The sequence below is a fragment of the Polaromonas sp. A23 genome, assembly GCF_002001015.1.
GTDB lineage: Bacteria > Pseudomonadota > Gammaproteobacteria > Burkholderiales > Burkholderiaceae_C > Polaromonas.
Window position 1 is genome coordinate 1 of the sequence record NZ_MUNO01000029.1, and the last position, 45,899, is coordinate 45,899.

A 45,899-nucleotide genomic window follows, 5' to 3' on the forward strand; every position below is an offset into this window, starting at 1 on the left:
CCCCACCCGCATGAAAAACCCGCCCATTGCGAATCGCCCGCGCCTGCACCCGTGCATTGCGCTCCCAGCGGTTCAGCGCGTAGCGGCTGAGCAAAGTGGGCACGTCGAAGGCCGGATCCAGCGCCTGCGTCAGTGCACGGCCAAGCTCGGCGGCGTCCTCGATGGCCATGCCCGCGCCTTGGGCCAGATAAGGCCGCATGGGATGGGCCGAGTCACCCAGCAACGCGACACGACCCAGCGCGTGCTGGTACGCACCCTGCATGGGTGGGCGGTCGCACAGCGCCCAGAGCCGCCACGCGGGAATCGCCCGCACCAGGTTCTGCAGTGGCGCGCAGCTGCCGGCCAATGCAGCGTGCAGGCCGGCGCCATCGGTGCCCTGGTCCCAGTTGTCGAGATCGTCCCCGCTGCGCCCTTCGACAATACCCACCACGTTGAGCGACTTGCCGCCGCACACCGGGTACTGCACCACATGCAACTTGGGCCCCAGCCAGGCCGTGACCTGGCTGGACCTCAAGGCTTCAGGCAGGTCGGCCTGTGGCAACAAGGCTCGGTAGGCCGTGTGGCCGGTGGCGCGCGGCGGCCCGTCGCCCAGCAGCCATTGACGCACCGGGCTCCATAAGCCATCAGCCCCCACCAGCACCTCGCCTTCCACCGGCGGATCGTCACCGCTTTGCACTGTGACGGCTTCCGGGTTCTGGGTGAAACGGCTCAGGGTGCGATTGAGCTTGAGCGCGACGCCTGCTTTCTGCACCGCAGTGAGCAACAGACCATGCAGGTCAGCGCGGTGCACTGTGGCGTAAGGCGCACCATAACGCTGCGCCATCACCTCCCCCAGGCGCAAAACGCCGAGGGTTTCGCCGGTGATGGCGCTGCGCACTTCCAGGCGGTCGGGAAAAGCCGCCACGCCGGCCAGCGCGTCGGCCAGGCCCCAGTCATGCAACACCTTGACCACGTTGGGCCCGAGCTGAATGCCGGCGCCGACCTCGCTGAACACCGGCGCGCGTTCGTACAGGCGCACGTCCCAGCCCGCCCGCGCACTGGCCAGCGCAGCTGCCAGCCCGCCAATGCCTCCCCCGGCAATCAGGGCCTGCACGTCAATTCACCGGAATTCAAACTGTCGTCACCTGCTTCACACGCACCATCACTCGCCCTCATGCAGCCAACAGCTGCCTGAGAACAAAAGGCAGAATGCCGCCGTGCTGGTAGTAGTCCACCTCGATGGGCGTATCGATGCGCAGGATGACTTCGATTTCCTCACGCGAACCGTCTTCACGCGTGACGACCAGCCTGGCCCGGCTTTGCGGCCTGAGGGCGGGGTCGGGCAGCACGTCAATCACCTCGTTGCCGGTCAGGCGCAAGGTTTGCCATGAATCGCCGGGCAGGAACTGCAGCGGGAGCACTCCCATGCCTACCAGATTGCTGCGGTGAATGCGCTCGAAACTGCGCGCCACCACCGCCTTGATGCCCAGTAGTTGCGTGCCTTTAGCGGCCCAGTCGCGCGAGGAGCCGGTGCCGTATTCCTCACCCGCAAAAATCACCGTCGGCGTGCCTTGCTGCATGTATTGCATGGCCGCGTCGTAGATGAATTTTTTCTCACCGGATGGCTGGAACAGCGTCACGCCGCCTTCTTCACGCGAGCCGTCGGCGCCCGCGGGAATCATCAGGTTCTTGATGCGCACATTGGCGAAGGTGCCACGCATCATCACCTCGTGGTTGCCGCGGCGCGCACCGTAGCTGTTGAAATCGGCCTTCTGCACGCCATGGGCCAGCAGCCATTCTCCGGCGGGTGAGCTGCCCTTGATGGACCCCGCTGGCGAGATGTGGTCGGTGGTGATCGAGTCGCCAAAAAGCGCCATGATGCGTGCGCCCTTCACCGACACAGCGTCTTTCTGGCCGCCCGCCGCGGGGGCCATGGTGAATCCGGCAAAGAACGGCGGCTCCGCAATGTAGGTGCTCTTGGGCCAGGTGTAGGCGTTGCCGGTCACGCCCTTGATGTTTTCCCACAGCTTGCCGGGTTCGCTCTTGACCTTGGCGTAGTTCTCGCGGAAGGCCTTGCCGTTCATGGCGAACTTCATGAGTTTGTAGATCTCGTCGCTGGTCGGCCAGATGTCACCGAGGTAGACATCTTTGCCGCCCTTGCCTTTGCCGACCGGCTCGGTCATCAAATCGCGCATCACGGTGCCGGCAATCGCATAGGCCACCACCAGCGGCGGGCTGGCCAGGAAATTGGCTTTCAGGTTGGGGTGGATCCGCGCTTCAAAATTTCGATTACCCGACAGCACGGCGGCGCACACCAGGTCGCTCTTGTTGATGGCTTCGTTGATCTCGGGCGTCAGATCGCCCGCGTTGCCTATGCAGGTGGTGCAGCCGTAACCGGCCAGCGCGAAGCCGAGCTTCTCGAGGTAGGGCAACAGGCCGGTGTTGGTCAGATATTCGGTGACGATGCGCGAGCCGGGCGCCAGCGAGGTCTTGATGTGCGGCTGCACCTTGAGACCTGCTTCCACCGCCTTCTTGGCGAGCAGGCCGGCCGCCAGCAGCACGCTGGGGTTGGAGGTATTGGTACAGCTGGTGATCGCCGCGATCAGCACATCGCCGTTGCCGATGCTGACGCCCGCGGTTTTGGATACCGGCGTCGCGTCCTCCGCATGCGCGCCTGCAGCCGATGCCAGCGTTGGTCGGCTGCCTTCCATCTCGGCCTCCATGCGCGGAGCGCCGGGGGGCATGGGCCGGTCGGCCGGCAATGCTTCGGAACCGCGGTCGTCGGTATGGCGCAGCAAGTGCCGGGTGCCCAACACGCTGGCCGGCTGGTTGAAGCCGTTCTCGGCGATCGGCTTGCTGAACAGCGAGGCAAACTGGCTGGCCACATTGCCCAGTTCAATGCGGTCCTGCGGGCGCTTGGGGCCGGCCAGGCTGGGCGTCACGTCACCCAGGTCGAGCTTGACCACCTGAGAGAAATCGATCTGGCCCGGCAACGGCACACCGAACAGGCCCTGCGCGCGGAAGTAGGCTTCAAAGGCTTCGATCTCTGCCTTGGTGCGGCCGGTGCCGGTGAAATACTCGATGGTTTTTTCGTCCACCGGAAAGAAGCCCATGGTGGCGCCATATTCGGGTGCCATGTTGGCAATCGTCGCGCGGTCCGGCAGGGCCAGCGTGCGGGTACCTTCGCCGAAAAATTCGACGAACTTGCCGACCACTTTTTCCTTGCGCAGGGTCTCGGTGACGCGTAACACCAGGTCGGTGGCGGTGACACCTTCGCGCAGCCGCCCTGTCAGCTCGAAGCCAACGACATCGGGCGTCAACATGTACACCGGCTGGCCCAGCATGGCGGCCTCGGCCTCAATGCCGCCCACGCCCCAGCCGACCACGCCGATGCCGTTGATCATGGTGGTGTGGCTGTCAGTGCCTACCAAGGTGTCGGGGTAATACACGCCGTCGGCATGTTTGTGCACACCGCGGGCCAGGTATTCAAGGTTGACCTGGTGGACAATTCCGAAGCCCGGCGGCACGACGCCAAAGGTGTCGAAGGCCTGCATGCCCCATTTCATGAACTGGTAGCGCTCGTTGTTGCGCTGGAACTCCAGTTTCATGTTCAGGTCCAGCGAATTTTTCTTGCCATAGTGGTCCACCATGATGGAGTGGTCCACCACCAGGTCCACCGGCACCAGCGGTTCGATACGCTTCGGATTTTTGCCAAGCTTGATGGCCACGCTGCGCATCGCGGCCAGATCGGCCAACAGCGGCACACCGGTGAAGTCCTGCAGCACCACGCGCGCGACCACAAAGGGGATTTCCTCGGTGCGGTCGGCATTCGGAAGCCAGTTGGCGAGCTGCCGCACATGTTCTGCGCTGACTTTTTTGCCGTCGCAGTTGCGCAGCACGGACTCGAGTACGATGCGCATGGACACCGGCAGCCGGGAGATTTTGGGGAATTGTTTGGCCAGTGCCGGCAGGGAGTGGAATTTGCCGGTTTTTCCTGACGCGGTGGTGAAGGTTTTGAGGGTGCTGGCGAACTCGTGGGCCATGGCTAACTCCTGATCTTGTGGTTTTTCGCTGTTGGCTATTGTTATCCTACAAGGCTTAACCGCGATGTCTGTAGGACTTGGCCCGGACCATAGCCGCCAAAGGATCAGATACCGGAATCCGGCAGGTAACGTACTGCAAGCACGCCCTCAATAGCCCGCAAATGGTCCAGCACCACGTCGCTGACCGGGCTTTCCACATCGACCAGGGTATAGGCCATGTCCCCGCGCGACTTGTTGACCATGTTGTGGATGTTCAGGCCGGCCTGCGCCATGGCGGTGGAAATCTGCCCCAGCATGTTGGGCACATTGGCATTGGCAATCGCCACCCGGTAAGCCGATTCGCGCGCCATGCTGACGGCCGGAAAATTGACGGCGTTGACCACATTGCCGTGCTCCAGGTAGTCGCGCAGCTGCCCGGCCACCATGATGGCGCAGTTTTCCTCAGCCTCGCGGGTGGAGGCGCCTAGGTGGGGCAACGCAACCACGCCGGCGTGGTGGTTGAGCGCCGCGGAAGGGAAGTCACAGATGTAGGAACCCAGCTTCCGGGCATCAAGCGCGGCCAGCACCGCAGCCTCGCTGACCACACCCTCGCGTGAAAAATTAAGCAGCACCGCGGCCGGACGCATCAGCTTGATGTTGTCGGCGTTGACCATGTCGCGCGTGGCAGCCACCAGCGGCACGTGCAGCGTCACAAAATCCGAATTTTTCAGCACTTCGGCCACGCTGGCTGCTTTTTTGACCTGCGCCGGCAGGCTCCAGGCAGCGTCGACCGTGATGTCGGGGTCGTAACCCAGCACCTGCATGCCAAGCTTGATGGCCGCGTCAGCCACCAGGCAGCCGACCTTGCCCAGGCCCACAATGCCCAGCGTATGGCCGGCCAGCTCGAAGCCGGCGAAGTTTTTCTTGCCTTCTTCCACGGCCTTTTCCATGTCCGGCATGGTGGGGTCCAGGCTGGCCACAAAACGCAGAGCAGGCGCGACGTTGCGCGCCGCCAGCAACATGCCAGTCAGCACCAGTTCCTTCACCGCATTGGCATTCGCGCCGGGTGCATTGAACACCGGCACGCCGCGCGCACTCATGGCGGCAATCGGGATGTTGTTGGTGCCGGCACCGGCACGGGCAATGGCCTGCACGCTGGCCGGCACATCCATGGCATGCATGTCGGCTGAGCGGACCAGCACGGCGTCAGGCCGGGCGATCTCCTTGCCGGTGGTGTAGCTCTCTGCCGGCAGGCGCTTCAGGCCGTTGGCCGAAATCTGGTTGAGCAGCAGAACCTCAAAGCGCCGGCCTGCTGCTTCAGCCATGGCTGGCCTCAAACTCCTTCATGTAGGCCACCAGGGTCTGCACGCCTTCCACCGGCATCGCGTTGTAGATGGAGGCACGCATGCCGCCCACCGAACGGTGGCCCTTGAGCTGCAACATGCCTCGTGCCTGTGCGCCCTTCAGGAAGGCTTCGTCCAGCGACTCGTCCTTCAGTTTGAAAGGCACGTTCATCAGAGAGCGGTCTTCGCGCGCCACGGGGTTGTTGTAGAAGCTGGTCGAATCAAGGTAGTCGTACAGCACAGCCGCCTTCTTGCGGTTGTGTTCTTCCATGGCTTTGAGGCCACCGAGCGACTTGATGTGTTTGAACACCAGACCGGCGATATAAATTGCATAGGTCGGCGGGGTGTTGTACATCGAGTCGTTGTCGGCCTGCTGCTTGAAGTCAAACACAAACGGCGTGTGCGGGATGGCCTGGCCAATCAGGTCCTCGCGAACAATCACGATAGTCAACCCCGAGGGGCCGATGTTCTTTTGCGCGCCGGCATAAATCAGACCGTAACGGCTGACGTCGATGGGGCGCGACAGGATGTTGGACGACATGTCGGCCACCAGCGGCACCGCACCGGTGTCGGGCGTCCAGTGGTATTCGACACCACCTATGGTTTCGTTCGAGCAGATGTGCACATAGGCTGCGTTCGGGTCCAGCTTCCAGGTGTCGAACTTCGGCACGCTGGTGAACCCGCCGGCCTCGGCCGTGGCGGCAACATTGACCTTGCAGTAGTTTTTGGCTTCCTTGATGGTTTTCTTCATCCACTCGCCGGTGTTGATGAAGTCGGCGCTGGCATGGCCGCGCAACAGGTTCATCGGGATGAAGGCGTTTTGCCCCAGCCCACCGCCCTGCAGGAACAGCACCTTGTAGTTGGCCGGAATTGCCAGGAGTTCGCGCAGATCGGCCTCGGCCTGCGCGTGAATGGCAATGAACTCCTTGCCGCGGTGGCTCATCTCCATGACGGACATGCCTGAACCGTTCCAGTCGAGCATTTCGGCGGCTGCCTGGCGCAGCACGGGTTCAGGAAGGGTGGCCGGTCCGGCACTGAAGTTCAAGGCGCGTGTCATGGAGAGGACTTTCTAGGAGGGAAAAGAATCGGTCCGGCCCCCGGGGAGAGGGTCAGACCGCACAGCATACAAGAAAGTCCGGCGCCGGCTCCCGGCGCTGTTTTACCAGTTCGGCTCGGCCACGGCCTTGCGCAGGCCCACCCACTGCAGCTCGGCCAGCAGGCCCACCGCCACCGCCTGTACGGCGATGAACGCCTTGCCCGCCAGGGTGGGCGTCACGAAGTCACCCAGCAGCAGCGCCAGGCAGCCCAGCACCCAGAGGAAATTGGCACCGATGAGCAGCCAGACCAGCGAGGCCGGCACAAACTGCCGAGTGGCGATAAAGCTGATGCCGGCCACGTAGCCAAATATCGCCCAGCCCGAGGCCACCAGCAGGGTTTCCGGCAAGCCGAGCAGGCTGGCCAGCAAACCAGTCAGCAACAGCTGCAGGGCGCCAGTGGCCGCTCCGGTGGCGGCGTCCAGCCACAAGACACGGCGCAGGAAAAGGGGCGACGCGGCAAGAGAGGAGAAGGATGCAACAGCAGACATGAAAAACTCCTTGAGTAAATAAGGGTTGAGAAACAAGGGGACAGCGGCCTGATCCGGTTGCCGCAGCCGGCTGTCCATCGCTGCGGTCATGGCGCCAATGATTCCCGCCGGGGTGTGCAGCGTCGATAACCTCGCAGGTAATGGCATCCGGCCGTGCCTGCCTTACGATGGCGCCATGAATGCCAGCCTTCACCCCCCTGCACGGCCTGCCCGCTCCACCCCGCTGCCTTTTGGCGAGCATCTGCGCCATTGGCGCCAGCACCGGCGCCTGAGCCAGCTGGACCTGGCCAGCGAGGCCGACATCTCGACCCGGCACCTGAGCTTTGTGGAAACCGGTCGCGCCGTGCCCAGCCGTGAAATGGTGCTGCGCCTGTCCGAGCGCCTGGCCATTCCCCTGCGCGAGCGCAACACGCTGCTGGTGGCCGCCGGGTATGCGCCCATGTACCGCGAACGCCGGCTGGACGACCCGGAGCTGGCGTCGGCCCGGCAGGCGGTGGAATTGATTCTCAAGAGCCATGAACCCTTCCCGGCGCTGGCGCTGGACCGGCACTGGAACCTGCTGGCCGCCAACGCCGCCCTGCCGCATTTGCTGGCGGGCGCTGACCCGGAGCTGCTGCAGGGGCCCGTCAATGTGCTGCGCCTGAGCCTGCATCCGCGTGGCCTGGCCAGCAAGATCGTCAACCTCGCGCAGTGGCGCAACCACCTGTTCGAGAGGCTGCGCCAGCAAATCGCTGCCACGGCCGACCCGGTGCTGGCCGACCTGCTGGCCGAGCTGCAGGCCTACCCCATGCCCGAAGGCGCCGACGACACGCATCTGGCGGGCGAACACCTCGGTGTGGTCATGCCTTTTCAGTTCCGCACCGCCCACGGCGTGCTGAGCTTCATCAGCACCGTCACGATTTTTGGCACCCCGGTGGACGTGACGCTGCAGGAGCTGATGCTGGAGACTTTCTTTCCGGCGGACGCGCTGACCGGTGAAGTTTTGCGCAAGGTGCTGTCGCCCGCGTGATGGCGCGGCATGCAGCCTTCGCGCACCATGCAGGCAGGAGACAAACATGAGCGAAAGCACCCATCACCGAATCTGCCCGTTGTGTGAAGCCTGCTGCGGCCTGGAACTCAAGGTCCGGGATGGCAAGGTCATCAGCATCCGCGGGCATGATAGCGACGTTTTCAGTGCCGGCTACATCTGCCCCAAAGGCGTGGCGCTGAAAGACCTGCACGAAGACCCGGACCGCCTGCGCACGCCGCTGATCAAACGCAACGGGGAGTTTGTCCCGGCCAGCTGGGACGAAGCCTTTGCAGAGATTGAGCGCCGGCTGCAGCCGATTCTTGCGCAGCATGGCCGCCAGGCGGGCGCCATCAGCGTGGGCAACCCGTCGGCGCACAAGATCGGCCTGCTGCTTTATTTCTCGCGTCTGGCCAAGGCACTGGGCTCACGCAACGTGTTTTCTGCGTCCACGCTGGACCAGATGCCCAAGCAGCTCTCCAGTGGCCTGATGTTCGGTCACTGGCTCAGCATTGCCGTGCCCGACATCACGCGCTGTGACTTTTTGCTGGTGCTGGGCGCCAACCCGCTGGCCAGCAACGGCAGCCTGTGGACCGTGCCCGACTTCAAAGGCAAAGCGAAAGCCATGCAGGCGCGCGGCGGCAAGCTGGTGGTGATTGACCCGCGCCGCACCGAAACCGCCGCCATGGCCGACGCCCATCACTTCATCCGCCCCGGCGCCGATGTGTTCCTGTTGCTGGGCCTGGTGCACACACTGTTCGAGGAAAAGCTGGTGCGGCTGGGACGCCTCGCACCGCTGGTCAATGGTGTAGACGCCGTTGAAGCTGCGGTGAGGGACTTCAGTGCCGAGGTGGTGGCACCGCGTTGCGGCATAGACGCGGCATCCATTCGCAGCCTGGCACGTCAGCTGGCGGGCACACCGCGTGCTGCGGTGTATGGCCGCATCGGCACCTGCACGCAGGAATACGGCACGCTGGCGAGCTGGCTGGTGGATGTGCTCAATGTGCTGACGGGTCACCTGGACGAGCCCGGTGGCGCAATGTTTCCCAAAGCCGCTGCTTTTGCGAACAACACCGCCGGCCAGCCTGGCACAGGCCGTGGCGTCAGCACCGGGCGCCACACCAGCCGCGTCAGCGGCGCGCCCGAGGTGTTTGGCGAGCTGCCCATGACCTGCCTGGCCGAAGAAATTGAAACACCGGGCGCGGGCCAGGTGCGCGCGTTGATCACGGTGGCCAGCAACCCCGTGCTTTCCGCGCCCAACGGCGCGCGGCTGGCGCGGGCACTCGACAGCCTGGAGTTCATGGTCAGCATGGACATTTACGTCAATGAAACCTCGCGCCATGCGGATGTGATCCTGCCCGGCCTGTCGCCGCTGGAGGACATGCATTACGACGTGGCCTTTCCGCAGTTTTCCTGGCGCAACCACGCACGTTACAGCGCGCCAGTGTTTGCTGCGCCTGAAGGGCAACCGGCGGAATGGGAAACCCTGCTCAAGCTGACGGCCATCGTGCAGGGCCAGGGCGCACAAACCCCGGCCCGCGAGATCGACGACCGCTACTTTGCCGAAGACGCAAAAAAGCTGTTCAGCGACAAGGCGCAGGCGGTGATCGACGCCACGCAAGGCCTGCATGGCCCGGACCGCCTGCTGGAAATCGCGCTGCGCACCGGCCCTTATGGCGACCAGTTTGGCCGCAAGCCCGACGGCCTGAACCTGGCCAAGGTCCGCGGTGTGCCCGATGGCATCGACCTGGGTGAACTGACGCCGCGCATGCCCGAAGTGTTGCGCACGCCCTCGGGCAGGATTGAGCTGGCACCGCCCACACTGCTGCTGGATTTGCAGCGCGCTGCGCAAGCCATCAAAGAGCCCGTACCGGCCATGGTGATCGTCGGCCGGCGCGACGTGCGCTCCAACAACAGCTGGATGCACAACCTGCCCATCCTCGCCAAGGGGCCGATGCGTTGCACCGCATTGGTCCACCCCGCCGACGCCAAGCGCCTCGGCCTGACCGACGGCGCGCTGGCACGCATCAGCAACCAGGGCCGCAGCATTGAGGCGCGGGTGCAGGTCAGCGAAGAGATGATGCCCGGCGTGGTCAGCCTGCCGCATGGCTGGGGCCATGGCCTGCCCGGCACGCGCATGGCGCTGGCGGCCGAGCGGCCTGGTGCCAACCTGAATACGCTGCTGGATGAAGACTGGCGGGATCCGCTGTCGGGCAACTCGGTGCTCAGCGGTGTGCCGGTGGAGCTTGAGGCCATCGCCGTTTGAACCGTTCCGGTGAAAAGTATGAATGAAAAGTGCTGTTTGCCCTTGTTTCACGGGTGCAAGCAGCTATTTAATTCATAGCAGAGTAAAAACCTCTTCAATCGGCTGACATGCCGCAGCTGAGGTTGACCACGGTGCCGGTCATGGCGCCGGCCTGCTCCGACGCCAGGAACACGGCTGTGTTGGCAATCTCGGCCAGGCGCGGCAAGCGCTTGAGCAAAGTGCTCTCGGCGGCACCGGCCAGCATCTCGTCAATGTCCATGCCCGCAGGCAAGGCAACCTGGCGAAATACCTCGCGGCTGTGTGAGCCCAGGGTCACGGCTTCGGGAATCGCATGCGAGCGTATGCAGAGCACGCGCACACCGTCGGCACCCAGCTCGCCGGCCAGGTGGCGCGACAGGGCTTCAACACCGGCACATGCCACGCAATGGCCCAAGTAACCCGGCCCCGCCATTTTTGACACCGGCGTGGACAGCATCAGGATGACGCCCGCACCTTCGTTGACCATGTGCCGCGCCACAGCCTTGGCGGTGATGAAGTTGGTGCGGGTGTAGGCCTCCACCGGATAGCTGTAGTCGGCCAGTGACAGGCCAGCCAGCGGAACACCCTGGACGTGAAACACACCCACGGCGTTGAACGCAATGTCGATGCTGCCCACCTCGGCGACCACCGCATCGGCGTGCCGGTTCACCGCGTCTTCGTCCAGCGCATCGACCAGCGCGGTTTCCGCCATGCCTCCGGCCGCCACAATGTCGCGCGCGACGGCGTCGAGTTTTTCAGGCGAGCGGCCGGCAAGGAAAACGCGGGCACCCGCCCTGGCAAACGCACGCGCAGCGGCACCGCCGACAACACCACCCCCGCCGTAGACCACGGCCACCTTGCGTCTGAGAATCATTTTTTTCTTTGGCGCCTACAGCTCAACCAGGGTCTTGAAGCCGCCGAAGAACATGCGTTTGGCGTCAAAGGGCATGGCTTTCGGGTCCATCATGTCGGCCAGGCGCGGGTCACTCATGACCTTGGCGTTAATCGCATCGCGCTGCTTGCGCGAGGTGTAGACAATCCATGAAAACACCACCGTTTCATTCGCCTTGAGCTTGACGCTTTGTGGAAAGGAGGTGAGCTTGCCCGGCTTCACGTCGTCGGCCACGCACTCGATGTATTCGAGGGCGCCATACTCGCGCCAGATCTTGCCCGCCTTGCGCGAAATACGGCGGTAAGCATCGAGTTTGTCCGTGGGAACAGGAACAACAAATCCATCAACATAACGGCTCATGTGAAATCTCCTTGCTTGGTGATTGAAAAAACTGCGGCCTACTCGGCGCCCTGCCCTGTGGCCTGCGCGTCCGCGTTGCCCGAATGCGCTGCCGCAGCCCCGGGGCGCATCAGCGCTGCGCCCAGCACCGCTGCCGCAGCAGCGAACACAGCACCCAGTAAAAACGCCAGCTGGTAGCCGCTGTTGAGTGCGGCCAGCGCATCCACGCCGCCCGCCTGCAAATAGCCGGTGCGCGCGGCTGCCGCGCTGGCCAGCACGGCCAGGCCCAGCGCGCCACCCATCATGAAAGCCGTGTTGACCACACCCGATGCAATGCCCGACTCGCTGGGCGCAACATCGCTCATGGCGGCCAGCAGCACAGGGTTGAAGGCCATGCCCGCGCCCAGCCCCAGCAACAGCATGCCCGGCAACACATCAGCCACAAACTGGCCGCCCACCGGCGCCCGCGCAAACAGCGCCAGCCCCAGCGCCGCCATCAACAACCCGGCGGCCAGCGGGATCCGTATGCCAAAACGCATGACGATGCGGGCCGACAGCCCCAGCGAAAACGCGGCCATGATCAGGTTGGCCGGAAGAAAACCCAGGCCGACCTGCAGCGCGCTGTAGCCCAGCACCAGCTGCATGTAGAGCGCGGAAATGAAAAACCAGGCAAACATGGCGGCGGCCCACAACACGCCGACGATGTTGGCCATCGCCACATTGCGAAGGCGAAACAGACCCAGCGGTACCAGTGGCGTCGGCACGCGTGATTCGATGCGCAGGAACACAGCCATCAGCACCGCTGCAACCGCCAGCAGCCCAAGTGTTTGCAACGAGGTCCAGCCGGCCTCGTTGCCGTTGACAATCGCGTACACCGCCAGCATCAGTGCCGTGGTCACCGTGATGGCGCCCCACACATCCAGCCGCGCACCCGCCGCCTGGCCGCGGCCGCCGGGCAGCAGCACCAGGCACAGGGCGAACACCGCCGCGCCTATGGGCAGGTTGACGAGAAAGATCCAGTGCCAGTTGAGGGCATCGGTCAGCACGCCGCCCAGCAGTACACCGATGCTGCCGCCGCCGGCGCAGACAAAACCATAGACACCCATGGCCTTGGCACGCTCGGCCGGTTCGGTGAAAAGATTCATGATCAGCGACAGCGAAATGGCAGAGACCACCGCGCCGCCCAGGCCCTGCACGGCACGCGCCACAATCAGCAGCCATTGCGAATTGGCCAGCCCGCAGGCCAGCGAGGCCAGCGTGAACAGCACCAACCCCGCCAGGAACAGGCGTCGCTGGCCATACAGGTCACCGAGCCGGCCGCCCAGCAGCAAAAAGCCGCCGAAGGTCAGCATGTAGGCATTGACCACCCAGACCAGCGAGGTTTCGGTGAACGAAAGATCGGTGCGTATTGACGGCAGGGCCACGTTCACGATCGTGGTGTCGAGCACGATCATCAACACGCCCAGGCAAAGCACAGTGAGTGCCCACCAGCGTTTGCGGCTGTCCATGGTGTGCGTCATGCGCGCTGCTTCCGAGGGCCTGGGCCCGGGATGCCAGGCTGCCGTGAAAGACTTGATATCGGGAAGACCATGGCTTCTTTCCTGAAGATAAAAGAGTGAAAAGGCACCGTACCCGCATTGATTGACAGATCGCGTAGGACTGACGCTTTTCATTCATTGTCCGGGTCATGTCCAACGCTTGTGTACGGCGTACACAATAGCATAGCAAAGATTTGGAACAGTGTCCACATAGCTCTCGTTTGCCACCTCGCCAGCTTCGGAGCGTGGTGATCTGCTGCTTATTTGATAGCTGCTTGCGCCCGTGTACAAAGGGCCGGTGGCACTTTTTCTCAACAGGCACTGGCTGTAGTCCACCCACAGGCAGGCGAAGCTATCGGCTTGCACTGACAGCCAGCAGAGGCCGGGGCTGATGACGACGCCCACTGCGGCGCCTAAGGTGTTGGTTTGACTATCCAACCCCTTACCGATCGCATCCATGCCCTTCATCTCGTTCAACAAGGCCACCGACCCGGCAGCGCCTGATGACTTGCGCATCAACACCTCGGCCGTGCTGTATGTCGAAGCTTCACGGCCCGATCTGATCGGGCAAACCACCGTTCATTTACTGGGCCAGGGCACCGCAGTCCATGCGGTGACCGAATCGATAGGCACGGTGGTCACCAGCCTGGGCGGCTTGGTGGGCTGCAAGCGCCACTACCTGGCGCCGCCTCCTGACGATGGCGCCAGCACGGTCTATATTTCACCGGCCAATGTCAGCCATGTGCGGCCCAACCTGCCCGCTTCACCGGAGTTTTGGTACGTGACGTTTGTCGATGGCTCGGAAGTGCGCATCGTCGACCCGCTGCCGGACGGGCTGTAAAAAAAGCCCCGCGACTTTCATCGCGGGGCTTTTGGGCTGAAGACTCAGCTCAGGCGTATCAAGCAGGCACGCTGTCTTTCACCGTATCCGCCATGTCTGTGTAGTCCTTGACCTGATCGAAGTTCAGGTACTGGTACACCGCGGCGCTTGCCGCTGTCAGCACACCCATGTCGGCCATGTATTCGGCCTTGGTGGGAATGCGGCCCAGCTTGGAACAGATGGCTGCGAGTTCAGCGGAACCCAGGTAGACGTTGGAGTTTTTGCCCAGGCGATTCGGGAAGTTGCGTGTTGACGTCGAGAACACCGTCGCGCCCTCTTTTACCTGCGCCTGGTTGCCCATGCACAGGCTGCAGCCCGGCATTTCCATGCGCGCACCGGCCGAGCCCAGAACACCGTAGTGGCCTTCTTCGGTCAGTTGCTTGGCGTCCATCTTGGTGGGCGGTGCCATCCAGAGTTTGACGGGAATGTCGCGCTTGTTTTCGAGCAACTTGGAGGCCGCGCGGAAATGGCCGATGTTGGTCATGCAGCTGCCGATGAAAACTTCATCGATCTTGCTGCCGGCCACTTCGCTCAGGGTCTTCACGTCGTCCGGATCGTTCGGGCAGGCCACGATGGGTTCGTGGATGTCGGCCAAATCAATCTCGATCACCGCGGTGTATTCGGCATCGGCGTCGGCCTTGAGCAGTTGCGGATCGGCCAGCCAGGCTTCCATGGCGGCGATGCGGCGCTTGATGGTGCGCACGTCCGAGTAACCCGAAGCAATCATCCACTTCAGCATGGTGATGTTGCTGGTGATGTACTCGATGATCGGTTCCTTGTTCAGGTGCACCGTGCAGCCTCCGGCAGAACGCTCGGCCGAGGCATCGCTGAGTTCAAACGCCTGCTCGACCTTGAGGTCAGGCAAGCCTTCGATTTCAAGGATGCGGCCCGAGAAGATGTTCTTCTTGCCCTGTTTGGCCACTGTCAGCAGGCCGGCCTTGATGGCGTACAGCGGAATCGCGTTGACCAGGTCACGCAGGGTGATGCCAGGCTGCATCTGGCCCTTGAAACGCACCAGCACCGACTCTGGCATGTCCAGCGGCATCACGCCGGTGGCGGCACCGAAGGCTACCAGGCCGGAGCCTGCGGGAAAGCTGATACCGATGGGGAAACGCGTGTGGCTGTCGCCGCCGGTGCCAACGGTGTCGGGCAGCAGCATGCGGTTCAGCCAGCTGTGGATGATGCCGTCGCCCGGGCGCAGCGGAATGCCGCCGCGGTCGCTCATGAACTCGGGCAACTCATGGTGCATCTTCACATCGACCGGCTTGGGATAGGCAGCGGTGTGGCAGAAGGACTGCATCACCAGGTCGGCGGAAAAGCCCAGGCAGGCCAGGTCTTTCAACTCGTCACGCGTCATCGGACCGGTGGTGTCTTGCGAGCCGACCGAGGTCATCTTCGGCTCGCAGTAAGTACCGGGGCGAACGCCCTGGCCTTCGGGCAGGCCCACCGCGCGGCCCACCATTTTTTGCGCGAGTGTGAAGCCGCGGTCGTTGGCAACCGGCGCCTGCGGCAGGCGGAAAAGTGTGGAGACCGGCAGGCCCAGCGCCCAGCGCGCCTTGGCCGTCAGGCCGCGGCCGACGATCAGCGGAATGCGGCCGCCGGCACGCACTTCGTCAAAAAGCACATCGCTTTTCAGCTTGAACTCGGCGATGACCTTGCCGTCTTTCAAAGCCTTGCCATCGTAGGGGCGCAGCTCGATCACATCACCCATGGCCATCTGGCTCACGTCGAGTTCGATCGGCAGCGCGCCCGAGTCTTCCATGGTGTTGTAGAAAATCGGCGCAATTTTTGCGCCCAGGCAAACACCGCCGAAGCGCTTGTTCGGCACAAAAGGAATGTCTTCACCGGTGAACCAGAGCACCGAGTTGGTGGCCGATTTGCGCGAGGAGCCGGTACCCACCACGTCGCCCACATAGGCCACCAGGTTGCCCTTGGCCTTGAGTTCTTCGATGAACTTGACCGGGCCGCGTTTGCCGTCTTCTTCGGGCGTGACGCCGGGACGCGCATTCTTGTGCATGGCCAGCGCATGCAGCGGAATGTCGGGGCGGCTCCAGGCGTCGGGTGCGGGTGACAGGTCGTCGGTGTTGATCTCGCCGGCCACCTTGAATATGGTGAGCTTGATCGACTCCGGCACTTCCGGGCGGCTGGTGAACCACTCGGCATCGGCCCAGCTTTGCAGCACGGCCTTGGCGTACTTGTTGCCCTGGTCGGCCTTTTCCTTGACGTCGTGGAACTGGTCGAACATCAGCAAGGTGTTTTTCAGGCCGCTGGCAGCCTGCGTGGCAACGCTGTCTTCGGCGTCGTCGAGCAATTCAACCATCGGGCTGATGTTGTAGCCGCCCAGCATGGTGCCCAGCAGTTGCGTGGCTTTTTCACGCGAGATCAGCGCGCACTTTTCGCTGCCGTGCGCCACGGCAGCGAGGTAGCTGGCCTTGACCTTGGCGGCCGCATCAACCCCGGCCGGCACACGGTGCGTGATCAGGTCCAGCAGGAAAGACTCTTCACCCTTGGGCGGGCTTTTCAGCAGCTCGATGACCTCGCCGGTTTGTTGGGCCGACAGTGGCAGCGGCGGAATACCCAGCGCGGCGCGCTCAGCCACATGGTTGCGGTAGGTTTTTATGAACTCGGGCATCATGGTTTTCTTCTCCTGTACTCAAAAAATTTGCACGGTCAATGCGCGTGCGGTCGCGGTCTGTCAGTCTGTTATTCGGCTTTGGCTGGGGCAGTTGCTGGCTGAGCAGAACCCGTGCCAGCCGGGGCTGGCGCGGCTTTGGCAGCTGGTAGGGCCTCCAGAATGCTCGTCGGGGGGTTCTTTTTCATCTCGTCGGCAAAAGTCAGCTGCGCCGGGCTCATGCACTCGTCAGCCAAGCGCTGACCCAGTTTCTGGCTCATCAGCATCGACTTGTTGCCCAACTGGAGCCACATGGCGCCTGCACGGCCGTCTTCCAGGCGGATGGCGCCGGTGCGGCTTCCGACCGGGTGCATGCGAAAACGTGTCTTGCCCGTCTGCACCAGGAAGAAGCCCGGGCGTTTTTCGCTCGGCGTGATGGTGACGGAAGCACCCAACTCGCAGGGAATCGTGCCGACGTAAACGCGCTTGGCGAGTTCCAGGTCTTCCGGGGTCAAAGTGACATTCGGGTCATCGTCAATGGGTGTCATTTCTTCCACCACCTTGGCAGCAGAGCGCTTGATTGGCGCACGTTTGGCTGCCTGCGTGGGCTGGGCAGCAGGAGCTGCAACAGCCTTGGGTGCGGCGGCCTTGGGGGCGGCCGTCTGGGCCAGCAACAGGGCGGGGGCGGCCAGCGCCAGGGCAGAGAGAACGAGGTGTTTCATGAAAGGTCCTTTGGAACGGGTCGACAGTCAATCGGGTGAATCAGTGAAGCGGAGCTGAAAAATACGCCTGCGCTTCATGCGGTAAAACACGGCCGGTCCGGTGCGCCCGCTCCAGCACCTGCCAGAAAAAGCGGTAACTGGCCCGGTCGTGCAGTTGGCCCTCAAAACTGATGGGCGCCCAATCAGCACGGGCGCCAGCAGCTATTATTTTTGTAGCGCCTTCGATCTCGCCTTCGCTGGGCGCAAACGCCTCCAGGATGGGGCGGATCTGGGCCGGGTGAATGCTCCACATGCGCGTGTAGCCAAATTCTCGGGCGGCTTTTTGCGCAGCCGTCTTCATGGCCGCAGTGTCACTGAATTCCGTGACAACGCAGTGGGAAGGGACTTTGCCGTGGGCATGGCATGCGGAAGCGATCTCCAGCTTGGCGCGCACCACCAGCGGGTGCGTGAACTGCCCCTGGCTGCCCATGGCGTCGCCAGGAATCGCGCCCGCATGCGCGGACACGAAATCCATGAGTCCGAAACTGATCGACTGCACACGCGGATGCGAAGCAATCTCGAAAGCACGATGCACCGCAGCAGGTGACTCCAGCAGCACATGCAGGGACACCTCCGCTTGTGTCACGGCCGCCAGCGCAGCGACAGCACGCTCGACGTCATCCACCGATTCGACCTTCGGCACCATGATGTGGCTCAGGCGGTGGCCGACCTTGCCGGCAATCGTGGCCATGTCCATCTCAAAGGCCGGATGGTCCACCGCATGAACACGCACAGCCACGCGCGCCTTGTCGCCGGCCAGCGCCACCAGCGCTACCACCAGCGCAGCGTGATCTGCCTCGCCGCCGACGGGAGCGCCATCTTCGCAATCAAGGGTGACGTCAAACACGCAGGTGCCGAACTCTTCGGTCATTTCGGCCTGCAGCTGCAGGCTTTTGCGCATCCGCGCCTCGACGCCGCTGTAGTGGTCGCAGACAGGCAGGAAAGCTGCCGCGGCCTGCGCACCCAGGAGAACGTCGCGCGGATGTGGATGTGCCACTACAGTGTGCTTCTACGCGATCAGAGGAGGTGCTTGACGCCGTCCTGCTCACCCTTCAACTCGTCCAGGGTCTTGTTGATGCGCTCCTGGCTGAAGGCGTCGATTTCCAGGCCTTCGACCAGTTTGTATTCGCCGCCTTCGCAGGTGACGGGGAAACCGAACATGATGTCCTTGGGGATACCGTACTGGCCGTCAGAAGGAATGCCCATGGTGACCCACTTGCCGTTGGTGCCCAGCGCCCAGTCGCGCATGTGGTCAATGGCAGCGTTGGCGGCCGATGCAGCCGACGAGGAACCGCGCGCCTCGATGATGGCGGCGCCGCGTTTGCCGACGGTCGGCAGGAAAGTGTTGGCATTCCATTCCTGGTCGTTGATCATCTTGGCGACGCTTTCGCCCTTGATGGTGGCGAAACGGTAGTCGGCATACATCGTGGGCGAATGGTTGCCCCAGACGGTGAGTTTTTCGATGTCGGCCACGGCCTTGCCGGTTTTGGCGGCGAGCTGGCTGGCAGCACGGTTGTGGTCCAGGCGCAGCATGGCGGTGAAGTTCTTGCGTGGCAGGTCCGGCGCGCTTTTCATCGCGATGTAGGCATTGGTGTTGGCCGGGTTGCCGACCACCAGCACCTTGACGTTGCGGCTGGCAACGGCGTTGAGCGCCTTGCCCTGGGCGGTGAAAATGGCACCGTTGACGGCCAGCAGCTCGGCACGCTCCATGCCGGGGCCGCGTGGACGCGAGCCGACCAGCAGTGCGTAGTCAGCGTCCTTGAAGGCCTTCATCGGGTCGTCATACGCTTGCATGCCGACCAGCAACGGGAAGGCGCAATCGTCGAGCTCCATCATCACGCCCTTGAGCGCCTTCTGTGGGCCCTCAACGGGCACTTCCAGCAATTGCAGAATCACCGGCTGGTCTTTGCCCAGCATTTCGCCGGAAGCGATACGGAACAGCAGCGCATAACCGATTTGACCAGCGGCCCCTGTAACGGCAACGCGGACGGGTTTTTTGCTCATGATGGAAAACTCCAGGAAGGTTGTAAATCGGTTGGATGGGTAGAAATAGTGAGGTAGCTTGCGCAGCTTGGTGCACCTGAAAACGCGTGTGAACTGCGTCACACCGGGGCAAGCCTTGCGTTCGACTCAGCCGAAGATTTTACGCTGGAAAACCCGGAGGCGTCAATTTGTCTTATGTCTTATATAAGATATGATTACGAGATTCGCATCTCTCCCCATGGCCGCCATCCCTACCCCGTCCGCCGATGATTTTGCAGGTGCCACGCCGGCCTTCAGCCCGCTGTACCAGCAGATCAAGGGCCTGATCCTGCAGAGCCTGCAGTCGGGCGAGTGGAAGCCGGGCGAAGCCATTCCCTCCGAGATGGACCTGGCGGCCCGCTACAGGGTGAGCCAGGGCACGGTGCGCAAAGCCATCGACGAGTTGGCCACCGACAACCTGGTGGTGCGGCGGCAAGGCAAAGGCACTTTTGTAGCCACCCATGCCGAGCAGCACGTGCAGTTCCGCTTCCTCAAGCTGGTGCCCGACAGCGGCACACCGGGCAGTGAAGGCCCGGCCCAGCGCGACATCATTGACTGCCGCCGTGTACGCGCCAGCGCCGACATTGCCCGCGCGCTGACACTGCGCACCGGTGACGCCGTGCTGCAGGCACGCCGCGTACTGAGTTTTGCCGGTACACCCACCATTCTCGAAGACCTCTGGTTGCCCGCCGCGCCGTTCAAGGGCCTAACCGCCGAACGGCTGGCTGATTACCACGGGCCGATGTACGCACTGTTCGAAACCGAGTTCAATGTGCGCATGGTTCGGGCTGAGGAAAAAATACGCGCCGAGCCCGCGACGGATGGGCGCGAGACGCTCCTGAAAGTAGAGCACGGCACGCCGCTGCTGAGCGTCGAGCGTATCGCCTACACCTACAACGACGTCCCCATGGAGTTGCGGCGCGGCTATTACCGCACCGACACCCATTACTACCGCAATACCTTGAGCTGAGCATCCGCGCATGGCATGTTGGGTAAGAGGTCATCGCAGGAATGCAGCAACACGCACAGGCCAGGCGCGAAAATCCAGGTCGATTGTAACTTTCGCGTCAGCTTGCAGCCCTTTACGCGCCAATCAAAGCGACTTGCAGACATTTAATCTCCGGTTTGTCCGACAAAAACCGGCAGCCATCGCCGGGACCGGTCAAATCGATGCTGCGTTGCAATAGAATCCGAGATGTTTTGAGTTGTAATTGCACCGTGCTTTTGCGCAGCAGTTACCAAGCAGTTACCAGTCCTCCCACGAAAGCCCAACAATGACAGAGCTGGCATCCAAACAGCGTCCAAAGCGGCCCGAGTTCCGCAACATCAACGCCTTCAAAGACCTGACGACCTACCGCATGACGCCTGCGGCCTGGGTCTCCATCCTGCACCGCGCCAGCGGCGGCATCATGTTCATCCTGCTGCCCTTCATCATCTGGATGTTCGACACCTCGATTTCTTCTGAAATCTCGTTCGAAAAATTCAAGGCAGCCTTCAACGTCGGCATGCTGGGTTTGCCGGGCTTCATCTGGAAGCTGGTGGCCCTGGCACTGATCTGGTCTTACCTGCATCACTTCATCGCCGGCATTCGACACCTGTATATGGATGTCACCCACAAGCTGAGCAACGAGTTCGGCAAAAGCACCGCTCTGGCCACGCTGGGCCTAAGCATTTTGCTGACGCTGGCACTGGCCATCAAGCTGTTCGGTTTTTACTAACAAGGAGCAAGACATGTCTGTGAACTACGGCTCCAAACGCCTCGTTGTCGGCGCACATTACGGCGCACGTGACTGGCTGGCCCAGCGCATCACCGCTGCCTTGATGGCTCTCTTTACGGTGCTGCTGCTGGTACAGGTGATCTTCACGAAAGGCCCCATTGGTTACGACCAGTGGGCCGGCATTTTCTCGGCGCAATGGATGAAACTGCTGACCTTCAGCGTCATCATCGCGCTGGCCTACCACGTGTGGGTGGGCATGCGCGACATCTGGATGGACTACGTCACCTCCATGGTCTGGCTGCGCTTGACACTGCAAGTGGCCACCATCGTCTGGCTGGTCGCTTGCGCCGGCTGGGCCATTCAAGTCCTGTGGCGCTTCTGAGCCGCTTCTGACCCACGACTGAAAAACAAACATGACTGCATCTTCCAAGCTTCCCAAACGCAAATTCGACGTCGTGATCGTCGGGGCCGGCGGCTCCGGCATGCGCGCCTCTCTGCAGCTGGCACGTGCCGGCCTGAACGTCGCCGTGTTATCCAAGGTTTTCCCGACGCGCTCGCACACCGTGGCAGCGCAGGGCGGCATCGGTGCCTCGCTCGGCAACATGTCCGAGGACAACTGGCACTACCACTTCTACGACACTGTCAAGGGTTCCGACTGGCTCGGCGATCAGGACGCGATTGAATACATGTGCCGTGAAGCGCCCAAGGTCGTTTATGACCTGGAACACATGGGCATGCCGTTTGACCGTAACCCGGACGGCACGATTTACCAACGCCCCTTCGGCGGACACACCGCCAACTACGGCGAAAAAGCCGTGCAGCGCGCCTGCGCTGCCGCCGACCGCACCGGCCACGCCATGCTGCACACGCTGTACCAGCAAAACGTCAAGGAAAAAACCAGCTTCTTCGTTGAGTGGCTGGCCATGGATCTGATCCGTGATGCCGCCGGTGACGTCGTCGGCGTGACCGCCATCGAAATGGAGACCGGCGACGTTCACATCTTCGAAGCCAAGACCACCTTGCTGGCCACAGGCGGCGCCGGCCGTATTTTTGCGGCATCCACCAATGCCTTCATCAACACTGGTGACGGCTTGGGGATGGCGGCGCGTGCCGGCATTCCGCTGGAAGACATGGAATTCTGGCAATTCCACCCGACAGGCGTGCACGGTGCCGGCGTCCTACTGACTGAAGGCTGCCGCGGCGAAGGCGCGATTTTGCGCAACAGCAATGGCGAGCGCTTCATGGAGCGTTATGCGCCGGCCTACAAAGACCTGGCACCGCGCGACTACGTTTCACGCTGCATGGACCAGGAAATCAAGGAAGGCCGCGGCTGCGGCCCGAACAAGGACTACATCAACCTCGACATGACCCACCTGGGCGCCGAGACCATCATGAAGCGCCTGCCTTCGGTGTTCGAGATTGGCCATAACTTTGCCAACGTCGACATCACCAAGGAGCCGATCCCCGTGGTGCCCACCATCCACTACCAGATGGGCGGCATTCCAACCAACATCCACGGCCAGGTCGTCACACAGGACGCCAGCAACAAGAGCGTGGTGGTCAATGGCCTCTATGCGGTGGGTGAATGCGCCTGTGTCAGCGTGCATGGCGCCAACCGCCTGGGCACCAACTCACTGCTCGATTTGCTGGTGTTCGGCCGCGCGGCCGGCAACCACATCGTCGAATACAACAAGACCACCTCGCACAAAGGCCTGCCGGCCGATGCAGCCGATGCCACGCTGGCACGCATTGCCCGCCTGGACAACGCGACCGAAGGCGAATACGCGCAAGATGTCGCCAACGACATCCGCGCCGCGATGCAGCAGCATGCCGGCGTGTTCCGCACCCAGGCCATCATGGACGCCGGTGTGGTCAAGATTGCCGAACTGCGCGAGCGCGTGAAAAACATTGGCCTCAAGGACAAATCGAAAATTTTCAACACGGCGCGCATCGAGGCCCTGGAAGTCGAGAACCTGATCGAGGCGGCCCAGGCCACCATCGTCTCCGCTGCAGCCCGCCACGAAAGCCGCGGCGCCCACTCGGTGGATGACTATGGCGACACGCCAGAGCATCCGAACGGCCGCAACGACACCGACTGGCACAAGCACACCCTCTGGCACAGCGAAGGCAACCGCCTGAGCTACAAGCCTGTGCAGATGAAACCGCTGACAGTGGACTCGATTCCCCTGACAGTTCGCTCCTTCTAAAAAAGACAAGCGGGAACCCCATGACCAAACGTACTTTCCAGATTTACCGCTACGACCCCGATCAGGATGCCAAGCCTTACATGCAGACCATCGAGGTCGAGTTGGACGGCAGCGAGCGCATGCTGCTCGACGCCCTGATGAAGCTCAAGGCACAGGACCCGACGATTTCCTTCCGCCGCTCCTGCCGCGAAGGCGTGTGCGGTTCGGACGCGATGAACATCAACGGCAAGAACGGCCTGGCCTGCCTGACCAACATGCGCACGCTGTCGGGCACCATCGTGCTCAAGCCCCTGCCGGGCCTGCCAGTGGTGCGCGACCTGATCGTCGACATGACGGACTTCTTCAAGCAGTACAACTCGATCAAGCCCTACCTGATCAACGACAACGTGCCGCCGGAAAAAGAGCGCCTGCAGAGCCCCGAAGAACGCGACGAGCTCAATGGCCTGTACGAGTGCATTTTGTGCGCCAGCTGCTCGACCTCCTGCCCCAGCTTCTGGTGGAACCCGGACAAGTTTGTCGGCCCGGCCGGCCTGTTGCAGGCTTACCGCTTCATTGCCGACAGCCGCGACGAATCCACCGCCGAGCGTCTGGACAACCTCGAAGACCCGTACCGCCTGTTCCGCTGCCACACCATCATGAACTGCGTCGACGTCTGCCCCAAGGGCCTGAACCCCAGCAAGGCGATTGGCAAGATCAAGGAAATGATGGTCTTGCGTTCTATCTAGAGAAATATGGCCCCCACGCTTGTCGCTTCGCGTACTACGCTGCCCCCCGGGGGGGCGCTGCGCCTGCGGACTGGCAAAGCCAGATCCGCGGCCCTGGCTGGTCTGGAACCCGCCGACGCTTCGCTCGGCGGAAAAATCGTTCTCTGATCATGCAGACCACGGACGAACTTCTGGATGAGCGGGCACTGAGCAAACTCAAGTGGCGCTGCCGTCGTGGCCTGCTTGAGAACGACCTGCTGATCGAGAAGTTCTTCAAGCGGCATGAAGCCACATTAACCGTCAGCCAGGCTCAAGGCTTGAATGATTTAATGGATCTGTCTGACAACGATTTGCTGGACCTTTTGCTCCAACGCAGGGAACCCGCCCAGCTCGCAGAACTGCAAGCTCAGGTAAGTGCATCTACTTATGAGGCTGTTGAGGTCTTAAACTTGATTCGCGCCGCAGCAACAGGCCATTCGCCCGCCCCCATTTGATTTGACAAGAAAGACTCAAGAAATGAAGCTCGCTGACAACAAAGCCACCCTGTCCTTCAGCAACGGCAGCCCCAGTGTCGAGTTACCCGTGTACCACGGCAACGTCGGTCCGGATGTGGTCGATATCCGCAAGCTGTATGCCCAGACCGGCATGTTCACTTATGACCCGGGCTTCCTGTCCACGGCAGCCTGCCAGTCCGCCATCACCTACATTGACGGCGACAAGGGCGAGCTGCTGTACCGCGGCTACCCGATCGAGCAGCTGGCCACCAACTGCGACTACCTTGAAACCTGCCACCTGCTGCTCTACGGAGAGTTGCCCAATGGTGACCAGAAGAAAGATTTCGTCAGCCGCGTGACCAACCACACCATGGTCAACGAGCAGATGCAGTTTTTCCTGCGCGGTTTCCGCCGTGATGCGCACCCGATGGCCATCATGACCGGTCTGGTCGGCGCGCTGTCGGCCTTCTACCATGACAGCACCGACATCAACAATCCAGAGCACCGCGAAATCGCCGCGATCCGCCTCATTGCCAAGATGCCCACGCTGGTCGCCATGGCCTACAAGTACACCGTGGGCCAGCCCTACATGTACCCCAAGAACAACCTGAGCTACGCCGGCAACTTCCTGCACATGATGTTCGCCACGCCTTGCGAAGAGTACAAGGTCAACCCGGTGCTCGAGCGCGCGCTGGACCGCATCTTCATCCTGCACGCTGACCACGAGCAGAACGCCTCCACCTCCACGGTTCGCCTGTGCGGTTCGTCCGGCACCAACCCGTTTGCAGCCATTGCAGCCGGTGTGGCCTGCCTCTGGGGCCCTGCCCACGGCGGCGCCAATGAAGCGGCACTCAACATGCTGGGCGACATCCAGAAAGCCGGCGGCGTCGAAAAAATCGGCGACTTCATCAAGCAGGTCAAGGACAAGAACTCCGGCGTCAAGCTGATGGGCTTTGGCCACCGTGTCTACAAAAACTACGACCCGCGCGCCAAGCTGATGCAGGAAACCTGCAAGGAAGTGCTCAAGGAAATGGGCCTGGAAAACGACCCGTTGTTCAAGCTGGCCATGGCGCTGGAAAAAATTGCACTGGAAGACGAATACTTCGTTTCCCGCAAGCTCTATCCCAACGTCGACTTCTACTCCGGCATCGTGCAGCGCGCCATCGGCATCCCCGTGCCGCTGTTCACTGCAATCTTCGCGCTGGCCCGTACCGTCGGCTGGATCGCCCAGCTCAACGAAATGATCGGCGACCCCGAGTACAAGATTGGCCGTCCACGCCAGCTGTTCAACGGTTCCGTCCAGCGCGACGTGAAACCCCTCAACGCCCGTTGATCCTGAATCCAGCTTTCTGAACAGGCAAAGCCCGCCCGTGGCAACACCGGCGGGCTTTTTTGCGTTCGTCACCACCACCGGAGGGCACCCTTGAAATTCATCCAGACCGCTGCCGAGTTGCGCTCAGCCCTTGCCCCGTCCGCCACGCCCAGCACCTGCAGCTGCGCCATCGGGGCCTGTCCGGGCTGGGAAAGCCTGGCCGAATACCGCTGGGAAGCCGCGCAGATGACAAAGGTGGCCACCCTGTGCGACCCGGCCATGGAAGAAGCGACGCTTGAGGAAAAACACCCTCAGGGCACACGCTACGACTCACCCGATGCCCCGGTAGCCATCAAGTTCTTCCCCTACAACCGAAGCGATGTCTGGCATTGCAGCCGCTGCGACCGGCATCTGCTGCGCTACACCGAATTCGGGGGCTATAACGTCGATCCCCGCGTTCGCGCGCTGGATCCGGCAAAAATCATCGACTAGCGCTTGCTATTGTTTTCATAGCTACTTGCGCCCGCCGAATAAGGGCCAATGCCCGAAAACACTTATAACTTTCAGGAAAATGGCTTCCAGGGCCCGTTCCAGGCCGTAACCACCGGGCAAGCCAGCCATCGCATATCGCGATGACAAAGCTCCAAATAAGCTTGCAAAATAGAGATTCATCGCAAAACGCGATGCCTTTAGCCCTTTTTCATGAAAAGCTCCGAACGCAACTTCGCCCGCCGGATAGATCTCACCTCGCTGCAATTGTTTGTGGCGGTGTGCGAGCTTGGCAGCATCGGCAAGGCGGCGGAGCGTGAATTCATTGCAGCCTCGGCCGTCAGCAAACGCCTCTCTGACCTGGAGGCCGCACTCGACACGCCCCTGCTTTACCGTCACACCCGCGGGGTGGACCTGACGCCGGCCGGGCAAAGCCTGCTGCACCATGCGCGCTCGGTGCTCTTCAGCCTGGAAAAAATGCAGGGCGAACTCAGCGAATACTCCGCCGGCGTGCGCGGCCACGTGCGTGTGCATGCCAGCATTTCTGCCATCGTGCAGTTTTTGCCGGAAGACTTGGGCGCCTTCATCGGCCAGCACCCCGAGGTCAAGATCGACCTGGAAGAGCACCTGAGTACGGAAGTTGTGCGCGCCGTGCAGGAAGGCGCCGCCGACCTGGGCATCTGCAATACCGCCGATGGCAGCGGCGAGTTGCAGACCCTGCCCTATCGGCAAGACCGACTCGTCATGATTGTGCCGCGCGGCCACGTGCTGGGCGCGCAGGATGCCATTGCTTTTGAAGACAGCCTGGACTTTGACCATGTGGGCCTGCACTCGAACAGCTCGATTTACCTGGCCATGCGTGATGCTGCGGCGCTGGCGGGCCGCACCATCAAGCTGCGCATCCACGTCACCGGGCTGGACGCCATGTGCCGCATGATCCACAACGGCCTGGGCGTCGGCGTCATGCCGCAGCGCGCTTTTGAGCTCATGCACGGCGTCGGCGAGCTCGAATCGGTCGCACTGACCAATGACTGGGCCGAGCGCCGCATCGAGCTGGTGGCCCGTGATTTTTCCAGCCTGCCGGTCACCGCCCGCCTGCTTGTCGATCACCTCACCGCGCGCGCGGTTGCCACGGCCCCGGCAAGCGCCGCTGCCTGACTACTTAAAATCAGAGACCACGAAGGAAACCACATGGGACGCACCCTCTACGACAAGATCTGGGACGAACATGTCGTCCACACCGAGGAAGACGGCACGGCCATCCTCTACATCGACCGGCACCTGGTACATGAGGTCACCAGCCCGCAGGCTTTTGAAGGCCTGCGCGAAGCCGGCCGCAAGGTCTGGCGCATCAGCTCCATCGTGGCCACCGCCGACCACAACACGCCGACGACCGGCTGGGAGCTCGGCTACGACGGCATCACCGACCTGGTGAGCAAGGAGCAGATCACCACGCTGGACAGCAACATCGCTCAGTTCGGCGCGGCGGCCTACTTTCCGTTTTTGTCCAAACGCCAGGGCATCGTGCATGTGATGGGCCCTGAGACCGGCGCCACCCTGCCCGGCATGACGGTTGTGTGTGGTGACTCGCACACCTCCACCCACGGCGCTTTCGGCGCTCTGGCCCATGGCATTGGCACCAGCGAGGTCGAACATGTGATGGCCACGCAAACCCTGCTGGCAAAAAAGGCAAAGAACATGCTGGTGCAGGTGGACGGCACGCTGGCCCCGGGCCTGACCGGCAAGGACATCGTGCTGGCCATCATCGGCAAGATCGGCACCGCAGGCGGCACCGGCTACACCATTGAATTTGGCGGCCCGGCCATACGCGCACTCAGCATGGAAGCACGCATGACCGTCTGCAACATGGCCATTGAAGCCGGCGCCCGTGCCGGCCTGGTGGCGGTCGACGCCAAGACGATTGCCTACGTCAAAGGCCGGCCTCTGGCGCCCACCGGCGTCGAGTGGGACCAGGCGGTTCAGTACTGGAGCACGCTGCAGTCCGACGCCGATGCCAAATTCGACACGGTGGTCAAGCTCGATGCCAGCCAGATCCGGCCGCAGGTCACCTGGGGCACTTCGCCCGAGATGGTGCTGTCGATTGACGATCGCGTGCCCGACCCGGACAAGGAAAAAGACGCCAACAAGCGCGACGCCATCGAGCGCGCGCTGACCTACATGGGCCTGCAACCCGGCAAGGCCATCAACGACATCATGGTCGACAAGGTGTTCATCGGCTCCTGTACCAACAGCCGCATCGAAGACATGCGCGAAGCCGCCGTCATGGTCCAGAAAATTGGCCAGAAGGTGGCGGGCAACGTCAAGCTCGCCATGGTGGTGCCGGGCTCCGGCTTGGTGAAGGAACAAGCTGAGCGTGAAGGCCTGGACAAGATTTTTGTCGCTGCGGGATTTGAGTGGCGCGAACCCGGCTGCTCCATGTGCCTGGCGATGAACGCCGACCGGCTTGAGCCGGGCGAGCGCTGCGCCTCCACCAGCAACCGCAACTTTGAAGGCCGGCAAGGCGCTGGCGGCCGCACGCACCTGGTCAGCCCGGCGATGGCTGCTGCCGCTGCTGTACACGGCCACTTCGTCGATATCCGCAAATTTTCCTAAGAAGCCATCATGCAGAAATTCAACGTACACAAAGGCCTGGTCGCGCCCATGGACCGCGAGAACGTCGACACCGACGCGATCATTCCCAAGCAGTTCCTCAAGTCCATCCGCAAGACCGGCTTCGGCCCCAACCTGTTTGACGCCTGGCGCTACCTGGACCCGGGCTTTCCGGGGCAAGACCCCGCCACCCGCAAGCCCAACCCCGACTTCGTGCTGAACCAGACGCGCTACAAAGGCGCGTCCATCCTGCTGGCGCGCAAGAACTTCGGCTGCGGCTCTTCACGCGAACATGCGCCCTGGGCGCTGGACCAGTACGGCTTTCGCGCCATCATCGCGCCCAGCTACGCCGACATCTTTTTCAACAACAGCTTCAAGAACGGCCTGCTGCCCATCGTGCTGAGCGAAGCGCAGGTCGGCCAGTTGTTTGACGAGGCGCTGGCCTTTCCCGGTTACCAGCTCACCATAGACCTGGAGCGCCAGGTGGTCATCAAGCCGCAAGGCGAAGAGATTGCCTTCGAAGTACAGGCCTTCAAGAAATTCTGCCTGCTGGGCGGTTATGACGACATCGGCCTGACCTTGCGCCAGAGCGACAAGATCAAGGCCTTTGAAGCTGAACGCCTTGCCACCAAGCCGTGGCTGGCGCACACGCTGTGAGTGTCGGCTACGAAAGCACTCTGTTCAGGTGGATGGTGCGCCACTGGGTTTGCACCTACCTGCTGATGGGCCTGGGCTTCGTTGTCTTCGGCGCGGCCTCGCTGAACCTGGTGCAGCTGTTCACAGCCAACATCAGCTTCCTGGTCGAGCATGGCCTCGACGCCGTGTATGACGGCGGCCTGTGGCAACTCGCCGAGCTGGTCGCCAGCGCCTACCTGGCCGTGGCCTTTTACCTTTTATTCAAAACCTGCGAGCATGCGCTGGTCCAGCGCCTGGCGCACCATGACTCCAAGAAAGCATCGAAAAACTCATGAAAATCGCAATCCTTCCCGGTGATGGCATAGGCACCGAAATCGTCGCCGAGGCCGTCAAGGTTCTGAAAGCACTGGACCTGAAATTTGAAAGCGAGACCGCCCTGGTTGGCGGCGCAGCCTACGAAGCCCACGGCCATCCGCTGCCCGAGGCAACGCTGAAACTGGCACAGGCCTCCGACGCCGTGCTGTTCGGCGCCGTCGGCGACTGGAAATACGACAAGCTGGACCGCCCGCTCCGTCCGGAGCAAGCCATCCTGGGCCTGCGCAAAAACATGGGCCTGTTTGCCAACTTCAGGCCTGCCATCTGTTACCCACAATTGGTCGACGCTTCCAGCCTGAAGCGCGAGCTGGTGGCCGGCCTGGACATCCTCATCATCCGCGAGCTGACCGGCGACATCTACTTCGGCCAGCCGCGCGGCCGCCGCGTCTCGCCGGACGGCCACTTCCCGGGTGCCGAAGAAGCTTTCGACACCATGCGTTATTCGCGCCCCGAAATCGAGCGCATCGCCCACGTCGCTTTCCAGGCTGCGCGCAAACGCGGCAGCCGCGTAACCAGCGTCGACAAGGCCAATGTGCTGGAAACCTTCCAGTTCTGGAAAGACGTCGTCACTGAAGTTGGTTTGCAGTACCCCGACGTCGCGCTGGACCACATGTATGTGGACAACGCCGCCATGCAGCTGGTCAAGGCGCCAAAGAAGTTCGACGTGGTGGTCACCGGCAACATGTTCGGTGACATCCTGTCCGACGCGGCAGCCATGCTGACCGGCTCGATCGGGATGCTGCCCTCGGCCAGCCTGAACACCAAAAACCAGGGCCTGTACGAACCCAGTCACGGCAGCGCGCCCGACATCGCCGGCAAGGGCGTGGCCAATCCGCTGGCCACCATCCTGAGCGCAGCCATGATGCTGCGCTTCAGCCTGAACCAGCCCGAAGCGGCCGTTCGCATCGAAAAAGCCGTGGATGCCGTTTTGACGCAAGGCCTGCGCACGCCGGATATCTATAGCGAAGGCACGACCAAGGTTGGTACGGTGCAGATGGGCGATGCGGTGGTCGCTGCGCTGAAATAAAGCCCCCACGGTTGCTCACTGCGTGTAGCGCCCTGCCCCCCCGAGGGGGCCGCTGCGCCTGCGGCCCCTGCTTGGATTTTTGCGCCAGTGGTGCATCGACTGACGTTTTTTTGCCGCAAAACCAGTCTTCCCGGGCTGGTTTGGTTCAGCCGCCCGACCGGACAGGGCAACCCTGGTTAAAATAAACCCATGCGTAAAAACCCCGCACTCACCCGCTTTGTCGCCGCTTCGCGCGCGATCAGCGCTGCGCCGGTTTTTGCCCAGATCACCAAAACGACGACCATTAAAGGCTAGCAAGCCCGGTTCGTCGTGCCCTGCCGGCCCGATGGGCCGGGTCAAAAAGTATTTTTTTTGAAAAAGGGCAATCCAATGAAACTCGCAGGCAATCTCACAGGACTCGTCGGCTGGCGCGGCATGGTCGGCTCGGTGCTGATCGACCGCATGCAGGCCGAGGGCGACTTCGACCTGATCGAACCGGTCTTCTTTTCGACCTCCAATGCGGGCGGCAAAGCCCCGGCCCAGGCGAAAAACGAAACTACGTTGAAAGACGCGTTCGACATCGCAGCCCTGAAGAAGTGCGACGTCATCATCACCGCCCAGGGCGGCGACTACACCACCGAGGTCTACCCCAAGCTGCGCGCCGCCGGCTGGACCGGTCACTGGATCGACGCCGCCTCCACACTGCGCATGAACGACGACGCCATCATCATCCTGGACCCGGTCAACCTGCCTGTCATCCAAAAGGCGCTGGCCAAGGGCGGCAAGAACTGGATTGGCGGCAACTGCACTGTCAGCTGCATGCTGATGGGCGTGGGCGCGCTGTACAAGGCCGGCCTGGTCGAGTGGATGACCAGCATGACTTACCAAGCGGCGTCGGGTGGCGGCGCCCAGCACATGCGCGAACTGCTGACCCAGTACGGCACGCTCAACGGCGAGGTCAGGGCCCTGCTGGACGACCCCAAGTCCGCGATTCTGGAAATCGACCGCCGCGTTTTGGCAAAACAGCAGTCGCTGAGCGCCACCGAGACCGCCAACTTCGGCGTGCCGCTGGGCGGCTCGCTGATCCCCTGGATCGACAAGGACCTGGGCAATGGCATGAGCAAGGAAGAGTGGAAAGGCGGCGCCGAGACCAACAAGATCCTGGGCCAGGGCGCCAGCTTCGGCACCGCTGAAACCCCGGTGGATGGCTTTTGCGTTCGTATTGGAGCGATGCGCTGCCACAGCCAGGCGCTGACCTTCAAGCTCAAGAAAGACGTGCCGCTGGCCGACATCGAAGCAATGATCGCGGCCGACAACCAGTGGGTGAAGGTCGTGCCGAATACGCGTGAAGCCTCCATCACAGACCTGACACCGGTGGCAGTGACCGGTACCATGAGCATCCCGGTCGGCCGTCTGCGCAAACTGGCCATGGGCCCCGACTACCTGGGCGCCTTCACGGTCGGAGACCAATTGCTGTGGGGTGCGGCTGAACCATTGCGGCGCATGTTGCGCATTCTTTTGCAGGGCTGAAATTACGAACTGGTGGCTGCTTGAACGCAGCCACCAACCGTAACCAGTTGTGACAGCTCGTTGTCGTCAGACAACAAGTCGAAGTTGTAAGTTGATGCTAATCGGGGGTGTCAAAACTTAAGTGCTGTCTTAGCTTGTCAGCCTAATGCCTTGATGTTAATGTTGTTTTGTCGAAAATTAGCGTTGAGGTTTTTGTGCGGACCAGCAGAATAAAATTTAATGCAAACCGGGCACCGGAGGCTCCAATTTCCATGAATCAACCAGGCCGTTGGCGTATAGGTGCCGTGGCAACTGCCATTGCTCTGTTGGGCAGTCTTGCCAGTCTGCCGGCACATGCCTTGGGGCTAGGCCGCATATCCGTTCAATCTGCCTTGGGCGAACCGCTGCGGGCCGAAATTGAGATTGTTGAAATCAACGCCGAAGAGGCCGCGTCCCTGCAAGCCAGCGTAGCCAACGCCGAGGCCTTTCGGGCAGCCGGCCTGGAATATTCGGCGGCGGTGACCAACGTCCAGATCAGCCTGCAACGCCGGGCTGATGGTCGCTCCTACTTGCGCGTGAGCAGCAGCAGGCCGGTCAGCGAGCCTTTTGTCGACCTGATTCTTGAGGCCCGCTGGGCTTCCGGCCGTGTGGTCCGTGACTACACGATGCTGTTCGATCCGCCGAATCTGCGCCAGGCAGCAGCGCCTGTGCCTACCCCGACAGCGCCACTGGTTTCCAGGCCAGCCCCTCCTCTGGCCAGCTTGCCGCCGGCTCCTCGCACCGCCGAATCCGCGCCGTCTTCCCCTTCCCGACCGGCGCCGGTCACCCGTGCCCCGGCGGTGGAGGCCGCCCCTGCCGACAGAACCTCGTCCGACGGCCAGAAAATAGTCGTGAAGTCCGGTGACACCGCCGGCAAAATTGCCGCCCAGGCCAAGCCGGCCAGCGTTTCGCTGGACCAGATGCTGGTAGCTTTGCTGCGCAGCAACCCGGATGCATTCGTCGGCGGGAACATCAACCGTCTCAAGGCAGGCGCTGTGCTCGATGTGCCTGCCGGAGACCAGGCAGAATACGTACCAGCGGCGGAAGCTACCCGCACCATCGTTGCCCAAAGCAAAGACTTCAATGAGTTCCGCCGCAAGCTCGCCGAAGGTGCCCCCGCAACTCAGGTCGCTGGCGCTGACCGCCAGGCTACCGGCAAGGTTCAGGCCAGAGTCGAAGACAAGGCCCCTGCCGCAGCAACACCTGACAAGCTGACCCTTTCCAAGGGTGCAGTCCAAAGCAAGGCTGCAGAAGAAAAAATTGCGCAGGATCGTCAAGCCAAGGAAGCAGCGGCCCGTGTGGCCGAGCTGTCCAAAAACATCAGCGATCTGAACAAGCTCAGCGGAACGCCTGCCACGACAGCCGCTCCGGCTACGCCCGCAATCACCAGCCCGGCAACAAAACCAGCCGTGGCAGTGCCCACGCCCCCGGCCCTGTCGCCAGCGTCACCTGCTACCCTTCCGCCAGCCGTTCCAGTCGCCTCGGCTCCCGCAGCGACCGCAAGCTCCGCAGCAGGTACCTCCGCGGCTGTTGCGCCGGCCATGTCCGCCGCCAGCAGCCCCAGCCCCGCTGAAGTCGCTACGCCGGCTGCCGTGGCCAGCGTCCCGGCACCTGCAGCAACCCCACCCGTCAAAAAGCCGGTGGCCGTTGCCCCACCGCCTCCGCCAGAACCCAGCCTGCTAGACCAGTTGCTGGACAACCCGCTCATCCTGGCGGGCGGTGCAGGCCTGCTCGTGCTTCTGGCAGCTTTCGGCGTGTACCGCGCACGGCAGCGTAAAAATGCCGTTTCGGTGGACAGCTCTTTTCTTGAAAGTCGGCTGCAACCCGATTCTTTTTTCGGCGCCAGCGGCGGCCAGCGAATAGACACCAATGAAGCCAATGTCACGGGCTCGTCCATGGTCTATTCTCCGAGCCAGCTAGACGCCGCTGGCGACGTAGACCCCGTGGCCGAGGCCGATGTTTACCTGGCCTATGGGCGCGACTTGCAGGCTGAGGAAATCCTCAAGGAAGCCATACGCGTGAGCCCCTCGCGTGTCGCCATTCATGCCAAGCTGATGGAAATTTACGCCAAACGCCGCGATAACAAGGCTTTCGAAGCCGTGGCGGTCGAGGCATTCAATCTGACCAAAGGTCAAGGTATCGAGTGGGCGCACATGGCTGAAATGGGCCGTGAGCTGGACCCTGCCAACCCGATGTACCAGCCCGGTGGCCAACCTGTGTCGGGAGCCGCAACCAGCATCGCCGCGACCGGTGTGGGCGCAGCCGCATTTGCCGCTCAAACCCAGCCCCTGACTCCACGGGCTGCGCCACCCGAACCGCCAGCTTCTTCGGTCGACTTTGATCTGGACCTCGACTTTTCCCTGGGTGACGAACCCGCCGCCGTTGCACCAGCACCGGCGCCAGTTCCCAAGCCAGCACCGCGCCCTGAACCCACCGTGGCCATGCCTGCTGTGGCCCCTGCCCCGGTCGACAATGGGATGGACTTCAGTTCTGCCACGATAGCCATACCTTCAGTTGCCGCACCGGCGCCCGTTGCAGCACCTGCACCGCAGCCGAGCAGGGATCTGAGTTTCACGACAGCCGAACCCCCGGTGACCACCGCTGCAGCCAATCTGGACACCTCTGGCGGCATGCTTGAGTTTGATTTGGGCGCCTTATCGCTTGATCTGGACTCCCCAACCACGGAAAGCCAGAAAATTACCGCGGCACCTGCGCCAGCAGCAACAGCAGCGGTAACAAGCGTGGAAAGTGATGATCCGCTCGAAACCAAGTTTGCACTGGCTGAAGAGTTCCGTGCCATTGGCGACGTTGACGGCGCGCGTTCACTGGCTGAAGAAGTACTGGCGCAATCCAGCGGTTCGCTGAAAAGCAAGGCCCAGGCCTTTCTCAACGCCCTGGCCTGATTTGCGCCTTTCCCCTGGGGGTCGCCCGTGAGGATCGCCCTCGGCTTGAGTTACAGCGGTACCGGTTACGAGGGCTGGCAAAGCCAGCTCTCGGGCAACACCGTGCAGGACCAGCTGGAAAAAGCACTCGGCAAGTTCACGGCCCAGCCCCAGCGCACCCTGTGCGCCGGGCGCACCGATGCCGGCGTGCACGCGCTGATGCAGGTAGTTCACTTTGACACCGAGCTCCAGCGCGACCTCCCCTCCTGGGTGCGCGGAACCAATGCTTTTCTGCCGCGTGACATCGCCGTGCAATGGGCGCACGAGGTCCCCGACGAATTTCACTGCCGCGGCAGCGCCATCAGCCGCCGCTATGCCTATGTGTTGCTGGAGTCGCCGGTTCGCCCCAGCGTCGAAGCAGGCCGCGTTGGCTGGGTTTACCGGCCCATGGACGAGACTGCCATTCGCGCGGCGATTACCCACCTGATCGGCGAGCACGATTTCAGCTCCTTCCGCGCTGCGCAGTGCCAGGCGAAGTCGCCCGTCAAGACCATCAGCCGGATCGAGGTTTCAAGGCGCGCCGGTTACTGGCGCTTCGAGTTCGAGGCCAATGCCTTTTTGCACCACATGATCCGCAACATCATGGGCTGCCTGGTGGCAGTCGGCCAGGGGACCCATGCGCCCGAATGGCTCGCAGAGGTGGTCGCCGCCCGCAACCGCGATGCAGCCGCCCCTACCTTCTCGCCTGACGGCCTGTATTTTCTCGGGCCGCGTTACGAAGCCCGTTATGGCCTGCCAGAATCCACACCGGCCTATGATTGGATCTGATGACTGCCCCCACGCTTTTCACTTCGTGTAATGCGCTGCCCCCCGGGGGGGCCGCTGCGCCTGCGGCCCGGCGAAGCCGGTTCCGCGGCCCCTGCTTGAATGAAGAGGTTCTGTGCGGCGATCCGGCCAGGGGGGGCTTATGAAGTCTGCTTCACCCCTTCGCACCCGCATCAAGATCTGCGGCCTCACGCGCGAAGAGGACGTGGACGCCGCGGTGGCCGCCGGTGCTGATGCCGTCGGTTTTGTCATGTACGAAGCCAGCCCACGCTATGTGAGTGCCGAACGTGCTGCCGAGCTGGCCGGCCGCCTGCCGCCTTTTGTCACGCCGGTATTTTTGTTCGTGAACGCATCTGCTACCGAAATCATAGCGACCTGTGCCCGTGTACCAACGGCATTCCTTCAATTTCATGGCGATGAATCGCCCGAAACCTGCCTGCAGGCCGGGCGTCCCTTCATGCGCGCCGCGCGTATTCCGCTAGAAAACCCAGCCTCTGGTGGTACGCCTTTCGATCTCGTAAAATACACGGAAGACTTCAAAGCGGCCCAAGCCATCCTGCTCGACGCGCATGTCGAAGGTTATGGCGGCGGCGGCAAAACATTCAATTGGTCACTTCTTCCTCCAAGCGTCAACGCTCACCTCGTTTTGTCTGGTGGACTCACACCTGCAAATGTGACCGATGGCATTTTGCAAGTACGGCCGCGTTGTAAAACGCTGGCCGTCGATGTCAGTTCGGGCGTCGAGGTTTCGAAAGGAATCAAAAGCGCCGAAAAGATCCATCAGTTCGTCGCGGCCGTTCGTGCCGCCGACGGCTTACTTGCAAAGAACCATGTACACCTACCAGCAACCTGACCCGACGGGCCACTTCGGGATTTACGGCGGCAGTTTTGTTTCCGAAACGCTGACCCATGCGATCAATGAGCTGAAAGACGCTTACGCCAGATACCAGCACGACCCGGAATTCCTTGCGGAATTCCACTACGAGCTCAAGCATTTCGTCGGCCGTCCCTCCCCGATCTATCACGCCGCCCGCATGAGCCGCGAACAGGGTGGCGCGCAGATTTACCTGAAGCGCGAAGACCTGAACCACACCGGCGCGCACAAGATCAACAACACCATCGGCCAGGCCATGCTGGCACGCCGCATGGGCAAGCCGCGCATCATCGCCGAAACGGGCGCCGGCCAGCACGGTGTGGCCACCGCCACCATCTGCGCGCGTTACGGCCTCGAATGTGTGGTCTACATGGGCAGCGAAGACGTCAAGCGCCAAAGCCCCAATGTCTACCGCATGAAGCTGCTTGGCGCCACGGTGGTGCCGGTTGAATCCGGCAGCAAAACGCTGAAAGACGCACTTAACGAAGCCATGCGCGACTGGGTCGCCAACGTGGACAACACCTTCTACATCATCGGCACGGTAGCCGGCCCGCACCCCTACCCGATGATGGTGCGCGACTTCCAGAGCGTGATTGGCGAAGAATGCCTGACCCAGATGCCGGAAATGACAGGCGGCAAACAACCCGACGCAGTGATTGCCTGCGTCGGTGGCGGCAGCAACGCCATGGGCATTTTTCACCCCTACATCGCTCACGAAAACACCCGCCTGATCGGCATTGAAGCCGCTGGCGAAGGCATGGACAGCGGCAAACACTCGGCCTCATTGCAGCGCGGCAGCCCCGGTGTGTTGCACGGTAACCGCACCTATGTGCTGCAAAACGAGGACGGCCAGGTCACCGAGACACACAGCATCAGCGCTGGCCTCGACTACCCCGGCGTCGGCCCCGAACACGCGTTCTTGAAGGACATCGGCCGTGCCGAATACATCGGCATCACCGACAAGGAAGCGCTCTCGGCCTTTCACTACCTGTGCCGCACCGAAGGCATCATTCCAGCGCTTGAATCCAGCCACGCCGTGGCTTACGCGATGAAACTCGCCAAAACCATGCGCTCCGACCAGTCCATCCTGGTCAACCTCTCCGGCCGCGGCGACAAGGACATCGGCACCGTAGCGGATTTGTCTGGCGCTGATTTTTATGACAGGCCGTCGATGCGTGGGCATGTGGTCAAAGGCAGCGGCAAGGAAGCGTCATGAGTCGTATTGCCTCCACCTTCACCGCGCTCAAGGCCCAAAATCGCAAAGCCCTGATTCCCTACGTCACCGCCGGTTTCCCCTACGCCGACATCACCCCCGAGATGATGCACGGCATGGTGGCCGGCGGTGCCGACGTGATTGAGCTTGGCGTGCCGTTTTCTGACCCCAGCGCCGATGGCCCGGTGATCCAGAAAGCCGGTGACCAGGCGCTGGCGCTGGGCATCGGCCTGGTGCAAGTGCTGGAAATGGTTCGCCTGTTCCGCCAGAAAGACGGCAACACCCCCGTGGTGCTGATGGGCTACGCCAACCCGATCGAAGCCTACGACCTCAAACGCGGCAAAAACGCCTTTGTGCGCGATGCATCGTCGGCCGGCGTGGACGGCGTGCTGGTCGTGGACTACCCGCCCGAAGAATGCGAGGCCTTCGCCGCCACCCTGCGTGCGCACCAGATGGACCTGATCTTCCTGCTGGCGCCGACGTCCACCGCCACACGCATGGCGCAGGTGGCCCAGGTGGCGAGTGGCTACGTGTACTACGTCTCGCTCAAGGGCGTCACCGGTGCCGGCACACTGGACCTGGGCGCAGTCGAGGCCATGCTGCCACGCATACGTGAGCACGTCAGTGTGCCGGTGGGTGTCGGCTTCGGCATTCGCGACGCAGCCACCGCCAAAGCCATCAGCCGGGTAGCCGACGCCGTAGTGATTGGCAGCCGCATCATCCAGCTGATTGACGGCCAACCGCGTGCCCAGGTGGTGCCTTTGGTACGCGATTTCCTGACTGGCATCCGCCAGGCACTGGACAGCCCGGCCCGGCCCGGAGACAGCGCATAATCCCCTTTCTTTTCAGGTTTTGCCCCCGCCGGCACCCAGTGCGCTGGCCCGGGCGGCCCACCACAAGGACGAACCCATGTCTTGGCTAGAAAAACTCCTTCCACCCAAAATCACCCCGACCGACCCGACCGAGCGCCGCAGCGTGCCCGAAGGCCTGTGGGTCAAATGCCCCAGCTGCGAAGCCGTGCTCTACAAGACCGATCTGGAGAAAAACCAGAGCGTCTGCCCCCAGTGCAACCACCATCACCGCATGGACGCACGAGCCCGGCTGGATGCCTTTCTGGACCCCGAAGGCCGCTACGAAATCGGCCAGGAAGTCCTGCCGGTGGACCCGCTCAAATTCAAGGACAGCCGCAAATACCCCGAGCGCCTGAAAGAAGCGCTGGAAAGCACCGGCGAAACCGACGCACTGGTCGTCATGGGCGGCGCGGTGCACAGCATTGGCGTGGTGGTGGCGTGCTTTGAGTTCGACTTCATGGGCGGCAGCATGGGCAGCGTGGTGGGCGAACGTTTTGTGCGCGGCGTGCATGCGGCCATTGAGCAGAAAGTACCCTTCGTCTGCTTTACCGCCACCGGCGGCGCGCGCATGCAGGAGGGCTTGCTGAGCCTGATGCAAATGGCCAAAACCAATGCCGCGCTGACCCGCCTGGCCAAAAAAGGCCTGCCCTACATCAGCGTGCTGACCGACCCGACCATGGGCGGGGTGAGCGCCGGCTTCGCTTTTGTGGGCGATATCGTCATTGCCGAGCCCAAAGCCTTGATTGGTTTTGCCGGCCCGCGCGTGATCGAGTCCACCGTGCGCGTCACCCTGCCCGAAGGCTTTCAGCGTGCCGAATTCCTGCAGACCAAAGGCGCGATCGACTTCATCTGCGACCGGCGGGAACTGCGCAAGACCGTGGCCAATTCACTGGCCATGCTGCTGCGCCAGCCAGCCGACGCGGTCGAATGACGCCTTCTCTCTGAGACTGCATTTTGCTATCTATATAATAGCTGCTTGCGCCCGTGCAATAAGGGCAGAGGGCCATTTTTACCTCTCAAAATGGCAAAAATCGCCCCTTCCGACGCCGGAGCATGCACACGGGAAAACAGGATCGTGGGAAGATGATGTTTCCGCGGAAATTCCCCGTCTGATTGATGTCTGAAACCCTCACCCTTACCTCGCTGCCGCTCTTCCCGCTGGGGACCGTGCTCTACCCTGGCGGCCTGCTCCCGCTGCGCATTTTTGAGGTTCGTTACCTCGACATGATCGGCAAATGCCACAAGACCGGCGCACCTTTCGGCGTGGTCGCGCTGACCCAGGGCTCTGAAGTGCGCAAGCCGGAAAACGGCCCTAGCGGCGACGGCTTTGCCAGCGAAGACTTCCATCCCGTCGGCACCCTGGCCACCATCGACAGCTTTTCCGTACCGCAGCCGGGCCTGATGGTGATTCGCTGCACGGGCACCCAGCGCTTCGAGATTTCCAGCCGCGAAAAGCTCAAGCATGGCCTGTGGATTGCCGATGTGACCCGGCTCGAAGACGACCAGTCCATCAAAGTGCCCGACGACCTGCTCCCCGCCGCCAATGCCCTGGGCAAGCTGATCAAAGCCCTGCAGGAACGAGCCGTGCCCGGCGACCAGATGCCACTACAGCCGCCCTACCGGCTGGACGACAGCGGCTGGGTGGCCAACCGCTGGTGCGAGCTGCTGCCCATGCCGCTGGAGCTCAAACAGCGCCTGATGCAACTGGACAACCCGCTGGTCCGGCTCGAGCTGGTCAGCGACATCCTCGGGCGCACCGGCATCGCGATGTAAGGCCGCGGCCCGGCGCCCCGCGCCGGTAACCTAAAATCAGGACTTTGCCGCTTTGCCGGCCGGACGCGTGCCCAGCGTCTGCGGGCATGGCGCTGTTGCAGTGGCCCGGCGCGCTGCCATTTTTCGAAAACCTGCTCCCACATGTCCAACCAAACCCCTACTCCCCCCATCGCTGTGCCCGCGCATGACGAGAACCAGCTCATGGCCGAGCGCCGTGACAAACTCAAGGCCATGCGCCAGCGGCAGGCCGACGGACACGGAGTGGCCTTCCCCAACGACATCAAGCCCTCACACCACGCGGCCGAGCTGTTTGCCGCCCACGGCGACAAAACCAACGAGCAGCTCGAACCGATGGCGCTGAAGGTCAATGTGGCCGGCCGCATGATGCTCAAGCGCGTGATGGGCAAGGCCAGCTTTGCCACGCTGCAGGACACCTCCTTCGGCCCCTCGGGCGGGCGCATCCAGCTCTACATCAACAACGAAGGCGTGGGCGAAGAAGTGCATGCCGCCTTCAAGCACTGGGACCTGGGCGACATCGTGTCCGCCAGCGGCACCCTGTTCCGCACCAAGACCGGTGAGCTGTCGATTCACGCCACCAGCCTGCGCCTGGTCACCAAAAGCCTGCGCCCGCTGCCCGACAAATTCCACGGCGTGGCCGACCAGGAGGTCAAGTACCGCCAGCGTTATGTGGACCTGATCACCGACGCTTCAGCGCGCCAGCGTTTTGCCAACCGCAGCAAGGCGGTCTCCAGCATGCGCAGCTTCATGGTCGCGAACGATTTTCTCGAAGTCGAAACGCCCATGCTGCACCCGATTCCGGGCGGCGCCAATGCCAAGCCTTTTGTGACGCACCACAACGCGCTCGACCAGCAGATGTTCTTGCGCATCGCGCCCGAGCTGTACTTGAAGCGCCTGATCGTCGGCGGCTTCGAACGCGTGTTTGAGATCAACCGCAGCTTTCGCAATGAAGGCATCAGCGTGCGGCACAACCCCGAGTTCACAATGATGGAGTTCTACGCCGCGTGGTGGAACTACCTGGACCTGATGACCTTCACAGAAGACCTCATCCGCCACGTGGCGCAGCAGGTTACCGGCGGCACCGTGCTGACGTACCAGGGCAAGACGGTTGACCTGAGCCAGCCGTTTGAACGCCTGACGATTCGTGAAGCCATCCTCAAACACACCGATGCCGGCGCCCATGTCGACGACGCTGCCTGGTTGCTCAACGCCCTGAAGAAACTCGGCAAGTTCAGCGCCAAAGACAGGCTCGACGCCCGCTCGCTGCCCAGCCTGCAGGTCACCTACTTTGAAGAGATGGTTGAAGAAAAGCTCTTGCAGCCCACCTTCATCATGGAACACCCGACCGAGATTTCTCCACTGGCCCGTGCCAACGACGCACGCCCGGAAGTGACCGAGCGCTTTGAGCTCTACATCACCGGCCGCGAGTTCGGCAACGGCTTCAGCGAGCTCAACGACGCCGAAGACCAGGCCGCACGTTTTCTGGCGCAATCAGACGCCAAGGACGGCGGCGACGAAGAAGCCATGCACTACGACGCCGACTACGTGCGCGCCCTCGAATACGGCATGCCGCCCACCGGCGGCTGCGGCATCGGCATCGACCGCTTCATGATGCTGCTGACCGACAGCGCCAGCATTCGCGACGTCATATTGTTTCCGGCGCTGCGGCACGAGGCTTGAGGCCGGGGATATCTGTCCTTGGGGCCGAGGCCCCATAAAAGAACCAGCCGTCTATCGACGACAAGGCAGACGGAAACGAGCCCGGGTCATTGTTTCCCGCCCTTCGCAGGCAGCCCGGCAACATACTGGACACACCAGGAAACCCAGGCCTTCAGTTGCGAGTCGTCGGCGATAGCGGGCGGATCGATATAAACATAGCCCTTCATGGGCCTGCCAGTGAAGTCCATCACCCGCACGCCCGGCATGGCTAGTGCATCCTGGTGATGTTCAGGCCCAACCCGTGCCATCAGACTTGAGTTTCGAATTCCTATGAACATCTTGCCATCCACAAGAAAGGCCAGGCCTCCGAACATCCTGCGTTCGGAGATGCCAGGGCGCGCGCCGAGAGCTTTGCGAACTCGCTCTGCAAGACTGGGGTCGAAGGCCATGATTTGGGGCGCCTAAGTTTGAAGTGAGGCAGGGCCGACAGACGGCCACGCAGAAAGCATGATAACCACGACGTAGTGCGGCTGGCTGCTCGGCCTCGCCGGACAAAGGGTCAGGCGTCACTTTGAGTCGGCAGGCGCTTCAGCTTCTTCCCGAATGCTTCACAACATACTCAAGCACAACTACGCCGCACGGGTAACAAGTTGCACTTCGCGCCATCAGTTCAGCCCGCTCTCGAATGTCCTTGAGCACCTTGCGCCCCTGTCCCAGCACGGCAGGGTTGATGTAGATATACATTTCGTCGATAAGCTGTGCGTCCATGAGCGCCGACGCCAAAGTAGGCCCACCGTAGGCAAGAATGTCCCTGCCTGGCTCACGCTTCAAACGAGCAATACCGTCGGCCAGATCGCCGCGAAACAATTCGGCATTCTTCCAGCGCGAGCTCGGAATGGTGCGTGTGACGACAAGCTTGCGAGTGGCAACGATTGCCGCAGCGAAAATGGACTGCGGATTTTCAGCGTCGGAAGCCACGCGCTCCCAGTGGTCACAAAAGCCTTCTTCCGCCATCCTTCCGCTGATCAGGATGCAGTCGGATGTTGTCGTCAGGTTGTTGTGGTGCGCTCGCAGAGCATCGTCCCACGACCACCCCTCAGACCACGGCCAAACCATCCAGCTGACATCGCCATCCGCGCCAGCGGTGAACCCGTCCAGCGACACCTGCATTTCAAGTTTCAGTTTCCGCATGATTGCCTTTCGTTAGGTGTGGGACAAGGTATCCCAAAGCAACGACGAACGAGGCGGAGTGGAATCGACAGTCTGAAACTCGGAGAAACCCTTATTCGAAGACCGGGAGTGGCGGTCATCGCGCTTCAGTTGCGAAAGATCGCAACGAGCGCCGGACGCGAGGTCTGCGGGTGCGGCGCTGGGCGCTGGATGTGCAGGCCAGAAGCAACCACAACAAGGCGGCTTGTGCGCTGGCCAACAAGCTGGCGCGGATCTGTTATGCCACGCTCAGGGACAAGGCGCCGTTTGGTGAACAAACCGTGCGGCTTGGCAAGAAGATCAACAGGGAGAGCTTTGTGATGCCGGCCTGACGACCGGGTATTGAGGGCAGTCACGAGAAAGTATTGAACACCCATCCACGCTTGCGACGAGATTGATCAACCATCATGGCTAACCGGGTTCCCCCCACACCGATAGACGCCGACAACTCTTCCGGCAGCTTGCCTGCCGCTTGTACCGACTGGCGGTTCGGTGATGCGGATTCCATGTCGGCACGGGCCACAGCAGAACCCACCTTAGATGCCGGATATGCGACTGCAGGCGCTTCCCCAACAGCCAATCTATCGGTCAGTTTCTTGCCCTTGTAAGGGAGTCCATATGGAAGGGCAAGGCGTCGCTGGCGCTCAGACCCCGAGGTACCTTCCGGGCCTGTGATTCAAGGCGAGGATGGCACCTATTGCCACGGCCCCAACTACCGACTGCAGAACCCGAACGGGGGGCACCACAAACAGCGCGGCCAACACCACGACGACGTCCACAGCCAGCTGAACCTTTCCGGCGCTCAGGCCCTTCGACTGCTGGAGCCACTGAGCGAGGATGTTGACGCCACCGACGCTAGCCCTGTGACGCAGAAGCGCAAGCAAGCCGAACCCAATGAGACAGCCGCCGAGGACTGAGGCTACCCAGGGATTGAGCAGTTCGAAACGCACCACCTTCGGAGCCAGCCCAGTGCAAACCGACACAAGGGCAACAGCAATGAAGCTCTTGAGCGTGAACTCTGCCCCGAGACGGAACCAGGCGAGCCCGAAGAACGGGAGGCTCAAGAGGAAGAAGAGTAGGGCCAGGCTCCAAGCGCTGGCATAGCTTGCCAGGAAAGCCACACCAGCGACACCGCCGGTGAGGAGGCCAGCATGGGAGAACATGGTCAGCCCTAAAGCGACAAACAGAGAGCCCGCGACCAGGGCATGCCCATCGTCGAACCAAGAATGAGCGATCACATCTGGTGCATTTGCTTCCATGTAGCCGTGGAAAGCACAGTGCGTGCCACAGGACCCGGCGAGCGCGCTCGGCGTAGGTATTGCGACGCCTGTAAGGGGTTAGGTCTCGCGATACGGTAGCTGGCTAGCCTGAACTCCCTGTTTCGGGCTAACGCTACAGGAGGCCAGAGCCCACTCTAGATGCCGAATTTACGACTGCAGGCACTTCCCACTCAGCCAATATATCGGTCAGCCTCTTGCCGTTGAGGGGGCGTCCATATATGACCGTTAGAGGGCATTCGAAAGATGCTAGAACCTGACATGGGAGAAAAGATTGGCTACCAACATTACTGAAGCAAACACCCCCACGAACAAGATGACAGAGATTAGCGACCGGACGTGTTTCGCTGACGTTTCCGGAAGTCCAAGTTTGAAGCAAGTACGATTGATTTTCTCTCGCACGAATTCAATGCAACCTGCTGAGAAGACCCCCTTGCCCTTGATGCGACTTAGCACAAGAAACAACAAGCTTGCAAACAGTGCGACCGTGCATGCGGCAAAACCCCATGGATTTGAGGAGACTGTGCCCCAGGATAGGCAGGAAAATTGCCCATGATTCACTGTAATGGCTTCGCAGTTCTGGGGGATAGCTGATTCCCCATAGAAGGCGATAGCCTCTTCGCGCGAGTGAGCCCCTAGCCAAGGAGCCCAGATGAAGAAGAGCAACAGGGCCTGCGCGACAACAGCAATTTGGACCAACGACCAAGCCAGGACGAAACGATCTCTTGTCATAGTTCGTGTGCTCTAACGCTCAAGGTAAGCGGCGCCGCCAAGCGTCCACTTGACTGCGATGTTAGACAGCCAGCCGGGAAACGGCTTGCAGTAGAAACGGAACTTGATCCGCTTTAATTGACACTGGTTTCTCCGTTTTCACAGATTTCGTATGTGGCTGGTGGCAAGTATCGCAGCGACGAGTGCAACCGGCGCTCGTTGTAGAAGCGAATGTAGCTGCTCAGC

General features: G+C 62.0%; 42 protein-coding genes. 26 read left to right on the forward strand and 16 right to left on the reverse strand.

The window, feature by feature from the left end; all coding sequences use genetic code 11:
• From B0B52_RS16060 to B0B52_RS16080, 5 genes are all read right to left on the reverse strand, one after another.
• Positions 1-1,099: FAD-dependent monooxygenase (locus B0B52_RS16060; RefSeq protein WP_077594715.1), on the reverse strand; the 1,099-nt coding region annotated here is incomplete at its 3' end.
• Positions 1,100-1,151: 52 nt separating this feature from the next.
• Entirely contained in the window at positions 1,152-4,022 is a 2,871-nt protein-coding gene (locus B0B52_RS16065; RefSeq protein ID WP_077594675.1) for an aconitate hydratase, read from the reverse strand.
• A 104-nt stretch (positions 4,023-4,126) separates the two neighbouring features.
• A complete protein-coding gene (locus B0B52_RS16070; protein ID WP_077594676.1) occupies positions 4,127-5,326 on the reverse strand; it encodes a phosphoglycerate dehydrogenase in 1,200 nt (399 codons plus the stop codon).
• Positions 5,319-6,401, reverse strand: a complete 1,083-nt coding sequence (gene serC, locus B0B52_RS16075; RefSeq protein ID WP_077594677.1) for a 3-phosphoserine/phosphohydroxythreonine transaminase — start codon at positions 6,399-6,401, stop codon at positions 5,319-5,321. The genes B0B52_RS16070 and serC overlap by 8 nt, the downstream gene beginning before the upstream one ends.
• A 102-nt stretch (positions 6,402-6,503) precedes the next feature.
• Positions 6,504-6,929 (reverse strand): hypothetical protein, encoded by a 426-nt coding sequence (locus B0B52_RS16080; protein WP_077594716.1) that lies wholly within the window; start codon positions 6,927-6,929, stop codon positions 6,504-6,506.
• Between the two features lie 175 nt (positions 6,930-7,104).
• On the opposite strand from B0B52_RS16080, the gene B0B52_RS16085 reads away from it, so the two are divergent.
• Together B0B52_RS16085 and B0B52_RS16090 are read left to right on the forward strand one after the other, a co-directional pair.
• On the forward strand, positions 7,105-7,938 hold the full coding sequence (locus tag B0B52_RS16085) for a helix-turn-helix domain-containing protein (RefSeq protein ID WP_077594678.1): 834 nt from the start codon (positions 7,105-7,107) through the stop codon (positions 7,936-7,938).
• A 46-nt stretch (positions 7,939-7,984) separates the two neighbouring features.
• Positions 7,985-10,201, forward strand: coding sequence for a molybdopterin-dependent oxidoreductase (locus B0B52_RS16090; protein ID WP_077594679.1), 2,217 nt, complete (start codon positions 7,985-7,987; stop codon positions 10,199-10,201).
• A gap of 94 nt (positions 10,202-10,295) precedes the next feature.
• Here B0B52_RS16090 and B0B52_RS16095 read toward each other — a convergent pair whose 3' ends face one another.
• The 4 genes from B0B52_RS16095 to B0B52_RS16110 all read right to left on the reverse strand — a co-directional run bounded on the left by B0B52_RS16095 (position 10,296) and on the right by B0B52_RS16110 (position 13,447).
• Entirely contained in the window at positions 10,296-11,093 is a 798-nt protein-coding gene (locus tag B0B52_RS16095; protein WP_077594680.1) for an SDR family NAD(P)-dependent oxidoreductase, read from the reverse strand.
• 15 nt (positions 11,094-11,108) lie between these two features.
• Complete coding sequence (locus B0B52_RS16100; protein ID WP_077594681.1) at positions 11,109-11,471, reverse strand: DUF1428 domain-containing protein; 363 nt, start codon at positions 11,469-11,471, stop codon at positions 11,109-11,111.
• Between the two features lie 38 nt (positions 11,472-11,509).
• Entirely contained in the window at positions 11,510-12,970 is a 1,461-nt protein-coding gene (locus B0B52_RS16105; protein ID WP_077594682.1) for a DHA2 family efflux MFS transporter permease subunit, read from the reverse strand.
• Between the two features lie 165 nt (positions 12,971-13,135).
• Positions 13,136-13,447, reverse strand: coding sequence for a hypothetical protein (locus B0B52_RS16110; RefSeq protein ID WP_139351978.1), 312 nt, complete (start codon positions 13,445-13,447; stop codon positions 13,136-13,138).
• On the opposite strand from B0B52_RS16110, the gene B0B52_RS16115 reads away from it, so the two are divergent.
• Positions 13,446-13,829, forward strand: a complete 384-nt coding sequence (locus B0B52_RS16115; protein ID WP_077594684.1) for a hypothetical protein — start codon at positions 13,446-13,448, stop codon at positions 13,827-13,829. The two genes, B0B52_RS16110 and B0B52_RS16115, sit on opposite strands and share 2 nt — an antisense overlap.
• A 58-nt stretch (positions 13,830-13,887) precedes the next feature.
• On the opposite strand, the gene B0B52_RS16120 is transcribed toward B0B52_RS16115, so the two are convergent.
• The 4 genes from B0B52_RS16120 to B0B52_RS16135 form a co-directional block, all read right to left on the reverse strand.
• The gene (locus B0B52_RS16120; protein WP_077594685.1) at positions 13,888-16,503 is read right to left on the reverse strand and encodes a bifunctional aconitate hydratase 2/2-methylisocitrate dehydratase; all 2,616 of its coding nucleotides are present in this window, start codon (positions 16,501-16,503) and stop codon (positions 13,888-13,890) included.
• A gap of 68 nt (positions 16,504-16,571) precedes the next feature.
• The gene (locus B0B52_RS16125) at positions 16,572-17,201 is read right to left on the reverse strand and encodes a hypothetical protein (RefSeq protein ID WP_077594686.1); all 630 of its coding nucleotides are present in this window, start codon (positions 17,199-17,201) and stop codon (positions 16,572-16,574) included.
• A 40-nt stretch (positions 17,202-17,241) separates the two neighbouring features.
• Positions 17,242-18,237 carry a CoA ester lyase gene (locus tag B0B52_RS16130; protein WP_077594687.1) on the reverse strand — a complete coding sequence of 332 codons (996 nt, stop codon included), beginning with the start codon at positions 18,235-18,237 and terminating at the stop codon, positions 17,242-17,244.
• A gap of 20 nt (positions 18,238-18,257) precedes the next feature.
• Positions 18,258-19,244, reverse strand: coding sequence for a malate dehydrogenase (locus B0B52_RS16135; RefSeq protein ID WP_077594688.1), 987 nt, complete (start codon positions 19,242-19,244; stop codon positions 18,258-18,260).
• Between the two features lie 217 nt (positions 19,245-19,461).
• Between B0B52_RS16135 and B0B52_RS16140 the strand changes: the two genes are divergently transcribed.
• From B0B52_RS16140 to lysS, 22 genes are all read left to right on the forward strand, one after another.
• Positions 19,462-20,232: a GntR family transcriptional regulator gene (locus B0B52_RS16140; protein WP_077594689.1), complete on the forward strand. Its 771-nt coding sequence runs from the start codon at positions 19,462-19,464 to the stop codon at positions 20,230-20,232.
• A 304-nt stretch (positions 20,233-20,536) separates the two neighbouring features.
• Positions 20,537-20,980 (forward strand): succinate dehydrogenase, cytochrome b556 subunit, encoded by a 444-nt coding sequence (gene sdhC / locus B0B52_RS16145; RefSeq protein WP_077594690.1) that lies wholly within the window; start codon positions 20,537-20,539, stop codon positions 20,978-20,980.
• Between the two features lie 13 nt (positions 20,981-20,993).
• A complete protein-coding gene (gene sdhD, locus B0B52_RS16150; protein WP_077594691.1) occupies positions 20,994-21,362 on the forward strand; it encodes a succinate dehydrogenase, hydrophobic membrane anchor protein in 369 nt (122 codons plus the stop codon).
• A 31-nt stretch (positions 21,363-21,393) separates the two neighbouring features.
• Positions 21,394-23,187 (forward strand): succinate dehydrogenase flavoprotein subunit, encoded by a 1,794-nt coding sequence (gene sdhA / locus B0B52_RS16155; RefSeq protein WP_077594692.1) that lies wholly within the window; start codon positions 21,394-21,396, stop codon positions 23,185-23,187.
• A gap of 20 nt (positions 23,188-23,207) precedes the next feature.
• The gene (locus B0B52_RS16160) at positions 23,208-23,912 is read left to right on the forward strand and encodes a succinate dehydrogenase iron-sulfur subunit (RefSeq protein ID WP_077594693.1); all 705 of its coding nucleotides are present in this window, start codon (positions 23,208-23,210) and stop codon (positions 23,910-23,912) included.
• 149 nt (positions 23,913-24,061) lie between these two features.
• Entirely contained in the window at positions 24,062-24,385 is a 324-nt protein-coding gene (locus tag B0B52_RS16165) for a succinate dehydrogenase assembly factor 2 (protein WP_077594694.1), read from the forward strand.
• A gap of 22 nt (positions 24,386-24,407) precedes the next feature.
• Positions 24,408-25,718, forward strand: a complete 1,311-nt coding sequence (gene gltA, locus B0B52_RS16170) for a citrate synthase (RefSeq protein WP_077594695.1) — start codon at positions 24,408-24,410, stop codon at positions 25,716-25,718.
• A gap of 90 nt (positions 25,719-25,808) precedes the next feature.
• Entirely contained in the window at positions 25,809-26,189 is a 381-nt protein-coding gene (locus B0B52_RS16175) for a hypothetical protein (RefSeq protein ID WP_077594696.1), read from the forward strand.
• Positions 26,190-26,399: 210 nt separating this feature from the next.
• A complete protein-coding gene (locus B0B52_RS16180; RefSeq protein ID WP_077594697.1) occupies positions 26,400-27,344 on the forward strand; it encodes a LysR family transcriptional regulator in 945 nt (314 codons plus the stop codon).
• A 33-nt stretch (positions 27,345-27,377) separates the two neighbouring features.
• On the forward strand, positions 27,378-28,799 hold the full coding sequence (gene leuC / locus B0B52_RS16185) for a 3-isopropylmalate dehydratase large subunit (protein ID WP_077594698.1): 1,422 nt from the start codon (positions 27,378-27,380) through the stop codon (positions 28,797-28,799).
• 9 nt (positions 28,800-28,808) lie between these two features.
• A complete protein-coding gene (leuD, locus tag B0B52_RS16190) occupies positions 28,809-29,453 on the forward strand; it encodes a 3-isopropylmalate dehydratase small subunit (protein ID WP_077594699.1) in 645 nt (214 codons plus the stop codon).
• Positions 29,432-29,767, forward strand: coding sequence for a hypothetical protein (locus B0B52_RS16195; protein ID WP_077594700.1), 336 nt, complete (start codon positions 29,432-29,434; stop codon positions 29,765-29,767). The genes leuD and B0B52_RS16195 overlap by 22 nt, the downstream gene beginning before the upstream one ends.
• A complete protein-coding gene (leuB, locus tag B0B52_RS16200; RefSeq protein ID WP_077594701.1) occupies positions 29,764-30,834 on the forward strand; it encodes a 3-isopropylmalate dehydrogenase in 1,071 nt (356 codons plus the stop codon). Before B0B52_RS16195 ends, leuB begins: the two co-directional genes overlap by 4 nt.
• Positions 30,835-31,203: 369 nt before the next feature.
• On the forward strand, positions 31,204-32,343 hold the full coding sequence (gene asd, locus B0B52_RS16205; RefSeq protein WP_077594702.1) for an aspartate-semialdehyde dehydrogenase: 1,140 nt from the start codon (positions 31,204-31,206) through the stop codon (positions 32,341-32,343).
• 251 nt (positions 32,344-32,594) lie between these two features.
• On the forward strand, positions 32,595-35,264 hold the full coding sequence (locus B0B52_RS16210) for a FimV/HubP family polar landmark protein (RefSeq protein WP_077594703.1): 2,670 nt from the start codon (positions 32,595-32,597) through the stop codon (positions 35,262-35,264).
• Positions 35,265-35,291: 27 nt separating this feature from the next.
• On the forward strand, positions 35,292-36,071 hold the full coding sequence (gene truA / locus B0B52_RS16215) for a tRNA pseudouridine(38-40) synthase TruA (protein WP_077594704.1): 780 nt from the start codon (positions 35,292-35,294) through the stop codon (positions 36,069-36,071).
• Between the two features lie 139 nt (positions 36,072-36,210).
• Positions 36,211-36,921, forward strand: a complete 711-nt coding sequence (locus tag B0B52_RS16220) for a phosphoribosylanthranilate isomerase (protein WP_077594705.1) — start codon at positions 36,211-36,213, stop codon at positions 36,919-36,921.
• Positions 36,899-38,158 carry a tryptophan synthase subunit beta gene (gene trpB / locus B0B52_RS16225; protein ID WP_077594706.1) on the forward strand — a complete coding sequence of 420 codons (1,260 nt, stop codon included), beginning with the start codon at positions 36,899-36,901 and terminating at the stop codon, positions 38,156-38,158. The genes B0B52_RS16220 and trpB overlap by 23 nt, the downstream gene beginning before the upstream one ends.
• Positions 38,155-38,988: a tryptophan synthase subunit alpha gene (gene trpA, locus B0B52_RS16230; RefSeq protein WP_077594707.1), complete on the forward strand. Its 834-nt coding sequence runs from the start codon at positions 38,155-38,157 to the stop codon at positions 38,986-38,988. The genes trpB and trpA overlap by 4 nt, the downstream gene beginning before the upstream one ends.
• 76 nt (positions 38,989-39,064) lie before the next feature.
• Positions 39,065-39,937, forward strand: coding sequence for an acetyl-CoA carboxylase, carboxyltransferase subunit beta (gene accD / locus B0B52_RS16235; RefSeq protein ID WP_077594717.1), 873 nt, complete (start codon positions 39,065-39,067; stop codon positions 39,935-39,937).
• A 185-nt stretch (positions 39,938-40,122) separates the two neighbouring features.
• A complete protein-coding gene (locus B0B52_RS16240; protein WP_077594708.1) occupies positions 40,123-40,779 on the forward strand; it encodes an LON peptidase substrate-binding domain-containing protein in 657 nt (218 codons plus the stop codon).
• 141 nt (positions 40,780-40,920) lie between these two features.
• Positions 40,921-42,477: a lysine--tRNA ligase gene (gene lysS, locus B0B52_RS16245; RefSeq protein ID WP_077594709.1), complete on the forward strand. Its 1,557-nt coding sequence runs from the start codon at positions 40,921-40,923 to the stop codon at positions 42,475-42,477.
• Positions 42,478-42,563: 86 nt separating this feature from the next.
• Here lysS and B0B52_RS16250 read toward each other — a convergent pair whose 3' ends face one another.
• Positions 42,564-42,905, reverse strand: a complete 342-nt coding sequence (locus B0B52_RS16250; protein WP_077594710.1) for a TfoX/Sxy family protein — start codon at positions 42,903-42,905, stop codon at positions 42,564-42,566.
• A gap of 139 nt (positions 42,906-43,044) precedes the next feature.
• Positions 43,045-43,647: a dihydrofolate reductase family protein gene (locus B0B52_RS16255; protein ID WP_077594711.1), complete on the reverse strand. Its 603-nt coding sequence runs from the start codon at positions 43,645-43,647 to the stop codon at positions 43,045-43,047.
• A gap of 170 nt (positions 43,648-43,817) precedes the next feature.
• Here B0B52_RS16255 and B0B52_RS16260 point away from each other — a divergent pair, with 170 nt between their 5' ends.
• A complete protein-coding gene (locus B0B52_RS16260; protein WP_077594712.1) occupies positions 43,818-43,997 on the forward strand; it encodes a hypothetical protein in 180 nt (59 codons plus the stop codon).
• A 312-nt stretch (positions 43,998-44,309) separates the two neighbouring features.
• Here B0B52_RS16260 and B0B52_RS16265 read toward each other — a convergent pair whose 3' ends face one another.
• Positions 44,310-44,828 (reverse strand): YitT family protein, encoded by a 519-nt coding sequence (locus B0B52_RS16265; RefSeq protein WP_254425736.1) that lies wholly within the window; start codon positions 44,826-44,828, stop codon positions 44,310-44,312.
• Positions 44,829-45,899 lie beyond the last annotated feature (1,071 nt).

Excerpts from the sequence above, each read along its gene's own strand:
- trpA (WP_077594707.1), top strand. The coding sequence starts at position 38,155 with ATGAGTCGTATTGCCTCCACCTTCACCGCGCTCAAGGCCCAAAATCGC.
- sdhA (WP_077594692.1), top strand. The coding sequence starts at position 21,394 with ATGACTGCATCTTCCAAGCTTCCCAAACGCAAATTCGACGTCGTGATC.
- sdhD (WP_077594691.1), top strand. The coding sequence starts at position 20,994 with ATGTCTGTGAACTACGGCTCCAAACGCCTCGTTGTCGGCGCACATTAC.
- accD (WP_077594717.1), top strand. The coding sequence starts at position 39,065 with ATGTCTTGGCTAGAAAAACTCCTTCCACCCAAAATCACCCCGACCGAC.
- B0B52_RS16240 (WP_077594708.1), top strand. The coding sequence starts at position 40,123 with ATGTCTGAAACCCTCACCCTTACCTCGCTGCCGCTCTTCCCGCTGGGG.
- leuC (WP_077594698.1), top strand. The coding sequence starts at position 27,378 with ATGGGACGCACCCTCTACGACAAGATCTGGGACGAACATGTCGTCCAC.
- asd (WP_077594702.1), top strand. The coding sequence starts at position 31,204 with ATGAAACTCGCAGGCAATCTCACAGGACTCGTCGGCTGGCGCGGCATG.
- B0B52_RS16085 (WP_077594678.1), top strand. The coding sequence starts at position 7,105 with ATGAATGCCAGCCTTCACCCCCCTGCACGGCCTGCCCGCTCCACCCCG.
- leuD (WP_077594699.1), top strand. The coding sequence starts at position 28,809 with ATGCAGAAATTCAACGTACACAAAGGCCTGGTCGCGCCCATGGACCGC.
- B0B52_RS16105 (WP_077594682.1), bottom strand. The coding sequence starts at position 12,970 with ATGACGCACACCATGGACAGCCGCAAACGCTGGTGGGCACTCACTGTG.
- B0B52_RS16065 (WP_077594675.1), bottom strand. The coding sequence starts at position 4,022 with ATGGCCCACGAGTTCGCCAGCACCCTCAAAACCTTCACCACCGCGTCA.
- B0B52_RS16160 (WP_077594693.1), top strand. The coding sequence starts at position 23,208 with ATGACCAAACGTACTTTCCAGATTTACCGCTACGACCCCGATCAGGAT.
- B0B52_RS16100 (WP_077594681.1), bottom strand. The coding sequence starts at position 11,471 with ATGAGCCGTTATGTTGATGGATTTGTTGTTCCTGTTCCCACGGACAAA.
- lysS (WP_077594709.1), top strand. The coding sequence starts at position 40,921 with ATGTCCAACCAAACCCCTACTCCCCCCATCGCTGTGCCCGCGCATGAC.
- B0B52_RS16090 (WP_077594679.1), top strand. The coding sequence starts at position 7,985 with ATGAGCGAAAGCACCCATCACCGAATCTGCCCGTTGTGTGAAGCCTGC.
- B0B52_RS16095 (WP_077594680.1), bottom strand. The coding sequence starts at position 11,093 with ATGATTCTCAGACGCAAGGTGGCCGTGGTCTACGGCGGGGGTGGTGTT.
- B0B52_RS16165 (WP_077594694.1), top strand. The coding sequence starts at position 24,062 with ATGCAGACCACGGACGAACTTCTGGATGAGCGGGCACTGAGCAAACTC.
- B0B52_RS16180 (WP_077594697.1), top strand. The coding sequence starts at position 26,400 with ATGAAAAGCTCCGAACGCAACTTCGCCCGCCGGATAGATCTCACCTCG.
- B0B52_RS16125 (WP_077594686.1), bottom strand. The coding sequence starts at position 17,201 with ATGAAACACCTCGTTCTCTCTGCCCTGGCGCTGGCCGCCCCCGCCCTG.
- B0B52_RS16255 (WP_077594711.1), bottom strand. The coding sequence starts at position 43,647 with ATGCGGAAACTGAAACTTGAAATGCAGGTGTCGCTGGACGGGTTCACC.
- gltA (WP_077594695.1), top strand. The coding sequence starts at position 24,408 with ATGAAGCTCGCTGACAACAAAGCCACCCTGTCCTTCAGCAACGGCAGC.
- leuB (WP_077594701.1), top strand. The coding sequence starts at position 29,764 with ATGAAAATCGCAATCCTTCCCGGTGATGGCATAGGCACCGAAATCGTC.
- trpB (WP_077594706.1), top strand. The coding sequence starts at position 36,899 with ATGTACACCTACCAGCAACCTGACCCGACGGGCCACTTCGGGATTTAC.
- B0B52_RS16120 (WP_077594685.1), bottom strand. The coding sequence starts at position 16,503 with ATGATGCCCGAGTTCATAAAAACCTACCGCAACCATGTGGCTGAGCGC.
- B0B52_RS16110 (WP_139351978.1), bottom strand. The coding sequence starts at position 13,447 with ATGGATGCGATCGGTAAGGGGTTGGATAGTCAAACCAACACCTTAGGC.
- serC (WP_077594677.1), bottom strand. The coding sequence starts at position 6,401 with ATGACACGCGCCTTGAACTTCAGTGCCGGACCGGCCACCCTTCCTGAA.
- B0B52_RS16220 (WP_077594705.1), top strand. The coding sequence starts at position 36,211 with ATGAAGTCTGCTTCACCCCTTCGCACCCGCATCAAGATCTGCGGCCTC.
- B0B52_RS16265 (WP_254425736.1), bottom strand. The coding sequence starts at position 44,828 with ATGTTCTCCCATGCTGGCCTCCTCACCGGCGGTGTCGCTGGTGTGGCT.
- B0B52_RS16140 (WP_077594689.1), top strand. The coding sequence starts at position 19,462 with ATGGCCGCCATCCCTACCCCGTCCGCCGATGATTTTGCAGGTGCCACG.
- B0B52_RS16070 (WP_077594676.1), bottom strand. The coding sequence starts at position 5,326 with ATGGCTGAAGCAGCAGGCCGGCGCTTTGAGGTTCTGCTGCTCAACCAG.
- B0B52_RS16115 (WP_077594684.1), top strand. The coding sequence starts at position 13,446 with ATGCCCTTCATCTCGTTCAACAAGGCCACCGACCCGGCAGCGCCTGAT.
- B0B52_RS16135 (WP_077594688.1), bottom strand. The coding sequence starts at position 19,244 with ATGAGCAAAAAACCCGTCCGCGTTGCCGTTACAGGGGCCGCTGGTCAA.
- B0B52_RS16210 (WP_077594703.1), top strand. The coding sequence starts at position 32,595 with ATGAATCAACCAGGCCGTTGGCGTATAGGTGCCGTGGCAACTGCCATT.
- B0B52_RS16080 (WP_077594716.1), bottom strand. The coding sequence starts at position 6,929 with ATGTCTGCTGTTGCATCCTTCTCCTCTCTTGCCGCGTCGCCCCTTTTC.
- sdhC (WP_077594690.1), top strand. The coding sequence starts at position 20,537 with ATGACAGAGCTGGCATCCAAACAGCGTCCAAAGCGGCCCGAGTTCCGC.
- B0B52_RS16250 (WP_077594710.1), bottom strand. The coding sequence starts at position 42,905 with ATGGCCTTCGACCCCAGTCTTGCAGAGCGAGTTCGCAAAGCTCTCGGC.